Here is a 56357-nt window from a genome sequence, read left to right on the forward strand (position 1 = left end):
CCCGGCGTGCTGTCCTTCGGATAGAAGTACAGCACCAGCCAGTGGCCGGCGAAATCGGCAAGCGTGGTGGAGGTGCCGCCGGACAGGGCGAGCGGCAGTTTCAGGGTGGACTTGGACAGGGCCTGGGCGGCAGGTGCCATCGTCAGAACTTCATCGGGTCCATGATCGCGTCCAGGTTCAGATGGTCGCAGAATTCGAGGAAATCGTCGCGCAGCGCGGCGATGTGCATATTGGCCGGCACGCCGATGGTGACCTGCGCCGAGAACATCTCCGCACCGGTCTGCATCGCGCGGTAGCGCGTGGACTGCAGGTTCTCGATGGTGATGCCCTGGCGGTCGAAGAAATCGGCCAGCTGGAACAGGATGCCCGGCTTGTCGGCGGCCACCACCTCGACAATGTAGGGCAGCAGGTTGGACTGCACGACCTTGGCGGCGGTGCGGTACCAGATCAGCTTGAGGCCTTCCTCGCGCTCGAGGCGGGTCAGCATGGCCTCCAGCTTGGCCACCGCATCCCAGGAACCGGTGGCCAGCGCCGTCACCGACACGTCCCGCCCGACCGTGGACAGCCGCGCATCGACCAGGTTGCAGCCCGAATCGGCGATCCGACGCGTCACGCCCAGCAGGGGCGACTCCGGATGCGTCGTGTAGGCGTTGATCAGGAGGTGGTTTTCGTTCGGCGAAGGCCGGGGCGTTGTGTCAGTCAAAGGGGCTTCCGGCATTGCAACGAGTCTGAATGGCGCCCGGGAGGGGGCCGATGAAGCGCGGCCAGCATACTTGCCCGTCCTTTCGCGCCGCAAGTAACATCGCTGCCCGTGCGCGGCGTTCCGTGCGTATCACTCCCTACAGGCGAAGCGCTTGTTCCTTTCCGGTTGTATCACCGCCCTGGCCACGCCGTTTTCCGGCGCCGGCGACCTCGATCTGGATGCCTGGCGCGCGCTGCTTTCCCAGCAGCTGCGCGGCGGCGTGCAGGGCGTGGTGGTGGCGGGCTCGACCGGCGAGGCGGCCACGCTGTCGGAAGATGAATACGCCCGGCTGATCCGCGCGGCGGTCGAGCAGATCGGCGGCCAGGTCCCGGTCCTGGCCGGCACCGGCCAGTCCAGCACCGCCAGAACTATCGCCCAGACCCGCCTGGCGGCCGCAGCCGGCGCATACGCCGCGCTGGTGGTGACCCCGCCGTACGTGCGCCCCACCCAGGCCGGCCTGGTCGCCCATTACCGCGCGGTGGCCGAGCAGGGCGGGCTGCCGGTGGTGCTCTACAACGTCCCCGGCCGCACCGGCTGCGACCTGTTGCCCGAGACCGTGGCCGAGCTGGCCGCTCACCCCGGCATCGTCGGCATCAAGGAGGCGGTGGCCGACCCGGCGCGCATGCAGGCGCTGCTGGCGCTGCGCACCGAGACCTTCGCCGTCCTCGGCGGCGACGACGCCACCGCCTGCCGGGCGCTGCTGGCCGGCGCCGACGGGCTGATCTCGGTCGGCGCCAACGCGCTGCCCGGCGCCTACCGCCGCCTGTGCGATCTGGCGCGCGCCGGCGACGCCGCCCGGGCCGACGCCTGGGACGCGCAACTGGCAGAATTCCATGCCTTCTTCGGCATCGAGTCCAATCCGATCCCGGTCAAGGCGCTGCTGCAGCGCGCCGGTATCGGCCAGGGCCTGCGCCTGCCGCTGCTGCCGCTGTCGGCCGCCCACACCGGGTTGGCCGATCGCCTGGCCGCACGGCGGGCCGTGCTCGAAGAACAATCCAGCCGCGAACCGCTCGCGGCCTGAATCAACAACGGAGAGTCATTCAATGCGTGTTTCCCGTCTTTCGCGTGTGGTCGTGCCGGTGGTGCTGGCGATGTCGATCGTCGGCCTGTCCGGCTGCAAGTGGTTCCACAAGGGGCCCAAGGGCGACTACGCGCTGAGCGAGCAGGCCCGCCCGCTGGAGGTCCCGCCGGACCTCAACCTGCCCAACACCGCCGGCGCGATGCAGGTGCCGACCGTGGCCAGCGGCAGCGCCGAGGGCCGCGGCCAACAGGCCGCCCCGGCGGCCAGCAGCACCTCCGGCTTCAACGTCCCCGGCAAGCGCGACGAGGTGTTCGCCAAGGTCGGCGATGCGCTGGGCACGGTCGATGGCCTGACCATCGCCAGCCGCGCGCAGCTGCTGGGCAGCTTCGATGTGACCTACCAGGGCGCCAGCTTCCTGGTGCGCGTGGCCGAGACCAGCTCGGGCGTGTACGTCTCGGCGGTGGATCCGCGCGGCCTGCCGGCCAACGGCCCGGAGGCCACGCGCCTGATGGCCGAGCTGAAGAACAAGCTGGGCGGCACCTGATCCATCGGGTCCGCGCAGTCCACGAAAAAGGCGCCTTGCGGCGCCTTTTTTGTTGGCTGGGGTCGCGCCGGGCCTGGACGGCCGCGCGGTGGGCTCAGCGCTGCAGCAGCGGCAGCTTGTCCGGCTTGCCTTCCCAGTCGCCCGCGTCGGGCAGCGGTTCCTTGCGCACGGTGATCACCGGCCAGGCCTTGGCCAGCTCGGCGTTGAGCGCCACGAAGCCTTCCTGCCCGGCCGGCACGTCGTCCTCGGGGTAGATGGCGTTGATCGGGCACTCCGGCTCGCACAGCGTGCAGTCGATGCACTCGTCCGGGTCGATCACCAGGAAGTTGGGGCCTTCATGGAAACAGTCCACCGGGCACACCTCCACGCAGTCGGTGTACTTGCACTTGATGCAGTTCTCGGTGACGACGAAGGGCATGGGCGTTTCCGGTATGACGTGCGAGGAAGGCTGCGCATTCTATAGGAATGCGCTTCCATCCCCGCCTGCGCGCCCGGGCGGCACAAACGAAAAGACCCGGCATCGGCCGGGTCTGATCGGGTCTCGCATTGCCACGGTGGCGCTCCCTAGGGGACTCGAACCCCTGTTTTAGCCTTGAGAGGGCCACGTCCTAACCACTAGACGAAGGGAGCGTTTTGGCCGTGACGGCTTGAGCTGGTTAGTATATTCGCAGCTTGGGCTCCCGGCAATCGGGTCAGCCGCCACATCAACGGACGCCGCAATCATCACCTCCGAACTTCAGCCCACCGTCATCCCGCGCGAAGCACACACCATCTCGCGCCGGGACATCAGCCCCAACGCTCTGCGCGTGCTTTATCGCCTGCGTGATGCGGGTTTTTCGGCCTATCTGGTCGGCGGCGCCGTGCGCGACCTGCTGGTCGGCCATCACCCGAAGGACTTCGACGTGGCCACCGACGCCACGCCCGAGCAGGTCAAGCAGCAGTTCCGCAACTGCCGCCTGATCGGCCGCCGCTTCCGGCTGGCGCACGTGGTCTTCGGCCGCGAGATCATCGAGGTCGCCACCTTCCGCGCCAACAGCGACGACGGCAGCGGCGACCGCGAGCTGCACGAGGACGGCCGCCTGCTGCGCGACAACGTCTACGGCACCATCGAGGACGACGCGGTCCGCCGCGACTTCACCGCCAACGCGCTGTACTACGCCATCGAGGACTTCTCGGTGCGGGACTACTGCGGCGGCTTCGAGGACGTGCAGGCGCGCCGGCTGAAGCTGATCGGCGACCCCGAGCAGCGCTATCGCGAGGATCCGGTGCGCATGCTGCGCGCGGTGCGCCTGGCGGCCAAGCTGGGCTTCACCATCGATGGGCCGACCGCCGCGCCGATCCCCGAGCTGGCCCCGCTGCTGGCCGAGGCCGCGCCGGCGCGGCTGTTCGAGGAAGTGCTCAAGCTGTTCCTGTCCGGCCATGCCGTGGCCAGCTTCGAGGGCCTGGAGCGCACGGGCCTTTTGACCGTGCTGCTGCCCGAGAGCGCGGCGGCGCTGAAGTCCAACCGCAGCGGCGCGCTGCGCGCCATGGTGCTCGAAGGCCTGGCCGGCACCGATGCGCGCGTGGCGGCCGACGAGCCGGTCTCGCCGGCCTTCCTGTTCGCCCTGCTGCTGTGGCCGGCCTACTGCCGCGCGCTGATCGGCCTGCAGGCACAGGGCACGCATCCGGAAGAGGCCGCGCGCCGCGCCGCCGACCGGGTCACCCTGCACCAGCTGACCACCATCGCGCTGCCGCGTCGGTTCTCCCTGCCCATGCAGGAGATCTGGCTGCTGCAGTCGCGCTTCTCCCAGCGCCAGCGCAAGCGCGTGGTGCGCCTGCTGAGCCATCCGCGCTTCCGCGCGGCGTTCGACTTCCTGGTGCTGCGCCAGTCGGCCTCGCCCGAGCACGCCGCCGATGTCGCCTTCTGGACCCAGGCCCAGACCCAGTCCAACGAGGAACTGTCGGCCAGCCTGGGCCTGGAGCCGGCCATCGACAGCTATACCGACGAGGACGCGCCGCCGTCCAAGCGTCGCCGTCGCCGGCGTCGGCGCAGCGGCGCGGCCGGCGCCAGCGGGGAATGACCGCCCAGGTCACCGCCTGCATCGGCCTGGGTGCCAACCTGGGCGATGCGGCGGGCACGCTGCGCGCGGCCTTCGCGGCGATCGGCGCGCTGCCGGAGACCGTGCTGGTGGCGGCCTCGCCGCTGTACGTGACGCCGGCCTGGGGCGTGGAAGACCAGCCGGACTTCGTCAACGCCGCCGCGCGCGTGACCACCACGCTGCCGGCGCCGGCCCTGCTGGCGGCGCTGCTGGAGATCGAGCGCCGCTTCGGCCGCGACCGCAGCCGCGAACGGCGCTGGGGTCCGCGCACGCTGGACCTGGACCTGCTGCTCTATGGCGAGGCGGTGATCGACCTGCCTGGTCTGCAGGTGCCCCATCCGCGCCTGCACGAGCGCGCCTTCGCCCTGGTGCCGCTGGCCGATGTGGCCCCGGAGCTGCGCATCGCCGGCCACGGCAGCGTGCGGGAAGCAGCTTTCCGCATCGACCGTGGCGCCATCACCGCGTTATGAGTGGATAATGATCGGCTATGAGTACGCATGCCGACAGCAAGCCCTGGACCGTTCCCGCCCTGCGCCAGGCCAAGCAGGCCGGGCAGAAGCTGGTGATGCTGACCTGCTACGACTACGGCTTCGCCCGCACGCTCGACGCGGCGGGCGTGGACCTGGTGCTGATCGGCGACTCGCTGGGCATGGTGGTGCAGGGGCATGACTCGACCCTGCCGGTGACCGTGGAGGACATGGTCTACCACACGCGCATCGTCGCCCGCGGGCTGCAGCGCGCGCTGCTGGTGTCCGACCTGTCCTTCCAGTCCGATGCCACGCCCGAGCGCGCGCTCGAGGCGGCCACGCGCCTGCTGCAGGCCGGCGCGGAGATGGTCAAGCTGGAAGGCGCCGGCCACAAGCTGGAGGTCATCGCCTTCCTGAGCGAGCGCGACATCCCGGTGTGCTCGCACCTGGGGCTGACGCCACAGTCGGTGCTGTCCTTCGGCGGCTACAAGGTGCAGGGGCGCGAGGACGCCGCGGCCGAGAAGCTGCTGGCCGACGCGATCGCGGTGGCCGAGGCCGGCGCCAGCCTGCTGGTGCTCGAATGCGTGCCCTCCACGCTGGCCGCGCGCATCACCGCGGCGGTGGACATCCCGACCATCGGCATCGGCGCCGGCGCGCAGTGCGACGGCCAGGTGCTGGTGCTGCACGACCTGCTGGGCCTGGAGATGGGCCACCGCCGGCCGAAGTTCGTCAAGGACTTCCTGGAGCAGGGCGGCTCAATCGCCGGCGCGGTGCGCGCCTATGCCGACGCCGTGCGCGAAGGCCATTTTCCCGATGCCGCCCATGCGTACTGACGCACGTCCGACCCCATCGACTCCGACGCGCGGGTAGGGCGCACATGATCGAAACCATCACTGAACTCGACGCACTGCGCGCACGCGTGGCCGGCTGGAAACGCCAGGGCCTGAAGGTGGGCTTCGTGCCGACCATGGGCAACCTGCACGCCGGGCACTATTCACTGGTGATGCTGGCGCGCCAGTACGCCGACCGCGTGGTGTCCAGCGTGTTCGTCAACCCGACCCAGTTCGGCCCCAACGAGGACTACACGCGCTATCCGCGCACGCCCGATGCGGATACCACCGGGCTGGAAGGCGCCGGCTGCGACGTGCTGTGGCTGCCCACGGTCGAGTCGATGTATCCGTTCGGCATCGAGCTGGCCGCCAAGGTCCACGTGCCCGGCGTCAGCGGGGTGCTGGAAGGCGAGTGCCGGCCCGGCCACTTCGACGGTGTGTGCACGGTGGTCAGCCGCCTGTTCAACCAGGTCACCCCGGACCTGGCCGCCTTCGGCAAGAAGGACTACCAACAGCTGGCGGTGATCCGGCAGATGGTCACCGACCTGGCCTTCCCGGTGGAGATCCTGGGCGGCAGCATCGTGCGCGAGGCCGACGGCCTGGCGATGAGCTCGCGCAACCAGTACCTCTCCGACAAGCAGCGCCCCGTCGCGGCCGAGATCCGCCGCACCCTGCTGCAGATGCGCGACGACCTGGCCGCCGGCGCCCCGCGCGCCCAGGTCGAACAGGCCGCCGCCGCCCGCCTGGCGCAGGTCGGCTACGTGGTGGACTACACCGTGGTGCGCCGCCCGGACCTGTCCGAGCCGGTCGACGGCGAGACGGGCCCCAAGGTGGCGCTGATCGCCGCCCGCCTGGGCACCACCCGGCTGATCGACAACCTGGAATTCTGAAAGTCGCGCAGGTTGGCCGATCGGACACGCCGCGCGCTGCTAGACTCGCCGGCCTGCTTTCCTGTCGCTGTCCTACGCCGATGCACCTGAGCCTGCTCAAGACCAAGATCCACCGCGCCACCGTCACCCATTCCGAGCTGAACTACGAAGGCTCGATCGCCATCGACGGCGACCTGCTCGACGCCAGCGGCATCCGCGAGTTCGAGCAGGTGTACATCTGGGATGTCACCAACGGTGCGCGCTTCAGCACCTACGCCCTGCGCGCCGACGAAGGCAGCGGCATCATCTCGCTCAATGGCGGCGCCGCGCGCCATGTGCAGGTGGGCGACATCATCATCATCGCCGCCTTTGCGAGCATGTCCGAAGCCGAGGCCGACGCGTTCAAGCCCACGCTGATCTACGTGGACGGGCAGAACCGCATCACCCACACCAACCAATCGATTCCCAAGCAGGCCGCCTGATGACGAACTTCGACGCGTTGCAGTCCCACGCCAACCGCCTGCGCGGCACCCGCGCGCCGGCCTTGCTGGAACAGGATCCTGCCCGCGCGTCGGAGCTGGCGCTGCGGGTGGGGCCGGTGTACGCCAGCTTCGCCCGCCAGGGCTATGACCGCCAGGCGCTGGAGGCGCTGCATGCGCTGGCCGCGGACCTCGATCTCAAGGCGGCCTACCAGCGCCTGTTCCGCGGCGAGATCGTCAACCCGACCGAGGGCCGCTCGGCCCTGCACACCGCGCTGCGCAGCAACCTGACCGACGCCAAGGTCGCCCAGGACGCCTATGCCGAGGCGGCCGGCGTGCGCGAGCGCATGGGCAAGCTGGTGACCGAGCTGGAGGCCAGCGAGGTCACCGACATCGTCAGCGTCGGCATCGGTGGCTCGGACCTGGGGCCGCGCCACGTCTCCGATGCGCTGCGCCCGCTGCAGCCGAAGCTGCGCGTGCACTTCCTGTCCAACGTCGACGGCGCCGCGGCGCAGCGCGTGCTGGCCGGCCTGAACCCGGCGACCACCGCCGCGATCCTGATCTCCAAGACCTTCGGCACCCAGGAGACGCTGCTCAACGGCAAGATCCTGGCCGACTGGCTGGGCGGCAGCGAGCGCCTGTACGCGGTCAGCGCCAATCCCGAGCGCGCCGCCAAGACCTTCGACATCCCCGATGCGCGCGTGCTGCCGATGTGGGACTGGGTGGGCGGGCGGTACTCGCTGTGGTCGGCGGTGGGCTTCCCGATCGCCCTGGCGATCGGCTTCGACAACTTCTGCGCGCTGCTCGATGGCGCCGCGCTGATGGACCAGCACGTGCTGGAGACCCCGGCCGAGTCCAACCTGGCCATCCGCCACGCGCTGACCGCCCTCTGGAACCGCAACGTGCTCGGCCACGCCGCGCACGGCGTGATGACCTACGACCAGCGCCTGGCGCTGCTGCCCAACTATCTGCAGCAGCTGGTGATGGAGAGCCTGGGTAAGTCGGTGCGCATCGACGGCACGCCGGTGGACTGCGAGACCGTGCCGGTGTGGTGGGGCGGGGCGGGCACCGATGTGCAGCACAGCTTCTTCCAGGCGCTGCACCAGGGCACGCAAATCGTGCCGCTGGATTTCGTCGGCACCATCCACAACGACGATCCCTACGCCGAGAACCACATCGCGCTGCTGTCCAATCTGCTGGCGCAGTCCGAGGCGCTGGCCAACGGCCAGTCCAGCGACGACCCGCACCGCAGCTACGCCGGCGGGCGGCCGAGCACGATGATCCTGCTCGACGCGCTCACCCCGCAGTCGCTGGGCGCGCTGATCGCCATGTACGAGCACAGCGTGTACGCGCAGTCGCTGGCCTGGGGCATCAACGCCTTCGACCAGTTCGGCGTGGAGCTGGGCAAGCAGCTGGCCAACGGCCTGCTGCCGGCGCTCAAGGGCAAGACCCAGGCCGATGATCCGGTCACCCAGGCGCTGCTGGAGCAGATCCGCACGCGCTGAAAAGCGAAGGTAGGTTTTTGCGCATATGTAGAGCGGAGCTTGCTCCGATGAGGCTTTACATGCGCCCTGTCCGAAGAGCAGCGGAGCAAGCTCCGCTCTACACAATGCGGCTTGTTCGAAGAGCAGCGGAGCGAGCTCCGCTCTACATAATGCGGGCTGTCCGAAGAGCAGCGGAGCAAGCTCCGCTCTACCGGCTTCCGACGCTTTCAGGCGCCGTGCTGCGCCAAGGCCCAGCCGACGTGTTCGCGCACCAGCGCGGAAGGCGCGTCGCGGCGCGAGGCCAGGGCGGCGAGGATCTCCGGCGTGGTCGGCGCATTGCCCAGGGCCACGGCGATGTTGCGCAGCCAGCGCTCGTGTCCGCTGCGGCGGATCGCCGAGCCCTCGGTGCGGCGCAGGAATTCGTCCTCGTCCCAGGCGAACAGCTGCGGCAGCGTGGCCGTATCCAGGTCGTTGCGCGCACGGAAGTCCGGCTCGTCGGTGCGCTTGGCGAACTTGTTCCAGGGGCAGACCAGCTGGCAGTCGTCGCAGCCGAAGATGCGGTTGCCGATTGGCTTGCGTAGTTCGATCGGAATCGCGCCGTCGTGCTCGATGGTCAGATAGGCGATGCAGCGCCGCGCATCGAGCCGGTGCGGGGCGACGATGGCCTGGGTGGGGCAGACCTCGATGCAGCGCACGCAGGTGCCGCAGTGCGCGCTGGCCGGTGCGTCGATGGGCAGCGGGATGTCGACGTAGATCTCGCCGAGGAAGAACCAAGAGCCGCCCTGCTTGTCGATCAGGCAGGTGTGCTTGCCGATCCAGCCCAGCCCGGCGTTGCGCGCCAGCGCGCGCTCGAGCACCGGCGCCGAATCGACGAAGACGCGATGGCCGAAGGCGCCCACTTCCTCCTGCAGCTTCAGCGCCAGCTTCTGCAGTCGGTTGCGCATGAGCTTGTGGTAGTCGCGTCCCAGCGCGTAGCGCGCCACATAGGCGCGCGTGCCATCGCCCAGCGTGGTCCATGCGTCGTCGCTGTCGTTGCGCCCGTAGTCCAGGCCGACCGAGATCACGCGCAGGGTGCCGGGAATCAGCTCGGCGGGTCGCGCGCGCAGCTGGCCGTGCCGCGCCATCCAGTCCATCGAGCCGTACAGGCCCTCGGCCAGCCAGCTGCGCAGGTGGTCTTCGTCCTGGCCCAGCTCGATGCCGGCGATGCCGCAGCGCTGGAAACCGGCCGCGCGCGCCAGCGCACGGATCCGCGCGGCCAGCGCGTGCGGATCGGGCGATGTCGCAGACGAAGCAGTCATGGACGCAAGTATAGAATCGCGCGCCATGACGGCCCTTCTCCCCTTGTTCGGCACCGCCGCGGCGCGTGCCCTGGACCAGCAAGCCAGTGCGCGCCTGGCAGGCGGCGCCTTCGCACTGATGCAGCAGGCGGGGCAGGGCGCGTGGCGGGTGCTGGAACGCGACTGGCCCCGCGCCGAGCGCATCACGGTGGTGTGCGGGCCGGGCAACAACGGCGGCGATGGCTACGTGCTGGCCCTGTGCGCGCTGCGCGCGCGGCGGCAGGTGGTGGTGCTGCATCTGGAGGACCACACGCCGCGCACCGACCTGGCCCAGCGCGCATGCACCGATTACATCGCCGCCGGCGGACAGGTGGCCCTGTTCCCCGAGCAGTTCCCGCCGGCCGACGTGGTGGTCGATGCGCTGTTCGGCATCGGCCTGGCGCGCGCGCCGGAAGGCCAGGCGCAGGCGCTGATCGAGGCGATCAATGCGCAGCCGGCGCCGGTGTTCGCGCTCGATGTGCCCAGCGGCATCGATGCGGGGCAGGGGACCGCGCCGGGCGCGGCGGTGCGCGCGCGGCGCACGCTGCAGTACATCGTGCGCCACCACGGCCTGCACACCGGTGCCGGGCTCGAGCATGCCGGCGAACTGCTGCTCGACCCGCTCGAAGTCCCTGACGAGTTGCTGCGCATGACCGCCCCCAAGGCGCAGCTGCTGCAGGCCGAGCATCTGGCGAGCTGGCTCAAGCCCCGTCGCCTGGACACCCACAAGGGCGAGAACGGCCGCGTGCTGTGCATCGGCGGCGATCTGGGCCACGGCGGTTCGATCATGATGACCACCGATGCCGCGCTGCGCAGCGGTGCGGGCCTGGTCACGGTGGCCACGCGCCAGGCGCATGTCGGCGCGCTGCTGACGCGGCGTCCGGAGGCGATGGTGCACGCGGTGGAATCCGGCAGCGATCTGCAGCCGCTGCTCGAGGCGGCCGACGTCATCGCCATCGGCCCCGGGCTGGGCCAGGGCGACTGGGGCCGCGCGCTGCTGCGGCTGGCGCTGGAAGCCGGCAAGCCGCTGGTGCTCGACGCCGACGCGCTCAATCTGATCGCACAGCAGCCGCGCGCGCTGGGCGACGCCATTCTGACCCCGCATCCGGGCGAAGCCGGGCGCCTGCTCGGGCGTTCCACCGCCGAGGTGCAGGCCGACCGGTTCGGCGCGGCGGCCGAGCTGGCGGCGCGCTGGCAGGCCACGGTCGTGCTCAAGGGCGCTGGCACGCTGATCGCGCAGGACGGCCAGTTGCCGCGCGTGATCACCACCGGCAATCCGGGCATGGCCACCGGTGGGATGGGCGATGTGCTGACCGGCGTGATCGCCGGGCTGCGCGGGCAGCGGCTGGATGCGTTCGCCGCGGCCAGCGCGGGTGCGCTGCTGCACGGGCTGGCCGGCGATGCGGCGGCCGCGCGCCGCGGCCAGCGTGGCCTGCTGGCCAGCGATCTGTTCGACTGCCTGCCGACGCTGGCCAATCCGCAGGTGGCCGGCTGATGCGGCTGCAGCTGGCGCAGGTCGAGGACACCGCACGGCTGGGGAGCGCGCTGGCGTCCACCCGCCCGCCGCAGGCGGCCGTGCATCTGCATGGCGACCTGGGCGCCGGCAAGTCCACCCTGGCGCGCGCGCTGCTGCGCGGGCTGGGCGTGACCGGTTCGGTGCGCAGCCCCACCTACACGCTGATCGAGCGTTACCCCATCGACGGCGGCGAGGCCTGGCACCTGGACCTGTATCGGCTGGGCGATGCCGGCGAGCTGGATTTCCTCGGCCTGGACGAGGCCGTGGCCACGCTGTGGCTGATCGAATGGCCGGAAAAGGGCCGCGGCGGGCTGCCGCGCGCGGACCTGGAGATCTTCCTGGAGATCTCGGGCCAGGGTCGCGACGCGCGCTTGGTGGCGGGGACCGAGACCGGGCAGGCCTGGCTGGCCCGTCTGTCGGAAATCGTCAGTTAGGGGTGACTTATGCCGGGCGAGGCGAGAAAGTTCTGGCAGGTCACGGATTATTAAGGGAAAAGGGGTTGCCTTTACGCTTGGGCAGTGCTTGAATCGCCGCATGCCGAAGGGGATGACCGCATTTGCGATCGCATGGGGGGGCGCCGCGCTTCTGGCCAGCGTCATGCCTGCTGCCCATGCCGGCGAAGTGCGCGCCATTGACCTGGTCAACGGCCCGACCGGCACCCGCGCCGAGATCCAGCTGCAGGGCGCGGGCAGCTACAAGACCATTTCCCTGGCCAATCCCAACCGCCTGGTCGTCGACCTGCCGGCCTCCACCGCGCTGAAGTCCCTCAAGCTGCCCGCGCCCAGTGGCGTGGTCACCGCCGTGCGCACCGGGCAGCCGGTGCCGGGCACGTTCCGCGTGGTGTTCGACCTGGCCGGGCCGATCACAGCCGTCAATCCGCACATGGAAGGCGCCGGCGCGCTGTCGCGCCTGGTGATCGAGTGGCCCGGCGACGGCCCGGCGACCGCCAGCGCTCCCGCGCCCACGCCCAGCGCGACGGCGGCCGCCGTGCCGGCCAGCGTTGCTGCCGCGCAGGCGACCTCGGCGCTGGTTGCCCAGGCCACGCGCCCGATGCCCGCCGCGCCGACGCCCGTCGTCCAGGCGCCGGTGACCACGCCCGTACCGTCGGCGCCTTCGCCGCAGCAGCAGGCGCCCGCCACGCCGGTGTCCAGCACGCTGTCGCCGGCGGCGATCCTGGCCGGCCAGCCCGTGCCCGGCGTCGTGGTGCCCACACCGGCCGCGACGAACGTGCCTGAGACCATCGCGCCCGGTGTGACCATCGCCACCGGTCGCCCGGCCCCGGTCGAACCCAAGTCCGTCGTCGCCGACGCCCCGGCCCCGGTGCTGCCGCAGCCCAAGCTGGCCATGCGCGCCGGCATGCGCCCGCTGGTGATCGCCATCGATGCCGGCCACGGCGGCCAGGACTCCGGCGCCATCGGCCCGACCGGCAAGTACGAGAAGAACGTCACCCTGGCCATCGCCCGCCAGCTGGCCAGGCAGATCGACGCCACGCCGGGCCTGAAGTCCTACCTGACCCGCGACGGCGATTACTTCATCCCGCTCAACCAGCGCGCGGTCAAGGCGCGCGCGGCGCATGCGGACATGTTCATTTCCATCCACGCCGACGCCGCCGAGAACCGCAGCGCCAGCGGCTCGTCGGTCTATGTGCTCTCGCTCAAGGGCGCGACCTCGCAGCGCGCGCGCTGGCTGGCCGACAAGGAAAACGCCTCGGACCTGATCGGCGGCGTCAAGCTGCAGACCGTGGACAGCACGCTCGGCTCGGTCTTGATCGACCTGGCCCAGAGCGGCCACATGAAGGCCTCCGAGAACGCCGCCGGCCACGTGCTGGCAGGACTCAAGGACGTCGGCAACGCGCACAAGGCCACGCTGGAAAAGGCCAACTTCGCCGTGCTGCGCACCTCGGACATGCCGGCGATGCTGGTGGAGACCGCCTTCATCTCCAACTACACCGAAGAGAAGCAGCTGACCGATCCAACCTTCCAGGCCCAGATCGCCGGCGCGATCCTGCAGGGCGTGGAGACCTATTTCAGCCGCGAGCCGCCGCCGGGCACGCTGTTCGCCGCGCGCGCGCAGGCCGCTGCTGGCGGCAACTCGGGCGGTGGAGCGCCTTGAGGCGGGAGTGAGCGGAGAGGAGTGAGGAGTGAGCGGAAGCTAGTGCGTCGGTGAATTAGACTGCGCTCGGGATCTGCTTCTGCTTTTCTTCACTTCTCACTCCTTCCGCGCTCATTCCTCACCCGTGCCCATTCGCCAGCTTCCCGACACCCTGATCAACCAGATCGCCGCCGGCGAGGTGGTCGAACGGCCTGCCTCGGTCGTCAAGGAACTGGTCGAGAACGCGCTGGACGCCGGCGCGCAGCGGGTGGACATCGACCTGGAGGAAGGCGGCATCCGCCTGATCCGCATCCGCGACGATGGCGGCGGCATCGCGCCGGAGGAACTGCCGCTGGCCGTCTCGCGCCATGCCACCAGCAAGATCGCCTCGCTGGACGATCTGGAGACCGTGGCCACGCTCGGTTTCCGCGGCGAGGCGCTGCCCTCGATCGCCTCGGTCAGCCGCTTCAGCCTCAGCTCGCGTCGCGCGCACGATGCGCACGGCGCCTGCCTGCAGGTGGACGGCGGGCGCATGGGCGAGGTCACGCCGCGCCAGCATGCGCAGGGCACCACGGTCGAGGTGCGCGAGCTGTTCTACAACGTGCCGGCGCGGCGCAAGTTCCTGCGCGCCGAGCGTACCGAGCTGGGTCACATCGAGGAGTGGCTGCGTTCGCTGGCGCTGGCGCGCCCGGACGTGGAGCTGCGCGTGTCGCACAACGGTCGGCCGTCGCGCCGCTACAAGGGCGGCGGCCAGCTGGAGCCCAGCCTGCGCCTGCACGAGACGCTGGGCGAGGAATTCGCCCGGCACGCGCTGCGCATCGATCACAGCGGCGCCGGCCTGCGCCTGCACGGCTGGATCGCGCAGCCGGCGTATTCGCGCGCCAGCGCCGACCAGCAATACCTCTACGTCAACGGCCGCGCGGTGCGCGACCGCAACATCGCCCATGCGGTGAAGCTGGCCTACCAGGACGTGATGTATCACGGCCGCCAGCCGGCGTACGTGCTGTTCCTGGAGCTGGATCCGGCGCGGGTGGACGTCAACGTGCACCCGGCCAAGCACGAGGTGCGCTTCCGCGAATCGCGGATGATCCATGACTTCGTCTTCCGCACCCTGCAGGAGGCGCTGGCCGGCACGCGCGCGGGCGTGGCCGCCGAAGGCGCCGGCGAGATGGCCGCCGTGCCGATGCCGATGGCGCAGGCCGCCTACGGCGCCCCCGCGCTGGCAGCGGGGCAGATGCCGCAGCACCTGCAGTGGACCGGCGCGCAGCAGTCGCCGCTGGGGCTGCGCGTGGCCGATGCGCCGGGGGCCTATGCGGCGCTATACAGCAGCCCGTCGATCCGCAGTCCGCAGCCGGGTCCACCGATGCCGCTGCCCGCCAACGACGCGCAGGACGTCATTCCTCCGCTGGGCTATGCCATCGCCCAGCTGCACGGCATCTACATCCTGGCCGAGAACGCCGACGGCCTGATCGTGGTGGACATGCACGCCGCGCACGAGCGCATCGGCTACGAGCGCCTGAAGACCGCCCACGACGGCATCGGCCTGACCGCCCAACCGCTGCTGGTGCCGATGACGTTGGCGGTGGCCGAACGCGAGGCCGACGTGGCCGAGCGCGAGGCCGCCACCCTGACCGAGCTGGGATTCGATGTGACCCGCAGCGGCCCGCAGAGCCTGAGCGTGCGCAGCGTGCCGGCCCTGCTGGCCCACGCCGAACCCGGCGCGCTGCTGCGCGACGTGCTGGCCGACCTGCGCGAACACGGCCAGAGCCGGCGCGTGGCCGCCGCGCGCGACGAGCTGCTGTCGACCATGGCCTGCCATGGCGCGGTCCGCGCCAACCGTCGGCTCACGATCCCGGAAATGAATGCCCTGCTGCGCGACATGGAGATCACCGAGCGCTCGGGACAGTGCAACCACGGACGCCCGACTTGGGCGCATTTCAATCTGGCCGAGATCGACAAATGGTTCCTGCGCGGGCGTTGAGGCAGTCGATGGGCAAGACCGGGGCGTTTTTCGGATGTCTGGCGCTGGCGTCGCTGCTGACGGCCTGCAGCGACCGCGCGGGGGCGCCGCAGGCCGGTCCGGCGGTGACCTCGGACACCACCTTCCTCGCCGACAACGCGATCTGGCGCACCGAGCGCCGTCAGGCGCTGCTGGCGCCCGACGGCTGGACCAGCCTGGTCGGGCTGCACTGGCTCACGCTCAAGGCGCATTACATCGGCCGCAGCGAGGCCAGCGGCATCAAGCTGGAAGTCGGTCCGCCCAAGCTGGGCCTGGTCCAGGTGGACGGCGACAAGGTGTTCTTCACCCCCGAGCGTGGCGTGGCGGTGACCGCCGACGGCCAGCCGCTGAAAGGGCGCATCCGCCTGGTCGACGACCAGTCCGGGCCGGCGACGGTGATCGGCTTCGACGACGGCGCCGACCGGATGACCCTGATCCACCGCGGCCCGCGTTACGGTCTGCGCATCAAGAGCGCCAACGCGCCGGCGCGGGTGGGCTTCACCGAGCTCGAATACTGGACGCCCGATCCGGCCTGGCGCATCGAGGGCAGGTTCGTGCCCGGCCCGGCCGGCGCCACGCTGACCTATGCCGACATGGTCGGCAACACCATCGCCGCGCCCAGCCCGGGCAAGGTGGAGTTCGAGCGCGACGGCAAGCGTTACGCGCTCACCGCGATGGAAGGCGACAATGGCGGGCTGTTCCTGGTGCTGGCCGACCGCACCAGCGGGCATGGCTCGTATCCGGCCGGGCGCTTCATCGACACCGACGCGCCCGACGCGCAGGGCCGCGTAGTGGTGGATTTCAACCGCGCCTACAACCCGCCCTGCGTGTTCACCGTCTACGCGACCTGTCCGCTGCCGCCGGCGGAGAACCGGCTGGATCTGCTGGTCGATGCCGGCGAGAAGATGTACACCGGGCCGGTCGGCGGCGGCACGCACTGATGTCGGCGCTGCGCCGCCTCCTGCTGGCCGCGCTGCTGCTGGCCGTGGCCGCACCGGCCTGGGCCGCGCCGCCCGTGCCGCTGCTGTGGAAGGTCAGCAAGGGCGAGCACACCCTGTACCTGCTGGGCTCGTTCCACCTGCTCACCGCGCAGGACTATCCGCTCTCGCCGGACGTCGATGCGGCCTTCGCCGATGCCGAACAGGTGGTGCTGGAACTGTCCGGCGATGAGCTGCAATCGCCGGCGCTGGGCCAGGCGATGCTGGCCGCCGCGCAGCTGCCCGCCGGGCAGACCCTGCAGCAGCGCATCGATGCCAAGACCTGGGCGAAGCTGCAGGCCTATGCGCAGGCGCACAACCTGCCGATCGACCTGTTCGCGCACCTGGAGCCATGGCTGGTGGCGACCACCATCAGCGTGCAGGAAATGACCGCGCAGGGGCTGGACCCGCAGCTGGGCCTGGACCTGCACTTCATCCAGTTGGCCCGCCAGGCCGGCAAGCCGGTCAGCGGGCTGGAGCGCGGGCAGGATCAGGTCGCCATGCTCGACGGCATGAGCGCCGAGGAGCAGCGCCAGTACCTGGCCGAGACCCTGGACGATGCCGGTGCCACCGGCGAGCGCGAAGCCCAGCGCCTGCATGCCGCCTGGCGCGCCGGCGACGTGCAGACGCTGCGCGACGGACTGGCCGCGGACATGAAGCGCGAGTACCCCGCGCTGTACCAGCGCATCAACGTGGCGCGCAACGACGCCTGGCTGCCCAAGCTCGAGGCGCGTCTGCAGGGCCTGGGCGGAGACGACACGCTGGTGGTGGTCGGCGCGCTGCACCTGCTCGGGCCCGATGGCGTGGTCGAGAAGCTGCGCGCCAAGGGCTATGCGGTGGAGCGCGTCTGCAGCGCGTGCGCCGCGCACTGAGGCAGCCCTGACGGGTTAGGCGTGCGGCTTCAAGCCGCCGGCTCCATCACGATGCAGTCCACCGGACACGGCGGTACGCACAGCGCGCAGCCGGTGCAAAGGTCCTCCAGCACGGTGTGCATGAACTTGGCTCCGCCGACGATGGCATCGACCGGGCAGGCCTGGATGCACTTGGTGCAGCCGATGCAGTCGGCCTCGACGATCAGCGCCACGCGTGGCGGCAGATGCTCACCGCGGCTGCGGTCGAAGGGCTGCGCCGGCACGCCCAGCACCTGCGCCAGCGCCCGCGCACCCTCATCGCCGCCGGGCGGACAGCGCTCGACCCCGGCCTCGCCGCGCGCCATCGCCTGCGCGTAGGGGCGACAGCCATCGAACCCGCACTGCCCGCACTGGGTCTGCGGCAGCAGGCGGTCGAGGCGTTCGACGAGGGAAGGGGAAAGATCGGTCATGCGTGGCGGTCGGGCTGCGCGGGGGTGTTCGGATCGGTCAGTAGCAGGGCCGGCCGCGGTACCAGCGTGCGTGGGCCAGGGCGAGCATCGGCTTGTCTTCGCCGCTGTCGCCGTAGGCGTGGATGCGTTCGAAGCTGGCGATATCGTACTCGGCCGTGATGCGCGCCACCTTGTGCCGGCCCACGTCGCGTCCGGCATAGCGGCCGGTGCAGCGGCCATCGACGTGCTCGAGGGCATTGCAGATCAGCGCCACGCCCTGCGCCTGGCACCACGGGTGCAAGTAAGCATCGAGCGAGGCGGAGACCACGACCACGGTGTGGCCGCGCGCCAGGTGCTGGTCGAAGCGCTGATACATGTCCGCCCGCAGCACGCCGGGCAGGACGTCGCGCGCGTAGTGTTCGCCGGCTGCCAGCACCTCGTCATGCGGCCGTCCTTCGAACGCGATCCGGGTCACGCGCGCCCGCAGCGCGCCGGCCGACACCAGCCGCGCTCGGTATGCCAGCAGCCACGGCGCGATGTTCCAGCGCGCCCGCGCCAGCTGCTCGGGCGTGGCGATGCGGCGCAGGAAACCGGCATAGGTGTCCCGTGTGGTCAGCGTGTGGTCGAAGTCGAACAGCGCCAGTTGCATCGGATGGCCCGGTCGTCGCCTTCAGCCCAGCGCCAGGCGCAGCGCGATCGCCGCGGCCAGCGCAGGCAGGGTCACCACCAGGCCCAGGCGCAGGAACTGGAAGAAGCCGACGTGCTCGCCCTCGCGGCGCAGGATCGACAGCCACAGCAGCGTCGCCAGCGAGCCGCTCACGGCGATGTTGGGGCCCAGGTCCACCGCGATCAGCGCGGCGTCGCGCACCACTCCCGGTGGCGCGGCCTGGGCCAGTGTGGCGCTGGTCAGCAGCCCCACCGGCAGATTGTTGGCGACGTTGCCCGCCACCGTCGTGGCGGCGGCCACCACCCAGGTGGCCTGGACCGTGCCGGCCTGTAACTGGTCGCGCAGCAGGCCCGCCAGGGTCGCGACCAGGCCGGTCTGGCGCAGCGCCTCGACCAGCACGAACAGCCCGGCCACCAGCGGCAGCACGCCCCAGTTCACGCCGGCCAGCACCGGCCACGGCGCGCTGCGTCCGCGCAGCGAGACGGCCAGCACGGCCAGCGCCGCCATCACCGCCGTCGGCCAGCCCAGCGACCAGTCCTGCCACGAGGCCAGCATCAGCACCAGCGCGGTCGCGGCCAGGGCAAACAGCGTCAGCCGGGCGTGGGCGTTGATCGGCGTCATCGGCACTTCGGCGGACACCGCGCCGGCCAGCGCGCGTCGCTGGCTCCACGCCAGCACCGCATAGGTGAGCACGATGGCCGCCAGCGACGGCAGCCCGAACCGCGCCAGCCACTGCGGCAAAGGCGGCATATGCGTGCCGAACATCACCAGGTTGGCCGGGTTGGAGATCGGCAGCACGAAGCTGGCCGCATTGGCGACGAAGGCGCAGGCGAACAGCAGCGGCAGCATCGGCGCACGCGCCTTGCGCGCCACCGCGATCACCGCCGGGGTCAGCACCACGGCGGTGGCATCGTTGGACAGGAAAGTGGTCACCACCACGCCGGTGGCGAACACCAGCGCGAACAGGCGCCGCCCCGAGCCGCGCGCATGTTGCGCGGCCAGCTGCGCGACCCAGTCGAACAGGCCTTCGCGGCGGGCCAGCTCGGACAGCAGCAGCATGCCGGCCAGGAACAGATACACGTCCAGGCCTTCGCCCACCGCGTGGCCCACGCCCGCCCAGGGCAGGGCGCCGGACAGCGCCACGACCAGCGCGCCGGCCACGGCGTAGACCCATTCGGGCAGGCGCCCCGGGCGCGTCACCACGCACACCACCGTCGCCGCGGTCGTGGCCCACACCAGCCAGGGCGTCATGCGATCGCGTCTCGCACAGCGGCCCGCCGGCCGTGCATCAGCCAAGGCACCAGGGAAAGCACGGCCACGCTGCCGAGCGCGAGGAAGGCGATGCGATAGCTCCAGTGCTGCGCGATCCAGCCGCCCAGCGCCGGGCTGAGCGAGGCGCCCACGCCCTGCAGCGTCATCACCAGGCCCTGCGCGGCGTTGGTGCGTCCGGTGCCGTGCATCAGGCTGGCGACGGTGGCCGGCACCGCCACGCTCTGCAGGCCGGCGCCGATGCCGTCCAGCGCCTGCACCGGCAGCACGCCCCAGAGCGAGCCCAGCGTGCCGGCGGCGACCAGTCCACGCAGCGGCAGGGCGACGAAGGTCAACAGCAACACCCACCAGTGCCCATAGCGCGGCAGCAGCCGCATCGCCGCCAGCGCGGCCAGCACCATCACCAGCTGCGCGATGATCACCGTGGCGGCGGTGAACACCGCCGGATTGGCCGCGTGCGTGGCCACCGCGGCTTGGCCGTACAACGGCAGCATGGCGGCATTGCCCAGGTGGAAGAACAGCAGCGCCATGCCCAGCAACAGCAGCGGACGCTGCCGCAGCAGATCGCGCCAGCGCACCGCCTGCGCGGGCGGCGCCGTGTCGCTGCCCGGCTCGCTGCCGCGCGCGGCCTGGTGGTCGATCTGGCGCGGGTCGATCCGCCACAGGCTGGCGGTGGCCAGCAGGGCGAAGCCGCCCAGCAGCGCGAACACCGCCACCAGCCCGAACTTCCAGCCCAGATAGCCGGCCGCGGCGGCCGCCACGACGTTGCCGGCATGATTCGCGACCTGGTTGCGGGCCATCTGCCGCTCGAACCCGGCCTGCCGCACCAGGCCCAGGGTCAGTCCGGTCAGCGCCGGGCCGATGATCGCCCCGCACAGGCCGCTGGCCACCTGCGAGGCGACCACCACCGGGAAGGCGTGCGAGGCCAGCACCAGGCAACTGCTCGCCACCGTCAGCAGGCAGGCGAGCGCCACGACCGCGCGCTTGCGCCGGGTCGCGTCCACCAGCGCACCTGCCGGGACGGTGCAGAGCAGGCCGGCGATGCCGCCGGCGGTCATCGCCAGGCCGATGGCCCCGGCCTGCCAGCCGAGCGACTGCAGCTGGACGCCCAGGAACGGGCCGAGCCCGTCCTGCACATCGGCGACGAAGAAGTTCAGCCCGGTCAGGGCGCGGCGGGAGCGCGGACTGGCGTCGGGAGTCGGAGGCGCTGGGGACATGGACGCGGGGCGCGATGTGCTAGGCCGACTGTACGCGGTTCGCGCCCGGCCGAGATGTGAAGGAACGTGCCGCTGTGTGGCGGTCAGCGCACCGGCATGCCGGGCTGCGCGCCCGCGTCGGCATCCAGCAGCGCCAGCGCGCCGCCGTCGAAGCCGGCCGACAGGATCATCCCCTCGCTGACGCCGAAGCGCATCTTGCGCGGCGCCAGGTTGGCGATGAACACCACGCTGCGGCCGACCAGCTTGTCCGGCTCGCCATAGCTGGCGCGGATGCCGGAGAAGATCTGCCGCGTGCCCAGTTCGCCGGCATCGAGTTCGAAGCGCAGCAGCTTGTCCGAGCCTTCGACGAACGCGCAGGCGGTCACCTTGCCGATGCGCAGGTCGAGCTTGGCGAAGTCGTCGATGCCGATGAGGCCGGGATTGGGGATTGGGGATTGGGGATTGGTGGGCGCCTTCGTTTCGGTTTTGGCGGGCGCGGGCTTGGTCGCGGCGGGTGCTGCTGGCGCGGCGGCCAGAGTGTCTTTCGAGGCGTCGGTCATGGCGTCGATGCGCTTGGGGTCGATTCGGGTGAACAGCGGGGTGTAGGGCTGGATGACGTGCGCGATCAGCGGCTGGGCCAGTTCCTCCCAGCCCAGCACCGGCGCGGACAGGAACGCCTCGGCCTCGGCCGCGGTGCGCGGCAGCACCGGCTTGAGGCCGGCGGCCAGCACGCGGAACAGGTTCAGCCCCTGCGTGCAGACCGACTGCAGCTGGGCATCGGCGCCCTCCTGCTTGGCGATGACCCAGGGCTTGGTCTCGTCGACGTACTTGTTGGCCTCGTCGGCCAGCGCCATCACCTGACGGATCGCCGCGGCCGGGTCGTTGCGTTCGTAGGCCTCGCGCACCGGATCCAGCGCCTCCACGAAGCGCTGGTACTGCGCCGCGTCCGGCAGTGCGTCGGCCAGCCGGCCCTCGAAGCGCTTGTTGATGAAGCCGGCGCAGCGGCTGGCCAGGTTGACGAACTTGCCGACCAGGTCCGCGTTGACCCGCGCGACGAAGTCGCCCAGGTTGAGGTCCAGGTCGTCCACGCCGCCGGAGGACTTGGCCGCGAAGTAGTAGCGCAGCGCCTCCGGCTCCAGGCCGACGTCCAGGTAGGTGCGCGCCATGATGAAGGTGCCGCGCGACTTGGACATCTTGGCGCCATCGACGGTCAGGTAGCCGTTGACGTGCAGGCGCGTGGGCGCGCGATGGCCGGTACCGTGCAGCACCGCCGGCCAGAACAGGCCGTGGAAGTTGACGATGTCCTTGCCGATGAAGTGGTGCAGCTCGGTCTGGGTGCCGGCGGCCAGGTGCGGCGCGAAGTCCTCGCCCAGGCGCGCGCACAGGTTCTGGAAGCTGGACAGGTAGCCGATCGGCGCGTCCAGCCAGACGTAGAAGTACTTGCCCGGCTGGCCGGGGATCTGGAAGCCGAAGTAGGGCGCATCGCGCGAGATGTCCCACGCGCGCAGGCCGCCTTCGGCATCCAGCCATTCGCGCAGCTTGGCCTTGACGCCGGGCAGGGCGACATCGCCGGCCAGCCACTCGCGCAGGAAGCCGTCGAAGTGGCCGACCTCGAAGAAGAAATGCTCCGAGTCGCGCAGCTCCGGCGTAGCGCCGGAGATCACCGACTTGGGTTCCTTCAGATCGGTCGGCGAGTAGGTGGCGCCGCAGACCTCGCAGTTGTCGCCGTACTGGTCCGGGCTGCCGCAGTTGGGGCAGATGCCCTTGATGTAGCGGTCCGGCAGGAACATGCCCTTGGCCGGGTCGTAGAACTGGGCGACGTTGCGCCGGCTGATGTGGCCGGCCTGTTCCAGCGCCACGTAGAACCGCTCCGTCAGCGCGCGGTTGGCGTCGCTGTTGGTCGAGTCGTAGTGGTCGAAGGCCACGCCGAAGGCGGCGAAGTCGCGCTCGTGGCTGGCCTGGATGTTGGCGATGAAGGCCTCGGGCGTGACCCCGGCCTTCTCGGCCGCCAGCATGATCGGCGTGCCATGGGTGTCGTCGGCGCAGACGTAGAAGACGTTGTCGCCGCGCATGCGCCGCGCCCGCACCCAGATGTCGGCCTGGATGTAGCCCACCAGGTGGCCCAGGTGCAGGGGGCCGTTGGCGTAGGGCAGGGCGTTGGAGACGAGCGCGGTGCGGGTCATGGCGATGGCGGACCAGAGGGGTCGGCGATTATCGCATGGCCGTCCGGTTGGGCTTTGGACTACGGAAGAGGACTTCTTGCGATCTCGATCCACGGACGCAGGGGGGCGTGGCTTCGGAAGGGCAGCGGTCCGGCGGGCGGTGTCCGCTTGTCCCTCAATCAGGGCATCCTGCCCTGATTCGGGCGCTCGGCTTCCTGCCTCGCTCGTCGCCGCCCCCGCCCGCCGGCCCGCTGCCTTGCTCGTCGCGCTACTCGATTCCGGGTCGAAGGAAGTCCTGATCCATCTGTCGAAGTGCCCAACTCGGCTGGGGCTACCGAGAGCGGCCCACGGGGCCGCAGCGACAAGCCAGTGATGGATGGCTGATTTACCCGAGAACCCGCACCGAGTGGATCGAGGCGAGAGCGCGACGTGTGCGCTCGATACAGCAGGCAAGTCGCTGACAGGCCCGGTCCCTGGATGCTGGAGAAGGGCCACAAAAAAGCCCGGCGCGAGGCCGGGCTGGTCGGGTGTTGGCGGAGGCGCGACTGGCGCTACTCGCGCAGCCAGGTCTGCGCGCGGCAGATGAAGGCGATGCAGCCGGAAACGTCCAGCTTCTTGCCGCCCGGCTGGAGCTCCATCTTGGACTTGTAGGTCTTGCCGTTGGCCGGGTCGAGGATGGTGCCGCCGGCCCACTCGTTGGCGCCGTCGGGCTTGAGGTCCCACAGGATGGTCATGCCCTTGATCGGCTTGTTCTTGCGCTCGCCCGAGCAGCCGTCGCAGACCGGGTTGGGGCCCTTGTCCGACTTGAGGATCTCCACGACCTTGCCGGTCAGGCTGCCGTTGGCCGCCTCGCTGATCTCGACGATGGATTTCACTTCGCCGGTCTTGTCGTCGATGGTCTTCCAGCGTCCCACCGCCCCGTCGGCCGCCATCGCGCTGGACGCGGCACCGGCCAGCACGGCCAGGGACAAAATCAGGATCGTCTTGTGCATCGCTCCCCTCCCAGGGATGTTTTGGATATCGATTCCAGCTGCGTTGTTATAACAGCATTCGCTGCCGTATGGATGGACGCCGTTCGAGTGGCGGTAGCGGGTGAGATGCTGACCTTGGCAAAGAGTCAAGCTCGCGTTCACTTCGGAAACTCAAATAGCGACAAGCCCACATGCGGAGGCAATGCGTGATCGGCAAGACAAGGGGACCATCCTGCATACTTTGAGCCCTGAGACAGAGGCACGGACCAGACCTACGTTGAAAGCTGATCAGATCGAGCAGCATTACGCCCAGGCGGTGGCGGCCCTGAACCACGGCGCGTGGCGTCAGGCCGCTCAGCTGGCTTCACAGTTGCTGCCTGTGGCGGCTTCTCATGCTGGCGTGCAGTTCGTGGCTGGGGTCGCTGCCCTTGGGTTGCGAGCGATGAAACCTGCTGTCGTGCACCTGAACGAAGCCGTGAAGCTAAATCCCTCGCGTGCTGACTATCGTGCGCAGCTGGCGCGCGCCTGGTGCAGCGCCGGCAATCTTCGCGCCGCCCATGAACAGGCCCGCGTGGCACTTGGATTACCGATTGAGGATGCGGTGTCTGCCAACACGCTCGGCGTGGTCCTGACCCAGACTAACGATCATCCGTCGGCGGTGACGGCGTTTGCGCGTGCAACCGCGCTCGCCCCAGTTAATGCGACCTACCGGTTCAATCATGCCACCTCGCTCACCTTCGTAGGTGCGCTCGATCGGGCTGAAGGAGAACTGGAGGCGTGCCTACGCCTACAGCCTCGTTACTGGAAAGCGCACCTGGCGCTGTCACAGCACTGGACGCACGATGCGCAGTCCAACCATATCGCGCGCTTGCGCACACTACTTGCCACCCATGGCTCGGACGAAGACGCGGTCCTGCACCTCAATCTTGCCTTATCGCGTGAACTGGAGGATCTCGGCGAGTTCGAAGAGGCGCTATCACACCTGGTCGCCGGGAAATCGGTCGTCGCCCGCAGGCGCAATTATCGCTGGCAACGCGACGCAGCGCGCTTCCAGCAGCTCAGCGACGTGTTTTCCAGCATGCCGAGGGGGGGCAACGGGCACGGCAGCCAGGAGCCGATCTTCGTGGTGGGCATGCCGCGCTCGGGCACGACGCTGGTCGAGCGCATTCTTTCCTCGCACCCGCAGGTCCATTCGGCCGGAGAGCTCAACAATTTCCCCATTGAAGTGCGGCGCAGTTGCGCGGTACACAGTCCGTCGCTGCTGGACGAGCAGGTGATCGCCAGCTCCGAGCGCATCGATTGGCGTGCGCTGGGACAACGGTACATCGACTCCACGCGCCCCGGAACCGGACTTACGCCGCGGTTTGTGGACAAGCTGCCGCACAACTTCCTCTATATCGGGCACATCTTCCATGCCCTGCCAAATGCTCGGATCGTGTGCTTAGAACGCGATCCCATGGACACCTGCTTGGGAAATTTTAGGCAGCTGTTCGCGACTGATTCTGAGCAGTACGACTACTCGTTCGATCTGCTCGATACCGGTCATTACGTCTTGCTGTTCCAGGCATTGATGGAGCGCTGGCATTCGCAGTTCCCGGGCAGAATCCATCGGGTGCGCTACGAGGCGTTAGTAGCGGACCAAGAAGCCACGACCCGGGCGCTTTTGGAGTTCTGCGGCCTGCCGTGGGATACACGGTGCTTGGCGTTTCATGACAATCCCGCGGCCAGCGCCACCGCGAGCGCCGTGCAGGTCCGACAGCCGCTGCATGCTGGTTTTCAGGGGCGTTGGCGTCGATACGGCGACGCGCTCGCGCCGCTACAGGCGCTGCTGGATGAGGCGCGCCAAGGGTACTGACGCAACAAGCCTTGAAAACCTGTCCACGCTCTTGCCGGATGCTGGCAAGCGCATGTCCAGAGGGTGGTACCCGAGTGCCATGGCTACCTAACTCGCCTCACCCCAGGTCGCTTCGCCGCTGTTGGGCAAAAAAAATCCGATGCCAGAGGCCTAGCATCGGATTCTGCATGGACCGCCTGCTTAAGTGAATAGCGTGATCACCATAGCAGGACTTTTCTTGGTCCGATGGCGAGGGTGCTTACTTGCCAAAGTCGTACTTGATTTCTGCGTAGACCGCACGGCCCAGCGCGCTGTACAGATAGTTGTTATAGGGCGTGGTCGCGGTACCCGGGTAGCTATGCGCCTGCGAGTCGGGCAGCTTGTTGCCGATGTTGCTGGCCATCAGCGACAAGCTCAGGTTGTCCATTGCCCGATAGCTGACGCCCAGGTTGAACGTGGTCCAAGTGCCCCACTTGCCTGCTTTGGCTCCGCTGCTAGCGTTGACATAGTCGTAGGACTTGCCGAAATAGGCGAGGTAGTTGGGCGTGCTGCCTAGCATGTTGGCATACAGGGTGGTGGTCCACTTATCGATCGACCAACCAATCGAGGCGTCGGCCTTCCACTTCGGACCTGCGTCATACACCCAGTTGGCATCTGGCGTGTTGATCAAGTCGATGTAGGACTGGGTCGGGTCGGTTTGAATTTCGTGCTTGCGCTTCGCCGTGTAGTTGGCATTAAAGTTGAGAACGCCAGCATTCCCGATGTCCAGCTGGTACTGGCCATTGACCATGATCAGCTCAAGCTTCTGACGGGCGATATTCACCTTCGGCGTGAAAACCTGGCGCAACTGACCTGTGGTCGGATCTCGCTGGACCCAGGCGGCCACATTGTCGCAGCTGGTGAAACCGGGGCCCGCCTGGCCCAGACGGCAGTAATACTCCTGCAGCAGGATCTGGTCGCCGTCCAGCTGATTGACCTCATCCTTGATATCCCAGGCCAGGTAGTCGGCGCTAAAGGACATGCCTTTCAACGGCGCCCAGACGATACCTGCGCTCCAGGTATTGGCCTTGATCGGTTGCAGTTCGGTGTTTCCGGCCTGCGTGCCGTAATACTGCTGGCTGTTGTAGGGGCAGGCCGTGGTGTTGTCGGGCGCGAAGCCCGCCTGCCCGCACCTGTAGTAGTCGGTGTCGGAAGTATAGTACCCGCTCAGGCCCTGGAACAGATCGGACAGGGTGGGCGCCTTGAACGCAGTTCCGTACTTGCCGCGGACCAGAAGACTCTCGACGGGGCGGAATTCCAGGCCTGCGCTCCAGGTGGGCTTGTCGACCTTGTTACCGTATGCGTCAAAGGCGTCATAGCGGCTGGAAAGGGTCGCCGTGAGCATCTTGAACACCGGCAGACGCAGCTCGGCCATGCCCGCATACTTGGTACGGTGCCCCGAGCCGCCGACGTCGGTCTGGCCCCAGATCGCGCCGTCCATGATGCCCGGGATTGGCGTGTAGTCCCAGCCCTCGTTGCCTGCCTCGAGCGCGACGGCTAGGCCCGCCTGGCCACCCGGCAGCGAGAACAGATCGCTGTTGGTTAGCTGGACGCGGAACAGGTCGTCCCAGGTTTTGGCCTTGGCTGTGCCATAGCCCGTGAAGCTGGCAAAATCCTGTGGCGTCATCTGCGTGTAGAACGCGTCGTAATCCGGGCGGAACGTCGGGTAGTTGCCCGTATAGGGGTCCGGGCCAAGATCCGGACCTAGGACGTTCTGCTCGAAGTAGGCGTTAATTGGATCAGCAAAGCGCACGAAGCTGCGAGCAGCCAGCCGGCTCTCGTTACGCGTGAACGCTGCGGTATAGTCCCACGCTTCGCCGAAACTGCCGTTGATCCCCAGCGTAACAGTGTAATTCTTCGTCGTGTCCTTACTCAGGATGTCCTTGTAGCCCATGCCGCCGATGTCTTCCGGCGAGAAGGCACGCTGCAGGTTGAGTAGCGAGTCGTAGTCCGGATCGTAGTAGTAGCCATACTTGGCACCAGTACCCCACCACATGTAGTTGCTGCCAGAGTTGAACTCGGCCGCCTCATGGCTTCCCAGGACCTCAACGAAGAGCTGGTTGTTGTCGTTGAGGTCGAAGGTGGTGCGGTTGTAGAGCAGTGCACTTTCCTTGCCATTACGGATAGTGCGATAGCCCGGGCTTCGGAAGGAGCCGCAGTACTGTCCTGAACCGGGGCGGTTACGAAGGCCCTCGGTGCCACCGAACTGTCCCGTCACGTTGGAGCAGTCGATCCCGTCCGGAAGCAGGTAGCCGAAATTGTCAAAGCCATCGTTGCCGATATTCTGGTAGCCGTAGATCAGATAGTCGCGCGAGGCGACCGGCGCAGTGTAGCCGTGCTCGTTGACCGAGTCGGTGATGGCTCGCTGGTAGCCCCACACCGGCGCGCGCTTTTCATACTGCACCGAGGTGATCGCATTGATGCGGCCTTCGTTAGCGCTGAAGCCATTGGTGAAAGAGAAGCGCACGCTGTTGCCGCCGCCTTCGCTATAGCTGCCGCCGCGCACGCGCAGCGTGTTGCCTTCATAGTTCTTCTTTAGGATGAAATTGACCACGCCAGCCAGCGCGTCCGAGCCGTACAACGACGATGAGCCACCGGGCAAGATCTCGATCCGTTCTACAGCGTCAATCGGGATGCCGCTGATGCTGTTAAAAGTGTCGCTGCCGTTGTAGAGGGCCGGATAGTTCGCCATCGGTCGGCCATTGATGAGGTACTTGGTGTACCCCGGCTTGAGACCGAACATGCTGACTGTTTCCGCACCCTGGGTGAACGAAGCGGATGTCTCGCCGCCCTGTACACCACCACTGGCAATGCTGCTGGCCTGTAGAACTTCCGAAACGCTGTTGAAGCCACGCGCCTGAATGTCATCGGCGGTGATGGTCACCACAGGAGATACAGTCTCGAGTTCCGTCTGTGGGATTAGAGAGCCGGTCACGGTGACCTTGTCCAGCGTGGTGGCTTTCTGTCCAGCAGTGGGCGCGGCGTCCTGCGCGAACGCTGCGACGGCGGGCGTCAGCAGTGCGGCGAAGACGGCTGCGGCCAAGTGGTTGCGCTTAAGTGGCTTGCAATTCATGTAATGAAATCCCCGAAGAATGCTCGGCGTGCTGGTGGTGGCCTTCCTGGCCATGCAACGCGAGATGAACAGATGTCCTTCAAACGAGAACTTAACACGCCAAAAGGCGGCTTGTGACGTCTTGTGTTGCGATATGTCGTGACGAAATGATCACGAGACGCGAAAATCTAAGCAGTTTGACGTTTTTTCGTCACTGAAGCCTGATTTCGACCTCATGGCGGCGGTACGAGAGAATGCGTGCATGACCATTCCCGCACATCGGCCCCAGGGCGGCCTGCAGCCCCATCCCCGCGTCCGCAACGTCATCGCCGTGGCTTCCGGCAAGGGCGGGGTGGGCAAGTCGACTACGGCGGTGAACCTGGCGCTGGCCCTGGCGGCCGGTGGGGCCAAGGTGGGCGTGCTGGACGCGGACATCTACGGGCCGAGCGTGCCGGCGATGCTGGGGCTGTCGGGCCGGCCGGAGAGTCCGGACAACAAGTCGATCGAGCCGATGCGCGCGTTCGGCCTGGAGGCGATGTCGATCGGGTTGCTGATCGAGGCCGACACGCCGATGGTGTGGCGCGGGCCGATGGCCACCGGGGCGCTGACCCAGTTGTTCAACGACACGCTCTGGGGCGACCTGGACTACCTGCTGGTCGACCTGCCGCCGGGGACGGGCGATATCCAGCTCACGCTGTCGCAGAAGATCCCGGTCGCCGGCGCGGTGATCGTGACCACGCCGCAGGACATCGCCACGCTGGACGCGCGCAAGGCGCTGAAGATGTTCGAGAAGGTCGAGATCGCCGTGCTCGGTGTCGTGGAGAACATGGCCCAGCACGTGTGCAGCCAGTGCGGCCACGTCGAGCATCTGTTCGGCCAGGGGGGCGGTGCGGCGATGGCGGCGCACTATGGCGTGCCGCTGCTGGGCTCCCTGCCGCTGGACGTGCGCATCCGGGAGCAGGGCGATCTGGGCACGCCAGTGGTGGCGGCGGCACCGGACTCGCCGGTGGCCCAGGCATACCGCCAGGTGGCCGAGGCGCTGGTGGCGGCGCTGGACCAGCGTCCGCGCGCCAGCATGTCCATCGCCTCCTCGCTGGTCTAACAGCATCCCGCCGCTGGCCTACAATGCGGCCTCCCGCACGCCGCCCTTCAGGAACACGCCCCGCATGAGCATCAAGTCCGACCGCTGGATCAAGCGCATGGCCGAGCAGCACGGCATGATCGAGCCGTTCGAGCCGGGCCAGGTCAAGCAGGACGCCGGCGGCCATCGCATCGTCAGCTACGGCACCTCCAGCTACGGCTACGACGTGCGCTGCTCGCGCGAGTTCAAGGTGTTCACCAACATCAACTCGACCATCGTCGACCCGAAGCACTTCGACAGCGGCAGCTTCGTGGACATCGAGTCGGACGTGTGCATCATCCCGCCCAACAGCTTCGCGCTGGCGCGCACGGTCGAGTACTTCCGCATCCCGCGCGATACGCTGGTGGTGTGCCTGGGCAAGAGCACCTATGCGCGCTGCGGGATCATCGTCAACGTCACGCCGCTCGAGCCGGAATGGGAAGGCCATGTGACGCTGGAGTTCTCCAACACCACGCCGCTGCCGGCGCGCATCTACGCCAACGAGGGCGTGGCGCAGATGCTGTTCTTCCAGGCCGATGCGGACGATGTGTGCGAAACCTCGTATCGCGACCGCGGCGGCAAGTATCAGGGGCAGACCGGCGTGACCCTGCCGCGCACCTGAGGCCGGTGGGCCGGTCTTGTCCGGCCGTCATCAGGGCACGACGAGAAGCCGCACCCGGGGTGCGGCTTTTTTTGGATCTTCTCGCCGCCAAGGGGGTGGCTGCGCCTACACTCCGGCTTCGGCAGGGTAACGGTTCGGTGGGCGGCGTCCGCTTTTCCCTCGATCAGGGCGTCCTGCCTTGCCACTGGGCCGCCGGACCGCCGCCTCGCGCGTCATGCCCAGGCGCTCCGGCGAAGTGGCGTCAGGAAACGTCGCGGCATCGCGCCTGCTGGCCGCTGGCGCGGCGCAGCAGCAGGTTGATGCCGCCCAGGATCAGCAGCAGCGGCCACCAGGTGGCGATGAGCTCGCGCACGTCCAAGCCCGGGAAGCCGAGGTTGTCCAGCAGGAACAGCGTGCCCAGCACGATCAGGATCAGGGCGGGGATCAGGTGGCGCATGGTGGGGCATCCGTTCGGAGGGTGAGGCCATCGTGCGCCTGCGGCCGCGCCGGATCAGGTGCCACAAGTCAACTTCTGTAGCGCCAGAAGGCACTCGGTATCTAGCACTCCTCGCCTGAGCTGAGTCCGGCGCGGCCCCAAGCCATTAGCGTGGCAATCAAGATCGCTGGGCGCCATATGTGTTTCATGCTTTCAGCATTAGGCCCGATTTATCACTGCAAAACGATCAGCCCAGCAGCGTGCGCCAGTACGCGATGCGCGCCTGCAGTGCGTCGGGCGCGTGGCGCTGGGCGGGGCCGCTGCCCCAGACCGGGCCGGGCCAGGCGGCGTCGCCTTCGTGACGGCCGACCAGGTGCACGTGCAGCTGGCGCACGATATTGCCCAGCGCGCCGATATTGAGTTTGGTCACGCCCGGCTCGGCGCGCACGCAGGCGCCGGCGCGGTTGACTTCGGCCAGGAGCAGGCGTTGCTGCCCGCCGTCCAGTTCGATCCATTCGCTGGCGCCGGCGACGCGCGGCACCAGCAGCAGCCAGGGGAAGCGCGTGTCGTCCATCAGGCGCACCTGCGAGAGCGGGCCGTCGGCGATAAAGGCGCTGTCGGCCGCAAGACGCGGGTCCAGCGCGAACGCAGGCGTCGCGCTCAACCGATGTTTTCCTGCAGGAACGCCACCGCGCGGCCGAAGGCCTGCTTCGCGCTGGCCTCGTCGTACACCGCCGGGCTGGCCTCACGGTTGAAGCCGTGGTCGGCCGGGTAGGTGAACACGTCCATGTCGGGCCACGCCTGGCGCTGGGCCTCCACGAGCTCGGCGGTGATGTGCTTGTCGCGCTCGCCGAAGTGGAACTGCACCGGCGCCTTGAGCGGCTGGCCCAGGAACTGCGCGTTGCGCCCGCCGTAGTAGCTCACGCCGGGCAGGCCCAGGCGCTGGGCGCAGAGCAGGGCGACGGTGCCGCCCCAGCAGTAGCCGACGGTGGCGACCTTCTCGTTGGCCGCGGCGGTTCGCGCGGCGTGGGCGGCGATCTCCACCACATCCACGGCGGCGTCCAGGCCGATGGCGCCGACCAGCTCCAGGCCACGCTTGGTGCCGTCCTGGTCGTAGGGCAGCTCCAGGCCGGGTTCGACCAGGTCGAAGAACGCCGGCGCGATCGCCAGGTAGCCCTGCGCGGCGTACTGCTCGGCCACGCCGCGGATGTGTTCGTTCACGCCGAAGATCTCCTGGATCACGATCACGCTGCCGCGCGCAGCGCCGGCCGGCTCGGCCTGCCAGGCCGCGACCGGCCCCTTGGAGGTGGAAAGCGTGATCCATTGGCCCATGGCGGGAACTCCTGTCTGGCGAGGGGGAGGCCAGTCTAGGCGCTGGCGCGTTCAGGAAAGGCAAGCCCGCCGGTCCGCACCGTTGCCGCCGTGGTGTTGCAGCGGCGCGGCGGGCGGACCCGGCGCGCGGCGTATAATCGCCGGCCGCTCATCCCTGTGTCGCCCATGCCAGCTGCCGCCCCCAAGGTCGGCTTCGTCAGCCTCGGCTGCCCGAAAGCCCTCGTCGATTCCGAACGCATCCTCACCCAGCTGCGCGTGGAGGGCTATCAGCTGTCCGGCAGCTACTACGATGCCGACGTGGTGGTGGTCAACACCTGCGGCTTCATCGACGCGGCCGTGACCGAGTCGCTGGAGGCCATCGGCGAGGCCATGGCCGAGAACGGCAAGGTCATCGTCACCGGCTGCCTGGGCAAGCGCGCGGACATGATCCGGCAGGCGCACCCGGGCGTGCTGTCCATCAGCGGCCCGGCCGACTACGGCAGCGTGATGTCGGCCGTGCACACCGCCGTGCCGCCGCAGCACAATCCTTATCTGGACCTGATCCCGGCCCCGCGCCTGACCGGCGAGGACTTCGCCGCCGGGGTCAAGCTCACCCCCAAGCACTACGCCTATCTGAAAATCTCCGAGGGCTGCAACCACCGCTGCAGCTTCTGCATCATTCCCTCGATGCGCGGCGATCTGGTCTCGCGGCCGGTGGACGAGGTGCTGCGCGAGGCCGAGAAGCTGGTCAAGGGTGGGGTCAAGGAGCTGCTGGTGGTCTCGCAGGACACCAGCGCCTACGGCGTGGACCTGAAGTACGCCGCGCGCACCTGGCAGGGCCGCGAGTACCAGACCCGCATGAAGGCCTTGTGCGAGGGCCTGGGCGAGCTGGACGCTTGGAGCCGCCTGCATTACGTCTACCCGTATCCGCATGTGGACGAGATCATTCCGCTGATGGCGCAGGGCAAGGTGCTGCCGTACCTGGACATCCCGCTGCAGCACGCCAGCCCCCGCATCCTCAGGCTGATGAAGCGCCCGGGCGCGATCGACAAGACCCGCGAGCGCATCGCCCGCTGGCGTGAGCTGTGTCCGGACATCACCCTGCGCAGCACCTTCATCGTCGGCTTCCCCGGCGAGACGGAGGCCGAGTTCGAAGACTTGCTGGACTTCCTGCGCGAGGCGCGGCTGGACCGCGTCGGCGCGTTCGCCTATTCGCCGGTGGACGGCGCCGGTGCCAACGCGCTGCCCGATCTGGTGCCGGAAGAGGTCAAGCAGGAGCGCCTGGCGCGCTTCATGGAAGTCCAGGCGGAGATCTCGGCCCAGAAGCTGGAAGCCAAGATCGGCAGCGTGCAGCGCTGCCTGGTCGACCTGATCGAGGACGGCATCGCGGTGGCGCGCTCGGCCGCCGACGCGCCGGAGATCGACGGCCTGGTGCATATCCAGGATGGCGAGCAGGCCGGCCTCAAGCCGGGCCAGTTCGTCGATGTGACCATCGTGGACAGCGACGAGCACGACCTGTTCGCCGAAGTCCTGAACCGCGAGCTGCCGGTCCTGTCCTGATCGACGGGATTTCAGGGTGGGACGCCTCCTCTGGTAGAGCGGAGCTTGCTCCGCTGGGGCCTGCCGAAGATCCGGCCGGAAGGCAGCGGAGCAAGCTCCGCTCTACAGGTAAGACGCGATGTGATCGGAAGCGACTGCTGCTTCTACCGTGCGCTTGCAGGCCTCAGCCTGCGCCGTAATCCACATCCACGATCACGTAGCGCTGCATGCCGCCGGGCAGCTGCGCCTCGAACTCGTCGTCCAGCCGCTTCTTCAGCATCGCCCGCGCCAGCGGCGAGTCGATGCTGATATGGCCCAGCGCCGCATCGGTCTCGTCCGGGCCGACGATGCGGTAGCGCGCCGTTTCGCCGGTGACGATGTGCTCGACCTCGATGCGCGCGCCGAAGAACACCGCCTGCGGATCGCTGGGCCGGGTGTCGACCACGCGCAGCGCTTCCAGCCGCTTGCTCAGATAGCGCACGCGCCGGTCGATCTCGCCCAGCTGCTTCTTGCGATAGGTGTACTCGGCGTTCTCCGAGCGGTCGCCTTCGGCGGCCGCCGCGGCCAGCGCCTTGACCACCTCGGGCCGGCGCACGCGCCACAACTCGTCCAGCTCGGCCTTCAGGCGCGCATGGCCTTCGGGCGTGATCAGGGCGGTGCTCTTCTCGGCGGGCGGACGCCAGCGGCTCATGCGGACAATGCGGTCATGCGGCGGCGCGGCGACGGCGCGCCGCGCGGACGATCAGTGGACGCGCTTGAAGACATAGGCGCCGTCCTGGCTGCGCAGCTCGTCGGCGCTGATCACGTCGAAACGCACGGCCTGGGCGGCCTTGTCGGTGGGCGTCAGCAGCATCACGCCGGTGCCGGCGGGCGACCAGGTGCCGCTGCTGGTCAGTTCGGCGCCGCCGGCCTTGAGGGTCTGCCGGTATTCGCCGTCGGCCTCGATCACCAGGGTCGAGGCATTGCCCTCGAAATCCCCGGCCAGGGCGCTCGCAGCGATGACCACGCCTTGCTTGTCGCTGATTTCCGCCAGGGCGCCGGTGGCAGGCGGCGGCGTCTGGGCCGGCGGCGTGGACGCCGGCGCGGGCGTGGTGGCCTGCGGGGTCTGCGCGGGCTTGCAGGCGGCGAGCCCCACGGCGAGAAGGGCACAGCACAGCAGGCGCGATCGTGTCATGGCAATTCCTGAGGTCTTCTTGGGGCAGGCGGAGCCTGCGCAGGGGCGAGCTTGGCAAAAAGCGCCGGCGAGTTGAAGCGCGCGGCCGCGCGCGTTCAGCGCCGACGGCCGCCGAACAGGCCGCCCAGCACGCCGCGCAGGATCTGCCGGCCGACCTGATTGCCCACGGTGCGGGCGGTCTGCTTGGCCATGGCCTCGACCACGCCCTGGCGGCGGCCGTTGCCGAACAGGATGTCCTTGGCCATCTGGCCGAAGCCGCCTTCCTCGTCCTTGGCGCCGGCCTTGCCCACCGGCAGCGCCTGGGCCTGTTCGGCCGCGGTCTGCGCGCGCTTCAGCAACAGCTCGGCGGCCGATTCGCGGTTGACGGCGGTGTCGTACTTGATGCCGACCGGGCTGCCGGCGCGGACCTGGCTGCGCTCGGCCTCGCTGATGGCGCCCATGCGGCAGCGTGGCGGGGCGATCAGGGTCTGCTCGACCGGCATCGGCACGCCCTTGTCCTGCAGCGTGGACACCAGGGCCTCGCCGGTGCCCAGCGAGGACAGGGTGCGCGCCACGTCCAGCTTCGGATTGGGGACGAAGGTCTCGGCCGCGGTCTTGACCGCCTTCTGGTCGCGCGGGGTGAAGGCGCGCAGCGCGTGCTGCACGCGGTTGCCCAGCTGGCCCAGGATATTGTCGGGCACGTCGTCGGGGAACTGCGAGCAGAAGTACACGCCCACGCCCTTGGAGCGGATCAGCCGGACCACCTGTTCGATGCGCTGCTGCAGCGCCGGCGGCGCGTCGTCGAACAGCAGGTGCGCCTCGTCGAACACGAACACCAGCTTGGGCTTGTCCAGATCGCCCACCTCGGGCAGGGTCTCGAACAGCTCGCTCAGCAGCCACAGCAGGAAGGACGAATACAGCCGCGGCTTGAGCACCAGCTGGTTGGCGGCCAGGATGCCGATCACGCCGCGGCCATCGGGCCCCACGCGCATCAGGTCGGACAGCTCCAGCGCCGGCTCGCCGAAGAAGCCGTCGCCGCCGTCCTGCTCCAGGCGCAGCAGGGCGCGCTGGATCGCCGCCACCGAGGTCGCGCTGACCAGGCCGTACTGGGTGGAGACCGCACTGCGCTCCTCGACCACCAGGTTGAGCAGGGCGCGCAGGTCCGGCAGGTCGAGCAGCAGCAGGCCGCGGTCGTCGGCCAGCTTGAACACGATGTCCAGCACGCCGGACTGGGTGTCGTTGAGCTCCAGGATGCGGCCGAGCAGGGTCGGTCCCATCTCGCTCACCGTGGTGCGCACCGGATGGCCGAGCTTGCCGTACAGGTCCCAGAAGATGGTTGGCGAGGCTGCCGGTGCGTAGCCGGGTACGCCGATCTGCGCGGCGCGGGAGGCGACCTTCTCGTTGCCGTCGCCGGCCACGGCCAGCCCGGCCACATCGCCCTTCACGTCGGCCATGAACACCGGCACGCCCAGGCGCGAGAAGCCCTCGGCCAGCGTCATCAGGGTCACGGTCTTGCCGGTGCCGGTGGCGCCGGCGACCAGGCCATGGCGGTTGCCGAACTTCGGCAGCAGGTGGACGGGGATGTCGTCGGTGAGGCCCTTGCCCAGCAGGATCGGATCCATGGATGTTCTCGCGTCAGGTGCCGCTGATTTTAGGCACAAGCCAAGCCCGGCTCGCGAACGCGCGCGCGCACCTGCATGCATGGCCGCCAACGCGGTGCCGCGCGCGACCTTGCCGCTGCGGCGCGCGCGCGGCTACCCTGCCGGGCCGCTTTTCGCCCGTTCGTGTGCCTGATGCCCTTCCTGTCCCGCGTGGTGCCGCTGTCGTTCCTGTTGCTGCCGCTGCTGGCGGCGCCCGCGCAGGCGCGCGTGTCGGCCCGCGACCAGGCCGCCGCCGACGCGCTGACCCAGCGCATGGCCGCCGCCGAGAAGCGCTACACCGACGCGCTGGTGCTGACCGCCAACGCCGATCCCAAGGGCCAGGCCCAGGGCGATGCGGCGCTGGAAGACATGGAGGACGTGCTGGACGCCTGCACCAAGCAGAAGGGCTGCCAGATGCACACGCTGCTGGCTACCTACAAGCGCCTGCTCAAGGCCCAGGTGGATGCGCGGGGCGAGGACGACAGCGATGACCTGGTCGGCGAGGCCGGCAGCAACGATCCGCTCGACGACGGCACCGACCACAGCGCGCCGGCCAGCGCCGATGTGCCCGATTCGACCCGCACCGCGCGCCTGCTCGACGACGAGCGCCATCCCTTCGACAGCATGGTCGAGTACAACCCGGCTGTGCAGGCGGGCATCCGCCGCTGGCTGACGGACATGCGCGGGCCGCTGATCGACAGCTACGAGAACTACATGAATCTGCGCTCGCAGATGCTGCCGGCCTGGCAGATCACCGGTCTGCCCGAGGCGCTGCTGTTCGGGATCATGGCCAAGGAGTCCTACGGCCGGGTGCACGTGTCCTCGCGCGCGGGCGCGGCCGGGCTGCTGCAGTTCATGCCGGCCACGGGCAGCCGCTTCGGGCTGGGCATGGACGGTTCGGGCTTCGATACCCGCTTCGACCCGTACGCGGCGACCGAGGCGGCCGCCGCGTACATGAACGAGCGCATGGGCGAGCTGGGCCGCAACATCGAATTCGCGCTGGCCGCCTACAACGGCGGGGAAGGGCGCGCGGTGCGCATCTACCGCGAGCATCCGGGCAGCTTCTGGAACGCGGCGGCTTACAACCAGTTCCCGGCCGAGACCCAGGACTACGTGCCGATGGTGATCGCCGCGGCCTGGCTGTTCCTGCATCCCAAGCAGTACGGGCTGCAGTTCCCCAAGGTCGATGCGACCCCGGCGCCGCTGAAGCTGCAGCGCACCGCCTCGATCTACGAGCTGACCATCTGCCTGGGCACCGGCCGCACGCGCGAGGGCTTCATGCGTGCCCTGCGCAACCTCAATCCGCGCTACCAGGCCGAGACCTGGATCCCGGCCGGCACCGTGATCAACGCCAACCAGCACATGGTGAGCCTGTACAACCGGCTGTGCGTCAAGGGGCCGACCGCCGAGCTGGCGCACACGCTGGTGACCGCCACGGTCGATTCGGCGATCAAGTACGACGGCCCGCGCAGCACGCGCGTGGCGGTGGGCGATGTCAGCGGCGTGCCGGTGGAGGCGCCGGCCGGCGTGCCGACCACCGTGGCCACCGGCAGCCCCAGGCCGGCCAAGCCCAAGGCCCGGCAGGTGCGCAGCTACAAGGTGGCCCGCGGCGACACGCTGGGCAAGGTGGCCGGCAAGTTCCAGTGCGAGCTGGGCGATCTGGCCAAGGCCAACAAGCTGCGTGCGCCGGCCTACGCGCTCAAGCCGGGACAGACCATCCAGCTGGTCGGCTGCGACCGCTGAGCCCGGCCCGATGGCCGCGCCGCTCGACCTGGTCGGGAGACGGGCGGGCATGTCCGGTGGATGACATCCAGCCTACTGGTGGCTGAACGAAGCCGCCTGCAGGCGCGCTGCCCCTGTCATCAGTCATGCAGGCACGCGCGTTACCAACCGCTAACCTTGCATGTCGTAGGCGGGGAACACGCCGTCCCCCATCCCGGAGAATCGTTGCATGTCGCGTAAATGGAAGATCGTCCTGTGGACGGTCGTGGTGGTGGTCGTGGTGGTGTTGGGCCTGCGCGCCTGCGGCAAGCGGGGTTCGGGCGATGCGGAGATGCGCCAGGGCGGCCAGGACAGCGATAAACCGGTCCCGGTGACGGTCGAGTTGGTCACCACCCAGGACGTGCCGGTCTACCGCAGCACCACGGGCACCGTGACCGCCCTCAACACCGTGACGATCAACCCGCAGACCGGCGGGCGCCTGATGAGCCTGGACTTCACCGAAGGCCAGCCGGTCAAGAAGGGCCAACTGCTGGCGCGCATCGACCCGCGCGAGCTGCAGGCGACCTACGACCAGGCCGCGGCCTCGCGCAAGCAGAACCTGGCCCAGCTGCAGACCGCGCGCGACACCAATGCGCGCCTGACCGATCCCAAGTACAGCCAGTACGTGGCACGCACCGACCTGGATACCCAGAAGAACCTGGTCGCCCAGTACACGGCCGGCGTGGCCGCCGCCGAGGCGCAGATGCAGGCCGCCGCGGTGCAGCTGGGCTATACCCGCATCGTCTCGCCGATCGACGGCATCGCCGGCATCCGCGGTGTGGACGTGGGCAATGTGGTGACCACCAGCTCCTCGATCGTGACCATCACCCAGGTCGAGCCGATCTACGCCTCCTTCAGCCTGCCGGCGCAGGACCTGGACGTGGTGCGCGCGGCCCAGGCGCGCGGCAACGCCCCGGTCGCCGCGCTGGATGCCACCGACCAGCATGTGATCGTCGCCGATGGCGTGCTGGACGTGGTCGACAACCAGGTCAGCGCCGACAGCAACACCTTCCGCCTGCGCGCGCGCTTCCCCAACGCCGACCACGTGCTGTGGCCGGGCCAGTTCGTCAACGTGCGCCTGCAGGTGGACACGCTCAAGCAGGGCATGGTCGTGCCGACCCAGGCCGTGCAGCGTGGTCCGGACGGCGACTACGTCTATGCGCTGGACAGCGACAACACGGTCAAGATGACGCCGGTCACCACCGGGGTGGAGGTCGGCTCGACCCACATCGTGGTGACCAAGGGCCTGACCGCCGGGCAGCGCGTGGTGACCGAGGGCCAGTTCCGCCTCAAGCCCAACGCCAAGGTCAATCCGCTCAAGCCCGGCCAGGCGCCGCCCGAGCCCACCGCCGCCGAGCTGCAGCAGGCCATGCAGGGCCAGCGCGGCGGCGGCCGCCGCGGCCCGCCTGGTCGCTGATCCAATCGATCCACGGCCCGCGCAGCTCCACGCGCGGGCCGCCGCACGACGCTTCGACAGGACGGACTTCCCTTGGGCTTCTCCAGTATCTTCATCCGCCGCCCCATCGCCACCACGCTGCTGATGATCGGCGTGATGCTGCTGGGCATCATGGGCTACCGCAGCCTGCCGGTGTCGGCGCTGCCCGAGATCGATTCGCCCAGCCTGGTGGTGACCACGCAGTACCCCGGCGCCAGCGCGGCGACGATGGCCGCGCTGGTGACCACGCCGCTGGAGCGCCAGCTGGGCCAGATCTCCGGCCTGGACATGATGACCTCCGACTCCTCGGCCGGCCTGTCCACGATCGTGCTGCAGTTCGCGATGGACCGCGACATCGACGTGGCCTCGCAGGACGTGCAGTCCGCCCTGCGCCAGGCCACGCTGCCCAGCGGCCTGCCGTACCAGCCCACCTACAACCGGGTGAACCCGGCCGATGCGGCCATCGTCACCCTCAAGCTGACCTCCGACACGCTGCCGCTGCGCGAGGTCAACCGCTACGCCGACTCCATCCTGGCCCAGCGCCTGTCGCAGGTGCCGGGCGTGGGCCTGGTCTCCATCGCCGGCAACGTGCGTCCGGCCGTGCGCATCCAGGTCAATCCGGCGCAGCTGTCCAACATGGGTATGACCCTGGAGACCCTGCGCAGCGCGCTGACCCAGGCCAACGTCAACGCGCCCAAGGGCTCGCTCAACGGCGCCACCCAGACCTACAGCATCGGCACCAACGACCAGATCGACGACGCCCAGGGCTATAACGACACCATCATCAGCTACAAGAACGGCGCCCCGGTGCGCCTGGGCGATGTGGCCAAGGTGGTGGACGGGGTCGAGAACGACCAGCTCTCGGCGTGGGCCGACGGCAAGCAGGCGGTGCTGCTGGAGATCCGCCGCCAGCCCGGCGCCAACATCGTCCAGACCGTGGCCGCCATCCGCGCGCTGCTGCCGCAGCTGCGCACGGTGCTGCCCTCGGAAGTGAAGCTGGACGTGTTCTCCGACCGCACCGAGACCATTCGGGCCTCGGTGCACGAGGTGCAGTTCACCCTGGTGCTGACCATCGGCCTGGTGGTGGCGGTGATCTTCGTGTTCCTGCGCCGGCTGTGGGCCACGGTGATCCCCTCGGTGGCGGTACCGCTGTCGCTGGTGGGCACCTTCGGCGTGATGGCCTTCGCCGGGATGTCGCTGGACAACCTGTCGCTGATGGCGCTGGTGGTGGCCACCGGCTTCGTGGTGGACGACGCGATCGTGATGATCGAGAACATCGTGCGCTACATCGAGCAGGGCCGCAGCGGTCCGGAGGCGGCCGAGGAGGGCGCGCGCGAAATCGGCTTCACCGTGCTGTCGCTGACCATCTCGCTGGTGGCCGTGTTCCTGCCGCTGCTGCTGATGCCGGGCGTGACCGGGCGGCTGTTCCATGAGTTCGCCTGGGTGCTGTCCATCGCGGTGGTCATCTCGATGCTGGTGTCGCTGACGCTGACGCCGATGATGTGCGCCTACCTGCTCAAGCCAGACGCGCTGCCCGAGGGCGACGACGCGCACGAACGCGCCGCGGCCGCCGGCAAGCGCAACCTGTGGACGCGCACGGTCGGCCTGTACGAGCGCACCCTGGATTGGGTGCTGGCGCGGCAGAAGCTCACCCTGATCGTGGCCCTGGCCACGGTGGTGGTGACGGTGCTGCTGTACATCGCCATCCCCAAGGGCCTGCTGCCCGAGCAGGACACCGGCCTGATCACCGGCGTGGTCGAGGCCGACCAGACCGTGGCCTTCGAGCAGATGCAGGCACGCGTCCAGGCCGTGGCCGAGGCGCTGCGCCGCGATCCGGCGGTGACCGGCGTGGCCGCCTTCATCGGCACCGGCACCATGAACCCGACCCTCAACCAGGGCCAGGTCAGCATCGTGCTCAAGGAGCGCGGCCAGCGCGAAGCGCTGGAGACCGTCGTGCCGCGTCTGCAGAAGGCCGTGGCCGCCATTCCCGGCGTGGCCCTGTACCTGAAGCCGGTGCAGGACGTGACGCTGGACACGCGCGTGGCCGCCACCGAGTACCAGTTCTCCCTGTCCGATGTGGACACCGCCGAACTGCAGACCCAGGCCGACCGCATGACCGCCGCGCTGCGCCAGCGGCCCGAGCTGTCGGATGTGGGCAACAACGCGGCCAACGCCGGCCGCGCGCTGCTGGTGGACGTCAACCGCGACACCGCCAGCGCCCTGGGCGTGCCGATGCAGAGCATCGACGACACCTTGTACGACGCCTACGGCCAGCGCCAGATCTCCACCATCTTCACCTCGCTCAACCAGTACCGCGTGGTGCTGGAGGTCGCGCCGGAGTTCCGCACCCAGGACGCGCTGATGAACAAGCTGGCCATCGCCAGCAACGGCAGTGGCGCGCTGACCGGCACCAACGCGACCGTGCTGGGCCAGGTGACCTCGTCCAACTCGGCCACCGCCACCGGCATCGGCAACGCCAACACCGGTATCACCGTGGGCAGCGGCGGGGCGATCCCGCTCTCGGCCCTGGCCACCGCCAAGGTCGGCACCACGCCGCTGGTGATCAGCCACCAGCAGCAGCTGCCGGCCACCACGATCTCCTTCAACGTCAGCCCCGGCTATTCGCTGTCGCAGGCGGTGGCGGCGATCAACGAGGTGCGCGATCAGCTGGACCTGCCGCAGACCATCCGCACCGAGTTCATCGGCAAGGCGGCCGAGTACTCGACCAGCCAGTCCGACGTGGTCTGGCTGCTGATCGCCGCGGTGGTGGTGATCTACATCGTGCTGGGCGTGCTCTACGAGAGCTACATCCACCCGCTGACCATCATCTCCACGCTGCCGCCGGCCGGCGTCGGCGCGCTGCTGGCGCTGTGGCTGTGCGGCTTCAGCCTGTCGGTGGACGGCATCGTCGGCATTGTGCTGCTGATCGGCATCGTCAAGAAGAACGCGATCATGATGATCGACTTCGCCATCGAGGCCCGGCGCACGGGACTGAGCGCGCACGATGCGATCCGCCGCGCCTGCCTGCTGCGCTTCCGCCCGATCATGATGACCACCGCCTGCGCGCTGCTGGGCGCGCTGCCGCTGGCGCTGGGCGACGGCATCGGCTCGGAGCTGCGCAAGCCGCTGGGCGTGTCGATCGTCGGCGGCCTGCTGCTGTCGCAGCTGGTGACGCTGTACACCACGCCAGTGATCTACCTGTACATGGAACGCGCCTCCGAGCGCGTCCAGCGCTGGCGCGATGCGCGCGCCGCGCGTCATGGCGCGCCGGCGCCGGAGGTCGGCTGACGCTCGCCGCAAGGCGATCGTCCGTCGAGTAGCGCGCCCATGGTCCGTCGCGTCAGCCTGTCCTCCATCTTCATCCGCCGCCCGATCGGCACCTCGCTGCTGGCCGCGGGCGTGTTCGTCATCGGCCTGATGTGCTACCTGCGCCTGGGCGTGGCGGCGCTGCCGTCGTTGAGCATTCCGGTGGTGTTCGTCGGCGCCAGCCAGTCCGGCGCCGATGCCAGCACGATGGCCTCCACGGTGACCGCACCGCTGGAGCGGCGCCTGGGCCAGGTGCCCGGCGTGGACACGATGCGTTCGAACAGCTCGGAAGGGCGCTCGAACATCTTCCTGAGCTTCAATTCGAGCCGCGATATCGATTCGGCCGCGCAGGACGTGGCCGCCGCGCTCAGCGCCGCCAGCGCGGACCTGCCCTCGGGCATGGGCACGCCCGGCTACCAGAAGGCCAATCCCAACAACGATCCGCTGATCGCCATCGCGCTGGTCTCCAGCACCCAGTCCACGGCCGAGCTGTACAACCTGGCCGACTCGCTGCTGGCCCAGCGCCTGCGCCAGATCACCGGCGTGGCCTCGGTGGACATCGCCGGCGCATCCACCCCGGCGGTGCGCGTGGACGTCAACCTGCGCGCGCTCAACGCGCTGGGACTGACGCCGGACAGCCTGCGCAACGCCATGCGCGCGGCCAACGTGGTCTCGCCCACGGGCTTCCTGTCCGACGGCAAGCAGACCGTGGCGATCATCGTCAACGACTCGGTGCGCAAGGCCGCCGACTTCGCCAACCTGGCCATCGCCAACCAGAATGGCGTGATCGTGCGCCTCAAGGACGTGGCCCGGGTCTACGACGGCCAGCAGGACGCCTACCAGGCGGCCTGGTTCAACAAGCAGCCGGCCGTGGTGATGTACGCGCAGATCCGCAGCGGCGCCAACACGGTCGAGACGGTGGACCGCATCCGCGCGCAGATTCCGCTGCTGCGCGAGTACCTGCCGCCCGGCACGACGCTGACCCCGTACTACGACCGCACCCCGACCATCCGCTCCTCGCTGCACGAGGTGGAGATCACCCTGCTGATCAGCCTGGCGATGGTGGTACTGGTCATGGCGCTGTTCATGCGCCGCCTGGCGCCGACCCTGATCGCCACCATCACCGTGCCGCTGTCGCTGGCCGGCGCGGCGGTGGTGATGTACGTGCTGGGCTATACGCTCAACAACCTGAGCCTGCTGGCGCTGGTGATCGCGATCGGCTTCGTCGTCGACGATGCGATCGTGGTGATCGAGAACATCATGCGCCACCTCGATGCGGGCATGTCGCGCATGGAGGCGGCGGTCACCGGCGCGCGCGAGATCGGCTTCACTATCGTCTCGATCACCGCTTCGCTGATCGCGGTGTTCATCCCGGTCATGTTCGCCCCGGGGATGATGGGCGCGTTCTTCCGCGAGTTCACCGTCACCCTGGTGGCGGCCATCGGCGTGTCGGCCATCGTCTCGCTGACCCTGACCCCGACCCTGTGCAGCCGCTTCCTGTCGGCCCACCCGGTCGAGGAGAAGCCCTCGCGGCTGGGCCGCACCATCGAGGCCGGGCATGCGCTGATGCTGCGCATCTACGTCAAGTGCCTGGACTTCAGCCTGCGCCATGCGCTGCTGCTGGCGCTGACGCCGCTGATCCTGATCGGCCTGACGATCTTCCTGTTCGGCAAGGTCAAGTCCGGCAGCTTCCCGCCGCAGGACACCGGCCTGATCTGGGGCCGCGCCAGCTCCAGCGCCACGGTGTCCTTCGCCGACATGAAGGAACGCCAGGCGCGCATCACCGACATGCTGATGGACGACCCGGCGGTGAAGATCGTCGGCGTGCGCCTGGGCAGCGGCTGGTCCGGCCAGCGCGCGCAGTTCAACATCGAGCTCAAGACCCGCGCCGAAGGCCGCAAGGACACCACCGCCCAGGTGCTGGCGCGGCTGAGCCTGAAGGCCGACAGGTACCCCGACCTGGACCTGCGCCTGCGTGCGGTGCAGGACCTGCCCAGCGATGGCGGCGGCACCGGCAACCAGGGCGCGCAGTACCAGAAATCGCTGCAGGGCAACGACCAGGCCGAGCTGGCGCTGTGGCTGCCCCGCGTGGTGGCCGAGCTGAAGAAGAACCCGAAGTTCCGCGACGTCTCCAGCGACGTGGACGAGGGCGGCCTGCGCCAGAATATCGTGATCGACCGCGCCCAGGCCGCGCGCCTGGGCATTACCATCGGCGCCATCGACGGCGCGCTGTATGGCGCCTTCGGCCAGCGCTCGGTGTCGACCATCTATTCCGAGCTCAACCAGTACTCGGTGGTGGTCAACGCGCTGCCCAACCAGACCGACACGCCGGCGCAGCTGGATACGGTCAAGCTCAAGGCGCGCGACGGGCAGATGGTGCCGCTGAGCGCGCTGGCCAAGCAGGTCGATGGCCTGGCGCCGGCGCAGATCACCCATCTGAACCAGTACACGGTGATGGATCTCAGCTACAACCTCGCCCCGGGGGTGAGCAGCGGCGAGGCCGATGCGATCTTCAAGTCGGTGGTGGAGGGCATGCGCATGCCCGGCGACATCAAGATCGCCGAGGACAGCGGCTGGCAGATCGCCATGCAGCCCAACTCGATGCTGATGCTGGTGTTCGCCGCCATCCTCACGGTCTACATCGTGCTGGGCATGCTCTACGAGAACCTGGTCCACCCGGTGACCATCCTGTCCACGCTGCCGGCCGCGGGCGTGGGCGCGCTGCTGGCGCTGGTGGCGACCAACACCGAGCTGTCGGTGATCTCGATGATCGCGCTGGTGCTGCTGATCGGCATCGTCAAGAAGAACGCGATCATGATGATCGACTTCGCCCTGGTGGCCCAGCGCGAGCACGGCCTGACTCCGCTCCAGGCCGCGCGCGAGGCCTCGATCGTGCGCTTCCGCCCGATCATGATGACCACCATGGTCGCGCTGCTGGCCGCGGTGCCGATCGCGATCGGTCTGGGCGAGGGCTCCGAGCTGCGCCGGCCGCTGGGCATCGCGATGATCGGCGGCCTGCTGTTCTCGCAGAGCCTGACGCTGCTGAGCACCCCGGCGCTGTATGTGATCTTCTCCTGCCTGCAGCAGCACTGGCGCAACTGGCGCGCACGCCGCCGCGAGAAGAGGCTGGCGCGCCGCCGCCAGCGCCTGGCGCAGCAGGCGGGCTGAGCGCGTGGGCGCGGGGCGGAGATCCGTCTCGCGCGGTCGGGCAAGTCAGAGGCCTGCGCGTTTCCGGAATCCGTCGATGGCCGCCGCGATCGCGCCATCCAGCCCTGCATGCGCCGCTTCCTGGAGCATCGTACCGTCGACGAAGGCATCGGCCGCGCCCCGCGGGCCAGCGCCGTTGGCGACGGTGCGATAGTGGGTGAACGTGTCGAATCCGGCGCGGCCGTGGTAGGCGCCTGATCCGGAGTTTCCCACGCCGCCGAACGGCGCGTCGGGCAGCATGGCATGAACGAAGCCGTCGTTGCGGGCGACGCCGCCGCTGGTCGTCCGGCACAGGAACTGGCGAAAATCGGCGCCGTCCTCGCCATACCAGTAGGCGGCCAAGGGCGCCGGACGGCGTGCGATGTAGTCGATCGCCTGGCCTATTTCGGCGTAGGGCATCAATACGAGGACCGGGCCGAACACTTCGTGCGCGTTGACCTGGGCACCCTCGGGCACGTCGATCAGCAGGGTGGGAGCGATCCTGCGCGAGGCGCGGTCGGGAAGCTGCCGCAGCTGGTGCTCGGGCAGGGGTTCGATCTTCTGCGCCCCTTGCGCGAGCGCATCGTCGATCAGCGCGAGCACGCGATCGTAGTTGCGTTCGTTGACCAGGGGGACGATCGCCGGATTGTGCAGCCAATCTCCGGTGACGGCCCGGAACCGTGCTTCGAGATGTCCGACGAATTCCTCGAATCTTTCCTCTGGGACCAGGACGTAGTCCGGGCACAGGCAGACCTGGCCGCCGTTCAACAGACGGCTCGAGGTGATCCGGGTCGCGGCCAGCGCCAGATCGGCGTCGCGCGCCACCACGACCGGATTCTTGCCACCCAGCTCCAGGGTGGCCGGCACCAGATTCTTCGCGGTCGCCTGCGCGACCAGCGCGCCCACTTCCGGCGAACCGGTAAAGAACAGGTGGTCGAATCGCAGCGTGGAGAAGTGCTGCGCGGTGCCCAGGTCGCCATTGAAGAGTGCGACCTCACGCTCGTCGAAGCGCGCGCTGAAGATCTCGCGGAGCAGGGCGCCGGTGCGCGGATGCTGCTCGGGGAAGTTCAGCATGACCCGGTTGCCGGCCGCCAGCGCCGCCATGGCGGGCTGGAAGGTCAGGGCCAGCGGAAAGTTCCACGCGCCCATGATGCCGACCACGCCTTTGGGCTTGGCCTGGACGAAGCCGCCGAGCACCGTGCGCGGGGCCATCCATTGCTCGAGATGGTCCAGGGTCTGTTCGATGTCGTGCACCCAGCTGAGCGCGTCGAATGCCTTGGACACCGGGGCGGGGCGCCAGCCGTAGTCGGCGGACAGCGTGTCCGCGAGCGCGTCGATGTTCTCCAGCAGTGCCAGCGCCATCCTGCTCACGCGATCGCGGCGCGCGGGCAGACTGGCGTCACCCTCCCTGAGCAGATCCGCGCGTTGGGCGTGGAGGACCCGCTCGAGCTCGATTTTGTCGTACATGCGTCTTTTCCCTTTTCTGCTGCGTCGATAGAGGATCGCCGTCGTTGCGGCACGACGGCCGCCGCCGGCATGCGGGCGCGGCGGCGATGTCATGGTCGAACGGTCACTGCTGCACCATCACGAAGTCCGCCTTGCTCATGCCGCAATCCGGGCATGTCCAGTGATCCGGAATGTCGTCCCAGGCGGTTCCGGGTGGAATGCCTTCCTCGGGCCGACCATCGCGTTCGAAGTACTCGAATTCGCATACGCGACATCGCCAGACTCGGTTCATTGCTTTCACCATTGGTTCGCGTCGATCGGATAGGGATCGCGCGTTGTCTTCAGAAGAACAGGTTGAGGGATACCAGCAGGTTCAGCGCGTCGTCGTGCTTCGGGCTGAAGGTCGGATTGGAGACATGGCTGAGTGCCGTGCTCAGGTAGGTTCCGGCGTGAACCCTGGCCATGTAGGAGACCGTGGCGGCATCCATGTAGTGCGCGGTCGGGATCGACCGTGCGGCATAGGCCGCGCGCGCCTCTTCGCTGAATTCGGTGCGGTTGACGTTGAAGGCCAGCATGTCGAACGGGCGGCGACGGAAGGTGCCGAGCTTGTAGAGGCGCGCTTCGAAGTACTCGGTGTAGAGATTCCGGTCGGACGGCGCGACGTTGTAGGTCGCGCCGAGATTCCAGCCCTGACTGGGCACGACCGCGCTTTCCGATCGGGTCAATTGCACGTCGGCGGCGGCGTAGTAGGCATCGTTGTCATCGCTTTCGCCGCGCCCATCCATGCGTCTGTAATCGGATGAGTTGTGGATGGCGCCGGCGCGCAGCCATAAGTAGCGCGTGTTCTGCGTCGCCGGCCGCTTCACACCCAGTTCGTCGATGAGCAAGGTGCCGGCGTCCGGAGTGCGCCAGCGGAAGCCGTGTTCGTTGTTCTCGATTTCCGCCTGCGAACCACGTGGGCTGATGCTGCGCTGGATGCCGAACTTGTTGTAGAACTCATTGCGCCCGTTGTACTGCAGGTTCATCCCGGGGCTGGCGAACGGGAGTCGGCTCATGCCCACCTGGAAGGGAATCACCGAGTTCAGGCCCTGGGTGCCGCCGGCGAGCGAGCCTCCGGTGTAGATGCCGACGTACTCCAACGCATTGCTCAGATAGCCGATCTTGAGTTCCCACTGCTTGCGGTTGAACGACTGGTAGTAGGCGAGCCGACTCAGGCTGATCTTGGCGCGCGGCCCCAGCGGCTCCCAGCTGGCCAGCGTGTTGACCGCGCCGAAGATGAGCTGTTTCTGGTCATCGCCCTGCGGATCGAAGTTGTAGGTCACCAGCACCTGCTGGGTGGACATGCCGGACAGATTCTCGCCGTTGTAGCGCTGCGGTCCCTGCGTGCGCGGCGCATGCAGGTCGTAGGCGCTGCTGTTGAGGCTGAGGAACTGGATGCCGATGTCGTGTTCGGCCAGTGCGCTGCGCAGGCCCCAGGCGTCCTTGGCGATGGTGTCGCGCGAGGGCGGCATCTTCACGAGCAGCCCCTGTTCCATGAAGCGGTCGAACAAGGCGAACTTCGGGTCGGGGGCCGCGGTCGTTTGTGCGCTCCCCGCGGCCGCTTCGTTGTCGCCATCGGCTGCATGTGCGACGCCGGTGCCTCCCAGCACCGTGGTCGCCAGCAGCAGCGCCCCGGCGGGCATGGCCCGCGGGCGCACGGTCCCGTTGTCCTGACGTTGCGCCCCTGGCGTTGCGCATGCTTGCATCCCCCTCTTGCTACTGCTCATTGACAGCCCTCCCGAGGCCTGAGATTCGCTACTGAGAAGCGATGTCGACGGAGCGACACCGGCTTGTGTTGATGGTGCGGATCACGCACGGTTGACCTGCCCGGATCGCGTGCAGCAAGCGGCCTTCCGAAACAGCCGAAGCGCTGCTCGGACACATGCCTGAGGGCGGTCAGGGCGGAACCGGGTGGAGCGTGGACGTCTCGCGGTCGCGGACGTCCGGTCAGGCTTTCCTGTTGCGCTTTGCCTCGGCGTGCAGCTCGCGCGCCGAGTCGATCAATCGCATCGCATCGGGGCCCCACATGATCCGCGTGAAGTAGCGTGCGATCGGGCGCCGTTGCAGCAGCCAGATGATCGGTCGCATGCGTGCCGCCTTGGTCAGCACTTTGCGTTCCTGCTCCGGTGTCATGCCCATGTTCTTGCGCGTGTGCGACGACGCGGCCGCCTGCACCGGAATGGCGAAGACCTTGTTCTGGAAGAACAGCTGCACCTTCACCCGCCACTGCGAACGGTGATGGTTCTTCTTCGCCGTTTCCTCCAGCAGCTGCCAGAGGTTCTGTCCGGTTTCGGGAATGGTCGCCATGGTCGGCGACGTGCCAAACAGTTTTTCGTCGCGCTTGTACAGCGCTTTCAGCTCGGCCATCGAAGTGGGCAGGGCTTCTTCCCTGGCAGGGAACAACCGGCAATATTCGGCCACCTCGGCAATGAAGCGGTCGCGTTGTGCGTCGGGTAGCCGGCCGATCCGGTGGAAGCCGTCGTAGGCCAGCGATTCGTAGATCCATAGCATCGAGTGCATCTCGGTCAACGCCGCCCACATCGACTCTCGCGGCGAGTTGGCCGCATAGCCGCCCAGTTCGGGAGCGCCGGAGTCGATGACATCGGCGGCGACCTTGGCGTGGATGTTGCCCAGGTGCTCGGCTACGCGGCGGGCCGTGGCCCGGTCGCCCAGCCACATCGGTGCGTGGATGCCGGAGTTGCGCTGGCCCCGGTCGAAGACGTCGAAGAGCGTCACGGTGCCCGCGCGCGCCTTGCGCGACAGCGGGTCCCAGTCGCGGACCCCGGCAAGGATCGGCTTGTAGGTCAGCTGCAGCACGAATTGCGAAGCACTCTGGAACACCAAGCAGGCCGGATGCAGCAGCACGTCCCAGGCGACCGAACCCGGGCCGAACACGCCGTAGTCGGTTTCGGCGGAGGCCGGCTGCGGGGCGCCCATGCGCCGCCAGCGCGATTCCTTGCCGTACACGCGTTCCTTGGTGACGACCTTGTTGACGCCTATTGCGGATCGTTCAGCGTTCATGTGCTCGCTCTCTGGTCAGTAAATCCCGGTCGGGATTTGAGGTTGGAGCGCACGCTATTTGGCCTGCCAGGCGCTGTCAAGTGCGGGTGCAACATGGGCGCTCGATGCGTGGAAGCTCAATGCCGCGCGGAGCGGGCTGATACACTTTGGTGCGTGGATTTGGTCGTCTTTAGAGGATGGAGAGGTCGCCGGTGGCAGTGAAGCGCGGTCGAGGGATCAGGGCGGGGCTCGATCTGCAGTTGATCGTGGCGACGGCGAAAGGGATCGACCCTGCGGAACTTTCGATGCAGTCCATCGCCGATGCCTTGGGCGTGGACCGCAAGGCGCTCCACAAGCATGTGCGGGATAAGGAGACCCTGCTGGGCCTGGTCGCCCACGACGCGCTGGCCGACGTGTTCACCTCGACCGATCTGGCGGCCGCGCAGGACTGGAGGCAGGCATGCCGCCTGTTTGCGCAGGGTTTCGTGCGCGCCGTGGTCGGCCTTGGCGCGCTAGCCGAGTATCTGTGGTTCGGTGAGGCCGAGTTCGGCGACTGGCCGACCGCTTCCGCGGAAGCCTTGCTGGGGCACCTGGCCAGGGCCGGTTTTTCCGATGCCGCGGCGGTGCGCTTCATTGTCGTGCTGACGACCCTGTGCCTGGGCCACGCGCGCGATGTTATCCAGTACCGGGAGAGTCGCGACCAGCTGCGTCCGCGCCAGCGCCAGGTGCGGAACTGGCTTGAGAAGGTGCAGCCGGAACACTATCCGCACCTGGTGCGTATCGCCGAACTGGGCCTGGATACCTATGGCGCGGAGCAACTGCAGTTCTCGGTCGATCTGCTCGTGCGCGGCGCCGAGCATCTGCTCGTCGAGCGTTAGGGTCCGATTGGCCGGCGCTGAGCGGGCGGAGCGGCCTGGACCGCAAGTCTGCGTCGGCGCTCGCGGCGCCCGAGTGTCCAATGCGATTTCGGTCGGCATGCGTACCGGATCTTCCGCGGCGCCCGCCCGCTGAAAACGCTTCAAGCGTGAACCACGCCGCGCTTTGCGCTTCTCGCACAGGGACCTTCAAGCGACTGCAATCTGCGGCGCGCACATTGGCTCGCACAGTGGCTCGCACAGGGCGCACAAGGAGCCAGCCATGCAGGCGATTCCATGCGGCAGCCGCCTGCCGCGGATCTTCATCGATCTCCAGGCCGAGCAGGCGTACTGGCAGGACTGGTACCTCAACCTGCCACGCGCCGGCGATGCGCGCGATTTCGCCGGCTATTGGCCCGTGATCGGCGCGGTCTACGACATCTACCTGCACGCGCCCGGCTGGGACGCGGACCGCGCGCAGGCGCGCTACGCACGGCGCGTCGCGGTGCGGCAGCACGGCCTGAGCGGGCGCGAGGCCAGCGAGGTGTTCTCGCAGGTGTGGGGCCGCATCAGCGGCGAGCGCCTGGGCCGCGCGGCGTTGGAACGCGGCGCGCGCCGCTACGCGGGCTACTAGCGGCATCCGTCATTGAAGCCGGCGGCTCCCACAAAAAGCGCGGGCGCCTGTCGGGTGGGCGCGCCGTCGCGCGTCAGGGACCGATCCGCCGGGCCAGCGCTTGCCCCAGCCGCACCGGCGATTCGGCGCCCAGGTTCGGCATCAGCTCGGCCACGCCCGGCGGCAGCAGCACGATCACGGTCGAGCCGTAGTTGAAGCGCGCCATCTCGCCGAAGCGCTCCAGCACGATGCCGCGGCCGCGCCAGTCCTTGCGCGTGATCGAGGTGGCGTACTCGGGGATCTCCACGCCGCTCCACACCGTTTCCACGCCCGAGACCAGCATCGCACCGACCATCACGCAGGCCATCGGCCCGAAGTCGGTGTCGAAGTGGCACACCAGCCGCTCGTTGCGCGCGAACAGGCCCTGCACCCGGGCCACCGCATCGGTGCCGACGCTGAACAGGCGGCCGGGCACGTGCACGGTCTCGCGCAGCGTGCCGGTCCAGGGCATGTGCACGCGGTGGTAGTCGCGCGGGGACAGGTAGACGGTGGCGTAGCGGCCGTGTTCGAACGGGGCCGCATCGGCCTCGCTGCCCAGCAGCGCGGCGGCGCTGAAGTGCCGGCCCTTGGCCTGGAAGATGCGGCCCGATTCGATCGGTCCGCACTGGCTGATATGGCCGTCGGCCGGCATCAGCAGGCTGCGCGGATCCGGATCGGGCGTGCGCGCGCCGGGCTTCAGGGCGCGGGTGAAGAAGGCATTGAAAGTGGGATAGGCGGTCGGGTCGGGCTGCGCGGCCTCGGCCAGGTTCACGTTGAACCTGGCGACCACCGCGTCGATCAGCCGCTGCTTGATCGCCGGGTTGTCCGAATACGCCAGCTTGCGCGCGGCCGAGGACAGCAGCCGGTGCGGCAGCGCGTAGGTGAGGGTGGTGACCAGGCTCACGGGGTCATGGCCCGGGTCAGCTTGAGCATGTCCGCGGCGATCGGCGCGGGGGCGAACGGTGGCTGGATGATGCCGGCCATGCGGGCCTGCGGGTCGAGCACGACGATCTGTGCGGAATGGTCCATCGAATAGTCCTGCGGGTTGTCCTTGTAGTGTTCGCCCGGCACCTTGACGAACAACAGGCTCAGCGACTTGGCGAAGGCCTCCAGCGTGGGCACGTCGGCGGTCGCGGCCAGGGTGTCCTTGTGGAAGGCGTGGGCATATTCGCCGGTCTTGATCGGCGTGTCGCGCTCGGGATCGACCGAGACGAACAGCACGCGCGGCCGCGTGCTCTCCGGCAGGCCCGCCCACTGCTTCTGCGCCTGCGCCAGCTGGGCCAGCGTGGTCGGGCACACGTCGGGGCAGAAGGTGAAGCCCAGGAACACCAGCGTCCAGTGACCGCGCAGCTCGCCCTGGGTCAGCTGCGTGCCGTCGGACTGGCGCAGCGAGAACTCCGGCAACGGCCGCGGCGTGGGCAGCAGGGTCACCGCCTGCGTGGCCGGCCATTGCCCATTGCCGGCGGTGGAGGGCCCCAACAGCTTGTTGGCCGCCAGCACGCCGAGCACACCGGCCACCACGATCAACACCAGGACGCCGAAGCTGCGTTTTGACATCGCGATACGTTTCCCGTGCAACGAAGGGGCATGATACCGGGCCGGCCGCCTTATAATCGGCGACCGCCTTCAGCCGTTGTTGTCCATGACTGCCAGCGCAGCCGACGCCCTGCATACCATCATCGACCTGATCCGCTACGGCGCCAGCCGGTTCAACGCGGCCGGGTTGACCTTCGGGCATAGCCACGACAACGCGCTGGACGAGGCCACCGCGCTGGTCCTGCACACCCTGCACCTGCCGCCGGACCTGGGCCCGGCCTATGGTCAGGCGCGGCTGCTGCCGGAGGAGAAGCAGGCCATCCTGGCGCTGATCGAGCGCCGCGTGGTCGAGCGCGTGCCGGTGGCCTACCTGACCGGCGAGGCGTGGTTCGCCGGCTTGAGCTTCAAGACCGACGCGCGCGCGCTGGTGCCGCGCTCGCCGATCGCCGAGCTGATCGAAGCGGGCTTCGAGCCCTGGCTGGCCGGGCGCGAAGTGCAGCGCGCGCTCGACCTGTGCACCGGCTCGGGCTGCATCGCCATCGCCATGGGCCACTACAACCCGGACTGGCAGGTCGATGGCGTGGACATCAGCGACGACGCGCTGGCGCTGGCCGCCGAGAACAAGGCGCGCCTGCTCGCCGACAACGTGACCCTGCTCAAGTCTGACCTGTTCAATGGCCTGTCCGGGCGCCACTACGACCTGATCGTCACCAATCCGCCCTACGTCACCAATGCCGAGACCGACGCGCTGCCGCGCGAGTACGGTTACGAGCCCGAGCTGGGCCTGCGCGCCGGCGACGATGGCCTGGACCTGGTGCTGAAGATCCTGCGCGACGCGCCGATCCATCTGTCCGAGGACGGCCTGCTGATCTGCGAGGTCGGCGAGTCCGAGCAGCACCTGGTCCGGCTGCTGCCGGAGGTGGACCTGTCCTGGATCGAGTTCAAGGTCGGCCAGATGGGCATCTTCGCGGTCGAGTGCCGCGAGCTGATCGCGCACAGCGCCCGCATTACCGAGCTTGCAGCCAGCCGCCCATGAGCGCCATTCGTGCTCGTCATTCCCGCGAAGGCGGGAATCCATGCCGATGAAGGCCGGTGAAGCAGCCTGCCGTCTATCTCATGGCAAGCAAGCGCAATGGCACGTTGTACGTGGGCGTCACCAGCAACTTGGTGGCGCGGGTTTGGCAACATCGCAACCATGTGGTGGAGGGATTCACCGATCGATACGACATCGGCATGCTGGTCTGGTATGAACTGCATGGGACGATGGAATCGGCGATCCTGCGCGAGAAGCAGATCAAGAAGTGGAACCGGGCCTGGAAGCTCCGGTTGATTCAGGAAGGGAATCCGCAGTGGTTGGACTTGTGGGATTCGATTGTCGGATAGCGGTCCGGCATGGATTCCCGCCTTCGCGGGAATGACGGCAACAAAGCACATCACAGGCATCGGCAACACATTCAGTGAACACCTTCGGACAGCTGTTACGCGTCACCACCTTCGGCGAATCACACGGGCCGGCGATCGGCTGCGTGGTCGATGGCTGCCCGCCGGGGCTGGAGCTCGGCGCCGAGGAGTTCGCCCACGACCTGCAGCGCCGCGCCACCGGCAAGAGCCGGCATACCTCGGCGCGGCACGAGGCCGACCAGGTCGAGATCCTCTCCGGCGTGTACGAGGGCCGCACCACCGGCACGCCGATCGGCCTGCTGATCCGCAACACCGACCAGCGCAGCAAGGACTACGCGAACATCGCCGCGCAGTTCCGCCCCGGCCATGCCGACTACAGCTACTGGCAGAAGTACGGCATCCGCGATCCGCGCGGCGGCGGGCGCTCGTCCGCGCGCGAGACGACCATGCGCGTGGCCGCCGGCGTGATCGCCAAGAAGTGGCTCAGGCAGCGCTACGGCGTGACCGTGCGCGGCTTCCTCTCGCAACTGGGCGAGATCAGGCCGGCGGGCTTCGACTGGAGCGCGGTGGAGGACAACCCGTTCTTCTGGCCGCATGCGCCGCAGGTCGCCGAGCTGGAGGCCTACATGGACGCGCTGCGCAAGTCCGGCGACTCGGTCGGCGCGCGCGTGGACGTGGTGGCCGACGGCGTGCCGCCGGGCTGGGGCGAGCCGATCTACGGCAAGCTCGACGGCGACCTGGCCGCCGCGCTGATGAGCATCAACGCGGTCAAGGGCGTGGAGATCGGCGACGGTTTCGCCGCCGCCGCGCAGAAGGGCACGCAGCACCGCGACCTGATCACCCCGCAGGGCTTCCTGAGCAACCACGCCGGCGGCATCCTCGGCGGCATCTCCACCGGCCAGCCGGTGACCGCCTCGATCGTGCTGAAGCCGACCTCCAGCCTGCGCCTGCCGGGCCAGACGGTGGACGTGAACGGCGAGTCGGTCGAGGTCATCACCACCGGCCGCCACGATCCCTGCGTGGGCATCCGCGCCACGC

General features: G+C 68.7%; 50 protein-coding genes and 1 tRNA gene (2 of these 51 cut by a window edge). 27 read left to right on the forward strand and 24 right to left on the reverse strand.

Features of this window, described 5'->3' with window-relative positions; genetic code table 11:
- Both EAT51_RS06530 and EAT51_RS06535 read right to left on the reverse strand, forming a co-directional pair.
- A protein-coding gene (locus EAT51_RS06530; protein WP_130518957.1) for a peroxiredoxin crosses the window boundary here: on the reverse strand, positions 1 to 140 show its start. Its footprint begins 343 nt before the window's first position; the window shows 140 of its 483 coding nt (coding positions 1-140); its start codon is at positions 138 to 140; the stop codon falls past the left edge of the window.
- Positions 141 to 142: 2 nt separating this feature from the next.
- The gene (locus EAT51_RS06535; protein ID WP_130518955.1) at positions 143 to 718 is read right to left on the reverse strand and encodes a glycine cleavage system transcriptional repressor; all 576 of its coding nucleotides are present in this window, start codon (positions 716 to 718) and stop codon (positions 143 to 145) included.
- A 136-nt stretch (positions 719 to 854) separates the two neighbouring features.
- Here EAT51_RS06535 and dapA point away from each other — a divergent pair, with 136 nt between their 5' ends.
- On the forward strand, positions 855 to 1763 hold the full coding sequence (dapA, locus tag EAT51_RS06540; protein ID WP_130518953.1) for a 4-hydroxy-tetrahydrodipicolinate synthase: 909 nt from the start codon (positions 855 to 857) through the stop codon (positions 1761 to 1763).
- A 22-nt stretch (positions 1764 to 1785) separates the two neighbouring features.
- Positions 1786 to 2307 carry a hypothetical protein gene (locus tag EAT51_RS06545; RefSeq protein WP_130518951.1) on the forward strand — a complete coding sequence of 174 codons (522 nt, stop codon included), beginning with the start codon at positions 1786 to 1788 and terminating at the stop codon, positions 2305 to 2307.
- A 94-nt stretch (positions 2308 to 2401) separates the two neighbouring features.
- Here the strand turns inward: EAT51_RS06545 and fdxA are convergent, their stop codons facing one another.
- Together fdxA and EAT51_RS06555 are read right to left on the reverse strand one after the other, a co-directional pair.
- The gene (gene fdxA, locus EAT51_RS06550; RefSeq protein ID WP_130518949.1) at positions 2402 to 2725 is read right to left on the reverse strand and encodes a ferredoxin FdxA; all 324 of its coding nucleotides are present in this window, start codon (positions 2723 to 2725) and stop codon (positions 2402 to 2404) included.
- A gap of 137 nt (positions 2726 to 2862) precedes the next feature.
- A tRNA-Glu gene (locus tag EAT51_RS06555) sits at positions 2863 to 2937 on the reverse strand.
- Between the two features lie 56 nt (positions 2938 to 2993).
- Between EAT51_RS06555 and pcnB the strand changes: the two genes are divergently transcribed.
- From pcnB to pgi, 6 genes are all read left to right on the forward strand, one after another.
- A complete protein-coding gene (gene pcnB / locus EAT51_RS06560) occupies positions 2994 to 4367 on the forward strand; it encodes a polynucleotide adenylyltransferase PcnB (RefSeq protein WP_228257860.1) in 1374 nt (457 codons plus the stop codon).
- On the forward strand, positions 4364 to 4855 hold the full coding sequence (folK, locus tag EAT51_RS06565; protein ID WP_130518945.1) for a 2-amino-4-hydroxy-6-hydroxymethyldihydropteridine diphosphokinase: 492 nt from the start codon (positions 4364 to 4366) through the stop codon (positions 4853 to 4855). Before pcnB ends, folK begins: the two co-directional genes overlap by 4 nt.
- A 17-nt stretch (positions 4856 to 4872) precedes the next feature.
- The gene (panB, locus tag EAT51_RS06570; protein ID WP_130518943.1) at positions 4873 to 5685 is read left to right on the forward strand and encodes a 3-methyl-2-oxobutanoate hydroxymethyltransferase; all 813 of its coding nucleotides are present in this window, start codon (positions 4873 to 4875) and stop codon (positions 5683 to 5685) included.
- 44 nt (positions 5686 to 5729) lie between these two features.
- Positions 5730 to 6572, forward strand: coding sequence for a pantoate--beta-alanine ligase (gene panC, locus EAT51_RS06575; RefSeq protein ID WP_130518941.1), 843 nt, complete (start codon positions 5730 to 5732; stop codon positions 6570 to 6572).
- Positions 6573 to 6652: 80 nt separating this feature from the next.
- Positions 6653 to 7033: an aspartate 1-decarboxylase gene (panD, locus tag EAT51_RS06580; protein ID WP_130561436.1), complete on the forward strand. Its 381-nt coding sequence runs from the start codon at positions 6653 to 6655 to the stop codon at positions 7031 to 7033.
- Positions 7033 to 8535, forward strand: a complete 1503-nt coding sequence (pgi, locus tag EAT51_RS06585; protein ID WP_130561437.1) for a glucose-6-phosphate isomerase — start codon at positions 7033 to 7035, stop codon at positions 8533 to 8535. Before panD ends, pgi begins: the two co-directional genes overlap by 1 nt.
- A 206-nt stretch (positions 8536 to 8741) precedes the next feature.
- Here the strand turns inward: pgi and queG are convergent, their stop codons facing one another.
- Positions 8742 to 9812: a tRNA epoxyqueuosine(34) reductase QueG gene (gene queG, locus EAT51_RS06590; protein WP_130529573.1), complete on the reverse strand. Its 1071-nt coding sequence runs from the start codon at positions 9810 to 9812 to the stop codon at positions 8742 to 8744.
- Positions 9813 to 9837: 25 nt separating this feature from the next.
- On the opposite strand from queG, the gene EAT51_RS06595 reads away from it, so the two are divergent.
- The 6 genes from EAT51_RS06595 to EAT51_RS06620 all read left to right on the forward strand — a co-directional run bounded on the left by EAT51_RS06595 (position 9838) and on the right by EAT51_RS06620 (position 17285).
- On the forward strand, positions 9838 to 11325 hold the full coding sequence (locus tag EAT51_RS06595; protein WP_130561438.1) for an NAD(P)H-hydrate dehydratase: 1488 nt from the start codon (positions 9838 to 9840) through the stop codon (positions 11323 to 11325).
- Entirely contained in the window at positions 11325 to 11780 is a 456-nt protein-coding gene (tsaE, locus tag EAT51_RS06600) for a tRNA (adenosine(37)-N6)-threonylcarbamoyltransferase complex ATPase subunit type 1 TsaE (protein ID WP_130561439.1), read from the forward strand. Before EAT51_RS06595 ends, tsaE begins: the two co-directional genes overlap by 1 nt.
- Before the next feature lie 100 nt (positions 11781 to 11880).
- Positions 11881 to 13458 (forward strand): N-acetylmuramoyl-L-alanine amidase, encoded by a 1578-nt coding sequence (locus EAT51_RS06605; protein ID WP_130518929.1) that lies wholly within the window; start codon positions 11881 to 11883, stop codon positions 13456 to 13458.
- Between the two features lie 124 nt (positions 13459 to 13582).
- Positions 13583 to 15418, forward strand: a complete 1836-nt coding sequence (gene mutL, locus EAT51_RS06610) for a DNA mismatch repair endonuclease MutL (RefSeq protein ID WP_130518927.1) — start codon at positions 13583 to 13585, stop codon at positions 15416 to 15418.
- An 8-nt stretch (positions 15419 to 15426) separates the two neighbouring features.
- Complete coding sequence (locus EAT51_RS06615) at positions 15427 to 16377, forward strand: DUF1684 domain-containing protein (RefSeq protein ID WP_130518925.1); 951 nt, start codon at positions 15427 to 15429, stop codon at positions 16375 to 16377.
- On the forward strand, positions 16377 to 17285 hold the full coding sequence (locus EAT51_RS06620; RefSeq protein WP_130518923.1) for a TraB/GumN family protein: 909 nt from the start codon (positions 16377 to 16379) through the stop codon (positions 17283 to 17285). The genes EAT51_RS06615 and EAT51_RS06620 overlap by 1 nt, the downstream gene beginning before the upstream one ends.
- A gap of 29 nt (positions 17286 to 17314) precedes the next feature.
- Here EAT51_RS06620 and rnfB read toward each other — a convergent pair whose 3' ends face one another.
- The 6 genes from rnfB to EAT51_RS06650 all read right to left on the reverse strand — a co-directional run bounded on the left by rnfB (position 17315) and on the right by EAT51_RS06650 (position 23999).
- The gene (rnfB, locus tag EAT51_RS06625) at positions 17315 to 17734 is read right to left on the reverse strand and encodes an Rnf electron transport complex subunit RnfB (RefSeq protein WP_130518921.1); all 420 of its coding nucleotides are present in this window, start codon (positions 17732 to 17734) and stop codon (positions 17315 to 17317) included.
- 37 nt (positions 17735 to 17771) lie between these two features.
- Positions 17772 to 18362, reverse strand: coding sequence for an HAD-IB family hydrolase (locus EAT51_RS06630; RefSeq protein ID WP_130518920.1), 591 nt, complete (start codon positions 18360 to 18362; stop codon positions 17772 to 17774).
- Positions 18363 to 18383: 21 nt separating this feature from the next.
- Entirely contained in the window at positions 18384 to 19631 is a 1248-nt protein-coding gene (locus EAT51_RS06635) for an arsenic transporter (protein ID WP_130518918.1), read from the reverse strand.
- Complete coding sequence (locus EAT51_RS06640; RefSeq protein ID WP_130518916.1) at positions 19628 to 20866, reverse strand: MFS transporter; 1239 nt, start codon at positions 20864 to 20866, stop codon at positions 19628 to 19630. Before EAT51_RS06640 ends, EAT51_RS06635 begins: the two co-directional genes overlap by 4 nt.
- 83 nt (positions 20867 to 20949) lie before the next feature.
- Complete coding sequence (metG, locus tag EAT51_RS06645; protein ID WP_130554033.1) at positions 20950 to 23028, reverse strand: methionine--tRNA ligase; 2079 nt, start codon at positions 23026 to 23028, stop codon at positions 20950 to 20952.
- Positions 23029 to 23558: 530 nt separating this feature from the next.
- The gene (locus EAT51_RS06650) at positions 23559 to 23999 is read right to left on the reverse strand and encodes a DUF2147 domain-containing protein (protein ID WP_130518911.1); all 441 of its coding nucleotides are present in this window, start codon (positions 23997 to 23999) and stop codon (positions 23559 to 23561) included.
- A 256-nt stretch (positions 24000 to 24255) separates the two neighbouring features.
- Here EAT51_RS06650 and EAT51_RS06655 point away from each other — a divergent pair, with 256 nt between their 5' ends.
- Positions 24256 to 25833, forward strand: a complete 1578-nt coding sequence (locus EAT51_RS06655) for a tetratricopeptide repeat-containing sulfotransferase family protein (protein ID WP_228257840.1) — start codon at positions 24256 to 24258, stop codon at positions 25831 to 25833.
- A gap of 238 nt (positions 25834 to 26071) precedes the next feature.
- Here EAT51_RS06655 and EAT51_RS06660 read toward each other — a convergent pair whose 3' ends face one another.
- A complete protein-coding gene (locus tag EAT51_RS06660) occupies positions 26072 to 28924 on the reverse strand; it encodes a TonB-dependent receptor plug domain-containing protein (protein WP_130518907.1) in 2853 nt (950 codons plus the stop codon).
- 241 nt (positions 28925 to 29165) lie between these two features.
- Between EAT51_RS06660 and apbC the strand changes: the two genes are divergently transcribed.
- The gene (apbC, locus tag EAT51_RS06665; RefSeq protein WP_130518905.1) at positions 29166 to 30005 is read left to right on the forward strand and encodes an iron-sulfur cluster carrier protein ApbC; all 840 of its coding nucleotides are present in this window, start codon (positions 29166 to 29168) and stop codon (positions 30003 to 30005) included.
- 64 nt (positions 30006 to 30069) lie between these two features.
- The gene (gene dcd / locus EAT51_RS06670) at positions 30070 to 30645 is read left to right on the forward strand and encodes a dCTP deaminase (RefSeq protein ID WP_130518903.1); all 576 of its coding nucleotides are present in this window, start codon (positions 30070 to 30072) and stop codon (positions 30643 to 30645) included.
- Between the two features lie 241 nt (positions 30646 to 30886).
- Here dcd and EAT51_RS06675 read toward each other — a convergent pair whose 3' ends face one another.
- The 3 genes from EAT51_RS06675 to EAT51_RS06685 all read right to left on the reverse strand — a co-directional run bounded on the left by EAT51_RS06675 (position 30887) and on the right by EAT51_RS06685 (position 32392).
- Positions 30887 to 31081: a LiaI-LiaF-like domain-containing protein gene (locus EAT51_RS06675; RefSeq protein WP_130518899.1), complete on the reverse strand. Its 195-nt coding sequence runs from the start codon at positions 31079 to 31081 to the stop codon at positions 30887 to 30889.
- 226 nt (positions 31082 to 31307) lie between these two features.
- Positions 31308 to 31724 (reverse strand): HIT family protein, encoded by a 417-nt coding sequence (locus tag EAT51_RS06680; protein WP_130518897.1) that lies wholly within the window; start codon positions 31722 to 31724, stop codon positions 31308 to 31310.
- Entirely contained in the window at positions 31721 to 32392 is a 672-nt protein-coding gene (locus EAT51_RS06685) for a dienelactone hydrolase family protein (protein ID WP_130518895.1), read from the reverse strand. Before EAT51_RS06685 ends, EAT51_RS06680 begins: the two co-directional genes overlap by 4 nt.
- Positions 32393 to 32557: 165 nt before the next feature.
- On the opposite strand from EAT51_RS06685, the gene rimO reads away from it, so the two are divergent.
- The gene (rimO, locus tag EAT51_RS06690) at positions 32558 to 33931 is read left to right on the forward strand and encodes a 30S ribosomal protein S12 methylthiotransferase RimO (RefSeq protein ID WP_130518893.1); all 1374 of its coding nucleotides are present in this window, start codon (positions 32558 to 32560) and stop codon (positions 33929 to 33931) included.
- A gap of 163 nt (positions 33932 to 34094) precedes the next feature.
- Here rimO and greB read toward each other — a convergent pair whose 3' ends face one another.
- The 3 genes from greB to EAT51_RS06705 all read right to left on the reverse strand — a co-directional run bounded on the left by greB (position 34095) and on the right by EAT51_RS06705 (position 36685).
- Complete coding sequence (gene greB, locus EAT51_RS06695; protein WP_130518891.1) at positions 34095 to 34601, reverse strand: transcription elongation factor GreB; 507 nt, start codon at positions 34599 to 34601, stop codon at positions 34095 to 34097.
- Positions 34602 to 34652: 51 nt separating this feature from the next.
- Positions 34653 to 35084: a hypothetical protein gene (locus EAT51_RS06700; RefSeq protein ID WP_130518889.1), complete on the reverse strand. Its 432-nt coding sequence runs from the start codon at positions 35082 to 35084 to the stop codon at positions 34653 to 34655.
- 95 nt (positions 35085 to 35179) lie between these two features.
- On the reverse strand, positions 35180 to 36685 hold the full coding sequence (locus EAT51_RS06705) for a helicase HerA-like domain-containing protein (protein ID WP_130518887.1): 1506 nt from the start codon (positions 36683 to 36685) through the stop codon (positions 35180 to 35182).
- Between the two features lie 162 nt (positions 36686 to 36847).
- On the opposite strand from EAT51_RS06705, the gene EAT51_RS06710 reads away from it, so the two are divergent.
- The 4 genes from EAT51_RS06710 (at position 36848) to EAT51_RS06725 (ending at position 46373) form a co-directional block, all read left to right on the forward strand.
- On the forward strand, positions 36848 to 38446 hold the full coding sequence (locus EAT51_RS06710) for a transglycosylase SLT domain-containing protein (RefSeq protein ID WP_425478232.1): 1599 nt from the start codon (positions 36848 to 36850) through the stop codon (positions 38444 to 38446).
- A gap of 208 nt (positions 38447 to 38654) precedes the next feature.
- Positions 38655 to 39881 (forward strand): efflux RND transporter periplasmic adaptor subunit, encoded by a 1227-nt coding sequence (locus tag EAT51_RS06715; RefSeq protein WP_130518883.1) that lies wholly within the window; start codon positions 38655 to 38657, stop codon positions 39879 to 39881.
- Between the two features lie 72 nt (positions 39882 to 39953).
- Positions 39954 to 43187: an efflux RND transporter permease subunit gene (locus tag EAT51_RS06720; RefSeq protein WP_130518880.1), complete on the forward strand. Its 3234-nt coding sequence runs from the start codon at positions 39954 to 39956 to the stop codon at positions 43185 to 43187.
- A gap of 39 nt (positions 43188 to 43226) precedes the next feature.
- Entirely contained in the window at positions 43227 to 46373 is a 3147-nt protein-coding gene (locus EAT51_RS06725) for an efflux RND transporter permease subunit (RefSeq protein ID WP_130518878.1), read from the forward strand.
- 45 nt (positions 46374 to 46418) lie between these two features.
- On the opposite strand, the gene EAT51_RS06730 is transcribed toward EAT51_RS06725, so the two are convergent.
- From EAT51_RS06730 to EAT51_RS06745, 4 genes are all read right to left on the reverse strand, one after another.
- The gene (locus tag EAT51_RS06730; RefSeq protein ID WP_165421962.1) at positions 46419 to 47858 is read right to left on the reverse strand and encodes an aldehyde dehydrogenase family protein; all 1440 of its coding nucleotides are present in this window, start codon (positions 47856 to 47858) and stop codon (positions 46419 to 46421) included.
- 103 nt (positions 47859 to 47961) lie between these two features.
- Positions 47962 to 48141 (reverse strand): rubredoxin, encoded by a 180-nt coding sequence (locus EAT51_RS06735; protein ID WP_130518874.1) that lies wholly within the window; start codon positions 48139 to 48141, stop codon positions 47962 to 47964.
- Positions 48142 to 48178: 37 nt separating this feature from the next.
- On the reverse strand, positions 48179 to 49534 hold the full coding sequence (locus EAT51_RS06740; protein WP_165421961.1) for a carbohydrate porin: 1356 nt from the start codon (positions 49532 to 49534) through the stop codon (positions 48179 to 48181).
- 289 nt (positions 49535 to 49823) lie between these two features.
- On the reverse strand, positions 49824 to 50897 hold the full coding sequence (locus tag EAT51_RS06745) for an oxygenase MpaB family protein (protein ID WP_130518870.1): 1074 nt from the start codon (positions 50895 to 50897) through the stop codon (positions 49824 to 49826).
- A gap of 191 nt (positions 50898 to 51088) precedes the next feature.
- On the opposite strand from EAT51_RS06745, the gene EAT51_RS06750 reads away from it, so the two are divergent.
- Positions 51089 to 51754 (forward strand): TetR/AcrR family transcriptional regulator C-terminal domain-containing protein, encoded by a 666-nt coding sequence (locus EAT51_RS06750; protein ID WP_205953568.1) that lies wholly within the window; start codon positions 51089 to 51091, stop codon positions 51752 to 51754.
- Between the two features lie 259 nt (positions 51755 to 52013).
- Positions 52014 to 52364, forward strand: a complete 351-nt coding sequence (locus tag EAT51_RS06755) for a hypothetical protein (protein WP_130518868.1) — start codon at positions 52014 to 52016, stop codon at positions 52362 to 52364.
- Positions 52365 to 52437: 73 nt separating this feature from the next.
- Here the strand turns inward: EAT51_RS06755 and asd are convergent, their stop codons facing one another.
- The gene (asd, locus tag EAT51_RS06760; protein ID WP_130518866.1) at positions 52438 to 53286 is read right to left on the reverse strand and encodes an archaetidylserine decarboxylase; all 849 of its coding nucleotides are present in this window, start codon (positions 53284 to 53286) and stop codon (positions 52438 to 52440) included.
- Positions 53283 to 53939, reverse strand: a complete 657-nt coding sequence (locus EAT51_RS06765; protein ID WP_130518864.1) for an SCO family protein — start codon at positions 53937 to 53939, stop codon at positions 53283 to 53285. The genes asd and EAT51_RS06765 overlap by 4 nt, the downstream gene beginning before the upstream one ends.
- Before the next feature lie 85 nt (positions 53940 to 54024).
- Between EAT51_RS06765 and prmB the strand changes: the two genes are divergently transcribed.
- The 3 genes from prmB to aroC all read left to right on the forward strand — a co-directional run.
- Positions 54025 to 54954: a 50S ribosomal protein L3 N(5)-glutamine methyltransferase gene (gene prmB, locus EAT51_RS06770; RefSeq protein WP_130518862.1), complete on the forward strand. Its 930-nt coding sequence runs from the start codon at positions 54025 to 54027 to the stop codon at positions 54952 to 54954.
- Positions 54955 to 55010: 56 nt separating this feature from the next.
- Positions 55011 to 55301, forward strand: coding sequence for a GIY-YIG nuclease family protein (locus EAT51_RS06775; protein WP_165421960.1), 291 nt, complete (start codon positions 55011 to 55013; stop codon positions 55299 to 55301).
- 74 nt (positions 55302 to 55375) lie between these two features.
- Positions 55376 to 56357, forward strand: the 5' portion of a protein-coding gene (gene aroC, locus EAT51_RS06780; RefSeq protein ID WP_130518860.1) for a chorismate synthase. The gene runs 116 nt beyond the window's last position; 982 of the gene's 1098 nt are visible here — the first part of the coding sequence; the start codon lies at positions 55376 to 55378; its stop codon lies beyond the right edge, outside the window.

This window comes from Pseudoxanthomonas winnipegensis, assembly GCF_004283755.1.
GTDB classification, from domain to species: domain Bacteria; phylum Pseudomonadota; class Gammaproteobacteria; order Xanthomonadales; family Xanthomonadaceae; genus Pseudoxanthomonas_A; species Pseudoxanthomonas_A winnipegensis.

Excerpts from the sequence above, each read along its gene's own strand:
- EAT51_RS06535 (WP_130518955.1), bottom strand. The coding sequence starts at position 718 with ATGCCGGAAGCCCCTTTGACTGACACAACGCCCCGGCCTTCGCCGAAC.
- EAT51_RS06545 (WP_130518951.1), top strand. The coding sequence starts at position 1,786 with ATGCGTGTTTCCCGTCTTTCGCGTGTGGTCGTGCCGGTGGTGCTGGCG.
- fdxA (WP_130518949.1), bottom strand. The coding sequence starts at position 2,725 with ATGCCCTTCGTCGTCACCGAGAACTGCATCAAGTGCAAGTACACCGAC.
- folK (WP_130518945.1), top strand. The coding sequence starts at position 4,364 with ATGACCGCCCAGGTCACCGCCTGCATCGGCCTGGGTGCCAACCTGGGC.
- panB (WP_130518943.1), top strand. The coding sequence starts at position 4,873 with ATGAGTACGCATGCCGACAGCAAGCCCTGGACCGTTCCCGCCCTGCGC.
- panC (WP_130518941.1), top strand. The coding sequence starts at position 5,730 with ATGATCGAAACCATCACTGAACTCGACGCACTGCGCGCACGCGTGGCC.
- panD (WP_130561436.1), top strand. The coding sequence starts at position 6,653 with ATGCACCTGAGCCTGCTCAAGACCAAGATCCACCGCGCCACCGTCACC.
- pgi (WP_130561437.1), top strand. The coding sequence starts at position 7,033 with ATGACGAACTTCGACGCGTTGCAGTCCCACGCCAACCGCCTGCGCGGC.
- queG (WP_130529573.1), bottom strand. The coding sequence starts at position 9,812 with ATGACTGCTTCGTCTGCGACATCGCCCGATCCGCACGCGCTGGCCGCG.
- EAT51_RS06595 (WP_130561438.1), top strand. The coding sequence starts at position 9,838 with ATGACGGCCCTTCTCCCCTTGTTCGGCACCGCCGCGGCGCGTGCCCTG.
- tsaE (WP_130561439.1), top strand. The coding sequence starts at position 11,325 with ATGCGGCTGCAGCTGGCGCAGGTCGAGGACACCGCACGGCTGGGGAGC.
- EAT51_RS06605 (WP_130518929.1), top strand. The coding sequence starts at position 11,881 with ATGCCGAAGGGGATGACCGCATTTGCGATCGCATGGGGGGGCGCCGCG.
- EAT51_RS06615 (WP_130518925.1), top strand. The coding sequence starts at position 15,427 with ATGGGCAAGACCGGGGCGTTTTTCGGATGTCTGGCGCTGGCGTCGCTG.
- EAT51_RS06620 (WP_130518923.1), top strand. The coding sequence starts at position 16,377 with ATGTCGGCGCTGCGCCGCCTCCTGCTGGCCGCGCTGCTGCTGGCCGTG.
- rnfB (WP_130518921.1), bottom strand. The coding sequence starts at position 17,734 with ATGACCGATCTTTCCCCTTCCCTCGTCGAACGCCTCGACCGCCTGCTG.
- EAT51_RS06630 (WP_130518920.1), bottom strand. The coding sequence starts at position 18,362 with ATGCAACTGGCGCTGTTCGACTTCGACCACACGCTGACCACACGGGAC.
- EAT51_RS06635 (WP_130518918.1), bottom strand. The coding sequence starts at position 19,631 with ATGACGCCCTGGCTGGTGTGGGCCACGACCGCGGCGACGGTGGTGTGC.
- EAT51_RS06640 (WP_130518916.1), bottom strand. The coding sequence starts at position 20,866 with ATGTCCCCAGCGCCTCCGACTCCCGACGCCAGTCCGCGCTCCCGCCGC.
- metG (WP_130554033.1), bottom strand. The coding sequence starts at position 23,028 with ATGACCCGCACCGCGCTCGTCTCCAACGCCCTGCCCTACGCCAACGGC.
- EAT51_RS06650 (WP_130518911.1), bottom strand. The coding sequence starts at position 23,999 with ATGCACAAGACGATCCTGATTTTGTCCCTGGCCGTGCTGGCCGGTGCC.
- EAT51_RS06660 (WP_130518907.1), bottom strand. The coding sequence starts at position 28,924 with ATGAATTGCAAGCCACTTAAGCGCAACCACTTGGCCGCAGCCGTCTTC.
- apbC (WP_130518905.1), top strand. The coding sequence starts at position 29,166 with ATGACCATTCCCGCACATCGGCCCCAGGGCGGCCTGCAGCCCCATCCC.
- dcd (WP_130518903.1), top strand. The coding sequence starts at position 30,070 with ATGAGCATCAAGTCCGACCGCTGGATCAAGCGCATGGCCGAGCAGCAC.
- EAT51_RS06675 (WP_130518899.1), bottom strand. The coding sequence starts at position 31,081 with ATGCGCCACCTGATCCCCGCCCTGATCCTGATCGTGCTGGGCACGCTG.
- EAT51_RS06685 (WP_130518895.1), bottom strand. The coding sequence starts at position 32,392 with ATGGGCCAATGGATCACGCTTTCCACCTCCAAGGGGCCGGTCGCGGCC.
- rimO (WP_130518893.1), top strand. The coding sequence starts at position 32,558 with ATGCCAGCTGCCGCCCCCAAGGTCGGCTTCGTCAGCCTCGGCTGCCCG.
- greB (WP_130518891.1), bottom strand. The coding sequence starts at position 34,601 with ATGAGCCGCTGGCGTCCGCCCGCCGAGAAGAGCACCGCCCTGATCACG.
- EAT51_RS06700 (WP_130518889.1), bottom strand. The coding sequence starts at position 35,084 with ATGACACGATCGCGCCTGCTGTGCTGTGCCCTTCTCGCCGTGGGGCTC.
- EAT51_RS06705 (WP_130518887.1), bottom strand. The coding sequence starts at position 36,685 with ATGGATCCGATCCTGCTGGGCAAGGGCCTCACCGACGACATCCCCGTC.
- EAT51_RS06715 (WP_130518883.1), top strand. The coding sequence starts at position 38,655 with ATGTCGCGTAAATGGAAGATCGTCCTGTGGACGGTCGTGGTGGTGGTC.
- EAT51_RS06725 (WP_130518878.1), top strand. The coding sequence starts at position 43,227 with ATGGTCCGTCGCGTCAGCCTGTCCTCCATCTTCATCCGCCGCCCGATC.
- EAT51_RS06730 (WP_165421962.1), bottom strand. The coding sequence starts at position 47,858 with ATGTACGACAAAATCGAGCTCGAGCGGGTCCTCCACGCCCAACGCGCG.
- EAT51_RS06735 (WP_130518874.1), bottom strand. The coding sequence starts at position 48,141 with ATGGTGAAAGCAATGAACCGAGTCTGGCGATGTCGCGTATGCGAATTC.
- EAT51_RS06745 (WP_130518870.1), bottom strand. The coding sequence starts at position 50,897 with ATGAACGCTGAACGATCCGCAATAGGCGTCAACAAGGTCGTCACCAAG.
- EAT51_RS06755 (WP_130518868.1), top strand. The coding sequence starts at position 52,014 with ATGCAGGCGATTCCATGCGGCAGCCGCCTGCCGCGGATCTTCATCGAT.
- EAT51_RS06765 (WP_130518864.1), bottom strand. The coding sequence starts at position 53,939 with ATGTCAAAACGCAGCTTCGGCGTCCTGGTGTTGATCGTGGTGGCCGGT.
- prmB (WP_130518862.1), top strand. The coding sequence starts at position 54,025 with ATGACTGCCAGCGCAGCCGACGCCCTGCATACCATCATCGACCTGATC.